This window comes from Corynebacterium sp. TAE3-ERU30 (genome assembly GCF_019209925.1).
Lineage (GTDB): Bacteria > Actinomycetota > Actinomycetes > Mycobacteriales > Mycobacteriaceae > Corynebacterium > Corynebacterium megadyptis.
Genome location: NZ_JAHUTO010000003.1, coordinates 230,473 through 288,143, shown reverse-complemented (window position 1 = coordinate 288,143; position 57,671 = coordinate 230,473). Strand labels below are relative to the sequence as shown.

At 64.3% G+C, this 57,671-nt stretch carries 48 protein-coding genes (2 of these 48 only partly in view); 28 read left to right on the top strand and 20 right to left on the bottom strand.

Features of this window, described 5'->3' with window-relative positions; translation table 11 throughout:
* Together KR227_RS07310 and KR227_RS07305 are read left to right on the top strand one after the other, a co-directional pair.
* Positions 1 to 357 carry the 3' end of a LysR family transcriptional regulator gene (locus KR227_RS07310; protein ID WP_218364699.1) on the top strand. 612 nt of this gene lie to the left of the window's left edge, so the window shows 357 of its 969 coding nt (coding positions 613-969); its start codon lies beyond the left edge, outside the window; it ends in the stop codon at positions 355 to 357.
* A 92-nt stretch (positions 358 to 449) separates the two neighbouring features.
* The gene (locus KR227_RS07305; protein ID WP_218364698.1) at positions 450 to 1,481 is read left to right on the top strand and encodes an aspartate-semialdehyde dehydrogenase; all 1,032 of its coding nucleotides are present in this window, start codon (positions 450 to 452) and stop codon (positions 1,479 to 1,481) included.
* Positions 1,482 to 1,569: 88 nt separating this feature from the next.
* Here KR227_RS07305 and KR227_RS07300 read toward each other — a convergent pair whose 3' ends face one another.
* Entirely contained in the window at positions 1,570 to 2,283 is a 714-nt protein-coding gene (locus tag KR227_RS07300; protein WP_255549189.1) for an aldose epimerase, read from the bottom strand.
* 147 nt (positions 2,284 to 2,430) lie between these two features.
* On the opposite strand from KR227_RS07300, the gene KR227_RS07295 reads away from it, so the two are divergent.
* From KR227_RS07295 to recR, 3 genes are all read left to right on the top strand, one after another.
* The gene (locus tag KR227_RS07295) at positions 2,431 to 4,689 is read left to right on the top strand and encodes a DNA polymerase III subunit gamma and tau (protein WP_218364697.1); all 2,259 of its coding nucleotides are present in this window, start codon (positions 2,431 to 2,433) and stop codon (positions 4,687 to 4,689) included.
* A 53-nt stretch (positions 4,690 to 4,742) separates the two neighbouring features.
* Positions 4,743 to 5,072 (top strand): YbaB/EbfC family nucleoid-associated protein, encoded by a 330-nt coding sequence (locus KR227_RS07290; protein WP_218364696.1) that lies wholly within the window; start codon positions 4,743 to 4,745, stop codon positions 5,070 to 5,072.
* Positions 5,073 to 5,256: 184 nt separating this feature from the next.
* Entirely contained in the window at positions 5,257 to 5,883 is a 627-nt protein-coding gene (gene recR, locus KR227_RS07285; protein WP_218364695.1) for a recombination mediator RecR, read from the top strand.
* A 21-nt stretch (positions 5,884 to 5,904) separates the two neighbouring features.
* On the opposite strand, the gene KR227_RS07280 is transcribed toward recR, so the two are convergent.
* From KR227_RS07280 to KR227_RS07255, 6 genes are all read right to left on the bottom strand, one after another.
* Positions 5,905 to 6,657 (bottom strand): type 1 glutamine amidotransferase, encoded by a 753-nt coding sequence (locus tag KR227_RS07280; protein ID WP_218364693.1) that lies wholly within the window; start codon positions 6,655 to 6,657, stop codon positions 5,905 to 5,907.
* Positions 6,658 to 7,950, bottom strand: a complete 1,293-nt coding sequence (locus tag KR227_RS07275) for a MurT ligase domain-containing protein (protein ID WP_218364691.1) — start codon at positions 7,948 to 7,950, stop codon at positions 6,658 to 6,660.
* An 86-nt stretch (positions 7,951 to 8,036) separates the two neighbouring features.
* Complete coding sequence (locus KR227_RS07270; protein ID WP_218364689.1) at positions 8,037 to 9,086, bottom strand: DNA polymerase III subunit epsilon; 1,050 nt, start codon at positions 9,084 to 9,086, stop codon at positions 8,037 to 8,039.
* A 68-nt stretch (positions 9,087 to 9,154) separates the two neighbouring features.
* Positions 9,155 to 10,432: an Nramp family divalent metal transporter gene (locus KR227_RS07265; RefSeq protein WP_255549188.1), complete on the bottom strand. Its 1,278-nt coding sequence runs from the start codon at positions 10,430 to 10,432 to the stop codon at positions 9,155 to 9,157.
* A gap of 226 nt (positions 10,433 to 10,658) precedes the next feature.
* Positions 10,659 to 12,476 carry a 2-isopropylmalate synthase gene (leuA, locus tag KR227_RS07260; RefSeq protein WP_218364687.1) on the bottom strand — a complete coding sequence of 606 codons (1,818 nt, stop codon included), beginning with the start codon at positions 12,474 to 12,476 and terminating at the stop codon, positions 10,659 to 10,661.
* A 294-nt stretch (positions 12,477 to 12,770) separates the two neighbouring features.
* On the bottom strand, positions 12,771 to 13,610 hold the full coding sequence (locus tag KR227_RS07255) for a DMT family transporter (RefSeq protein ID WP_218364685.1): 840 nt from the start codon (positions 13,608 to 13,610) through the stop codon (positions 12,771 to 12,773).
* Positions 13,611 to 13,836: 226 nt separating this feature from the next.
* On the opposite strand from KR227_RS07255, the gene KR227_RS07250 reads away from it, so the two are divergent.
* Positions 13,837 to 15,102: an aspartate kinase gene (locus KR227_RS07250; protein WP_218364683.1), complete on the top strand. Its 1,266-nt coding sequence runs from the start codon at positions 13,837 to 13,839 to the stop codon at positions 15,100 to 15,102.
* Between the two features lie 164 nt (positions 15,103 to 15,266).
* A complete protein-coding gene (locus KR227_RS07245; RefSeq protein ID WP_218364681.1) occupies positions 15,267 to 16,130 on the top strand; it encodes a GDSL-type esterase/lipase family protein in 864 nt (287 codons plus the stop codon).
* Positions 16,131 to 16,257: 127 nt separating this feature from the next.
* On the opposite strand, the gene KR227_RS07240 is transcribed toward KR227_RS07245, so the two are convergent.
* Positions 16,258 to 16,857: a superoxide dismutase gene (locus tag KR227_RS07240; RefSeq protein WP_218364679.1), complete on the bottom strand. Its 600-nt coding sequence runs from the start codon at positions 16,855 to 16,857 to the stop codon at positions 16,258 to 16,260.
* A 227-nt stretch (positions 16,858 to 17,084) separates the two neighbouring features.
* Here KR227_RS07240 and msrA point away from each other — a divergent pair, with 227 nt between their 5' ends.
* Complete coding sequence (msrA, locus tag KR227_RS07235; protein WP_218364678.1) at positions 17,085 to 17,738, top strand: peptide-methionine (S)-S-oxide reductase MsrA; 654 nt, start codon at positions 17,085 to 17,087, stop codon at positions 17,736 to 17,738.
* Here the strand turns inward: msrA and KR227_RS07230 are convergent.
* Positions 17,735 to 18,325: a phosphatase PAP2 family protein gene (locus KR227_RS07230; RefSeq protein ID WP_218364677.1), complete on the bottom strand. Its 591-nt coding sequence runs from the start codon at positions 18,323 to 18,325 to the stop codon at positions 17,735 to 17,737. The two genes, msrA and KR227_RS07230, sit on opposite strands and share 4 nt — an antisense overlap.
* A 12-nt stretch (positions 18,326 to 18,337) precedes the next feature.
* On the bottom strand, positions 18,338 to 19,003 hold the full coding sequence (locus KR227_RS07225; protein ID WP_218364676.1) for an HAD family hydrolase: 666 nt from the start codon (positions 19,001 to 19,003) through the stop codon (positions 18,338 to 18,340).
* A 134-nt stretch (positions 19,004 to 19,137) separates the two neighbouring features.
* Between KR227_RS07225 and KR227_RS07220 the strand changes: the two genes are divergently transcribed.
* The 3 genes from KR227_RS07220 (at position 19,138) to KR227_RS07210 (ending at position 21,943) form a co-directional block, all read left to right on the top strand.
* Positions 19,138 to 20,082, top strand: coding sequence for an L-lactate dehydrogenase (locus KR227_RS07220; protein ID WP_218364675.1), 945 nt, complete (start codon positions 19,138 to 19,140; stop codon positions 20,080 to 20,082).
* A gap of 165 nt (positions 20,083 to 20,247) precedes the next feature.
* Positions 20,248 to 20,973 carry a glycerophosphodiester phosphodiesterase family protein gene (locus tag KR227_RS07215; RefSeq protein WP_218364674.1) on the top strand — a complete coding sequence of 242 codons (726 nt, stop codon included), beginning with the start codon at positions 20,248 to 20,250 and terminating at the stop codon, positions 20,971 to 20,973.
* A gap of 55 nt (positions 20,974 to 21,028) precedes the next feature.
* Entirely contained in the window at positions 21,029 to 21,943 is a 915-nt protein-coding gene (locus KR227_RS07210; protein WP_218364673.1) for a DUF5926 family protein, read from the top strand.
* A gap of 59 nt (positions 21,944 to 22,002) precedes the next feature.
* On the opposite strand, the gene KR227_RS07205 is transcribed toward KR227_RS07210, so the two are convergent.
* The 4 genes from KR227_RS07205 to KR227_RS07190 all read right to left on the bottom strand — a co-directional run bounded on the left by KR227_RS07205 (position 22,003) and on the right by KR227_RS07190 (position 26,836).
* Positions 22,003 to 23,394, bottom strand: a complete 1,392-nt coding sequence (locus KR227_RS07205; protein ID WP_218364672.1) for an HNH endonuclease signature motif containing protein — start codon at positions 23,392 to 23,394, stop codon at positions 22,003 to 22,005.
* 113 nt (positions 23,395 to 23,507) lie between these two features.
* The gene (locus KR227_RS07200; protein ID WP_218364670.1) at positions 23,508 to 24,905 is read right to left on the bottom strand and encodes an LCP family protein; all 1,398 of its coding nucleotides are present in this window, start codon (positions 24,903 to 24,905) and stop codon (positions 23,508 to 23,510) included.
* Between the two features lie 18 nt (positions 24,906 to 24,923).
* Positions 24,924 to 25,637 (bottom strand): CPBP family intramembrane glutamic endopeptidase, encoded by a 714-nt coding sequence (locus tag KR227_RS07195; protein WP_218364669.1) that lies wholly within the window; start codon positions 25,635 to 25,637, stop codon positions 24,924 to 24,926.
* A complete protein-coding gene (locus KR227_RS07190; protein WP_218364668.1) occupies positions 25,634 to 26,836 on the bottom strand; it encodes an amidase in 1,203 nt (400 codons plus the stop codon). The genes KR227_RS07195 and KR227_RS07190 overlap by 4 nt, the downstream gene beginning before the upstream one ends.
* Before the next feature lie 83 nt (positions 26,837 to 26,919).
* Between KR227_RS07190 and pheA the strand changes: the two genes are divergently transcribed.
* Together pheA and KR227_RS07180 are read left to right on the top strand one after the other, a co-directional pair.
* Positions 26,920 to 27,846, top strand: coding sequence for a prephenate dehydratase (gene pheA, locus KR227_RS07185; RefSeq protein WP_218364667.1), 927 nt, complete (start codon positions 26,920 to 26,922; stop codon positions 27,844 to 27,846).
* Positions 27,843 to 28,523 (top strand): histidine phosphatase family protein, encoded by a 681-nt coding sequence (locus KR227_RS07180; RefSeq protein WP_218364664.1) that lies wholly within the window; start codon positions 27,843 to 27,845, stop codon positions 28,521 to 28,523. Before pheA ends, KR227_RS07180 begins: the two co-directional genes overlap by 4 nt.
* 30 nt (positions 28,524 to 28,553) lie before the next feature.
* Here KR227_RS07180 and KR227_RS07175 read toward each other — a convergent pair whose 3' ends face one another.
* From KR227_RS07175 to KR227_RS07165, 3 genes are all read right to left on the bottom strand, one after another.
* A complete protein-coding gene (locus tag KR227_RS07175; protein ID WP_218364663.1) occupies positions 28,554 to 28,901 on the bottom strand; it encodes a metallopeptidase family protein in 348 nt (115 codons plus the stop codon).
* Positions 28,902 to 28,911: 10 nt separating this feature from the next.
* Complete coding sequence (locus tag KR227_RS07170; RefSeq protein WP_218364662.1) at positions 28,912 to 29,925, bottom strand: septum formation family protein; 1,014 nt, start codon at positions 29,923 to 29,925, stop codon at positions 28,912 to 28,914.
* Between the two features lie 110 nt (positions 29,926 to 30,035).
* On the bottom strand, positions 30,036 to 30,779 hold the full coding sequence (locus KR227_RS07165; protein WP_218364661.1) for a GntR family transcriptional regulator: 744 nt from the start codon (positions 30,777 to 30,779) through the stop codon (positions 30,036 to 30,038).
* A 115-nt stretch (positions 30,780 to 30,894) separates the two neighbouring features.
* Here KR227_RS07165 and serS point away from each other — a divergent pair, with 115 nt between their 5' ends.
* From serS to KR227_RS07150, 3 genes are all read left to right on the top strand, one after another.
* Positions 30,895 to 32,154, top strand: a complete 1,260-nt coding sequence (gene serS, locus KR227_RS07160; RefSeq protein WP_218364660.1) for a serine--tRNA ligase — start codon at positions 30,895 to 30,897, stop codon at positions 32,152 to 32,154.
* 63 nt (positions 32,155 to 32,217) lie between these two features.
* Positions 32,218 to 33,129, top strand: a complete 912-nt coding sequence (locus tag KR227_RS07155) for a 1-acyl-sn-glycerol-3-phosphate acyltransferase (protein ID WP_218364659.1) — start codon at positions 32,218 to 32,220, stop codon at positions 33,127 to 33,129.
* On the top strand, positions 33,126 to 33,992 hold the full coding sequence (locus KR227_RS07150; protein ID WP_255549187.1) for an HAD family hydrolase: 867 nt from the start codon (positions 33,126 to 33,128) through the stop codon (positions 33,990 to 33,992). Before KR227_RS07155 ends, KR227_RS07150 begins: the two co-directional genes overlap by 4 nt.
* Positions 33,993 to 34,184: 192 nt before the next feature.
* Here the strand turns inward: KR227_RS07150 and KR227_RS07145 are convergent, their stop codons facing one another.
* Positions 34,185 to 36,386: an N-acetylmuramoyl-L-alanine amidase gene (locus KR227_RS07145; RefSeq protein ID WP_218364658.1), complete on the bottom strand. Its 2,202-nt coding sequence runs from the start codon at positions 36,384 to 36,386 to the stop codon at positions 34,185 to 34,187.
* Between the two features lie 228 nt (positions 36,387 to 36,614).
* Between KR227_RS07145 and glf the strand changes: the two genes are divergently transcribed.
* Complete coding sequence (gene glf / locus KR227_RS07140) at positions 36,615 to 37,760, top strand: UDP-galactopyranose mutase (RefSeq protein WP_218364656.1); 1,146 nt, start codon at positions 36,615 to 36,617, stop codon at positions 37,758 to 37,760.
* 410 nt (positions 37,761 to 38,170) lie between these two features.
* Entirely contained in the window at positions 38,171 to 39,538 is a 1,368-nt protein-coding gene (locus KR227_RS07135) for an MFS transporter (RefSeq protein WP_218364654.1), read from the top strand.
* Here KR227_RS07135 and KR227_RS07130 read toward each other — a convergent pair.
* Both KR227_RS07130 and KR227_RS07125 read right to left on the bottom strand, forming a co-directional pair.
* Complete coding sequence (locus KR227_RS07130) at positions 39,535 to 40,395, bottom strand: mechanosensitive ion channel family protein (RefSeq protein WP_218364652.1); 861 nt, start codon at positions 40,393 to 40,395, stop codon at positions 39,535 to 39,537. The two genes, KR227_RS07135 and KR227_RS07130, sit on opposite strands and share 4 nt — an antisense overlap.
* Positions 40,396 to 40,401: 6 nt before the next feature.
* Positions 40,402 to 41,595, bottom strand: coding sequence for a trans-acting enoyl reductase family protein (locus KR227_RS07125; RefSeq protein ID WP_218364650.1), 1,194 nt, complete (start codon positions 41,593 to 41,595; stop codon positions 40,402 to 40,404).
* 73 nt (positions 41,596 to 41,668) lie between these two features.
* Between KR227_RS07125 and zomB the strand changes: the two genes are divergently transcribed.
* The 10 genes from zomB to KR227_RS07075 all read left to right on the top strand — a co-directional run.
* Positions 41,669 to 43,462, top strand: a complete 1,794-nt coding sequence (zomB, locus tag KR227_RS07120) for a flagellar motor control protein ZomB (RefSeq protein ID WP_218364648.1) — start codon at positions 41,669 to 41,671, stop codon at positions 43,460 to 43,462.
* A 178-nt stretch (positions 43,463 to 43,640) separates the two neighbouring features.
* Positions 43,641 to 45,614 (top strand): glycosyltransferase, encoded by a 1,974-nt coding sequence (locus tag KR227_RS07115; RefSeq protein ID WP_218364646.1) that lies wholly within the window; start codon positions 43,641 to 43,643, stop codon positions 45,612 to 45,614.
* Positions 45,607 to 46,125: a phosphatase PAP2 family protein gene (locus tag KR227_RS07110; RefSeq protein WP_218364644.1), complete on the top strand. Its 519-nt coding sequence runs from the start codon at positions 45,607 to 45,609 to the stop codon at positions 46,123 to 46,125. Before KR227_RS07115 ends, KR227_RS07110 begins: the two co-directional genes overlap by 8 nt.
* Positions 46,122 to 47,132 carry a decaprenyl-phosphate phosphoribosyltransferase gene (locus tag KR227_RS07105; protein WP_218364642.1) on the top strand — a complete coding sequence of 337 codons (1,011 nt, stop codon included), beginning with the start codon at positions 46,122 to 46,124 and terminating at the stop codon, positions 47,130 to 47,132. The genes KR227_RS07110 and KR227_RS07105 overlap by 4 nt, the downstream gene beginning before the upstream one ends.
* A 312-nt stretch (positions 47,133 to 47,444) precedes the next feature.
* Positions 47,445 to 48,467 carry an alpha/beta hydrolase family protein gene (locus KR227_RS07100; RefSeq protein ID WP_218364640.1) on the top strand — a complete coding sequence of 341 codons (1,023 nt, stop codon included), beginning with the start codon at positions 47,445 to 47,447 and terminating at the stop codon, positions 48,465 to 48,467.
* A gap of 332 nt (positions 48,468 to 48,799) precedes the next feature.
* On the top strand, positions 48,800 to 50,725 hold the full coding sequence (locus KR227_RS07095) for an alpha/beta hydrolase-fold protein (protein WP_218364638.1): 1,926 nt from the start codon (positions 48,800 to 48,802) through the stop codon (positions 50,723 to 50,725).
* Between the two features lie 24 nt (positions 50,726 to 50,749).
* On the top strand, positions 50,750 to 51,196 hold the full coding sequence (locus KR227_RS07090; RefSeq protein WP_218364637.1) for a hypothetical protein: 447 nt from the start codon (positions 50,750 to 50,752) through the stop codon (positions 51,194 to 51,196).
* A gap of 5 nt (positions 51,197 to 51,201) precedes the next feature.
* A complete protein-coding gene (locus KR227_RS07085; protein ID WP_218364634.1) occupies positions 51,202 to 52,104 on the top strand; it encodes a cutinase family protein in 903 nt (300 codons plus the stop codon).
* Between the two features lie 167 nt (positions 52,105 to 52,271).
* Positions 52,272 to 54,101, top strand: a complete 1,830-nt coding sequence (locus tag KR227_RS07080) for a FadD32-like long-chain-fatty-acid--AMP ligase (protein ID WP_218364632.1) — start codon at positions 52,272 to 52,274, stop codon at positions 54,099 to 54,101.
* 145 nt (positions 54,102 to 54,246) lie between these two features.
* A protein-coding gene (locus KR227_RS07075; protein ID WP_218364630.1) for a type I polyketide synthase crosses the window boundary here: on the top strand, positions 54,247 to 57,671 show its 5' portion. It continues 1,417 nt past the right edge of the window; 3,425 of the gene's 4,842 nt are visible here — the first part of the coding sequence; its start codon is at positions 54,247 to 54,249; the stop codon falls past the right edge of the window.

Sequence of the window (57,671 nt, the reverse complement as noted above, 5' to 3'; positions counted from 1 at the left end):
GGCTATGGCACCCGGCAATTGCTCGATGATCTCGTGGCCGCCTCCGGTATCACCGCGCCGGTGGCCTTCGACTCCATGGAGCTGTCCACCGTCGCTGGGCTGGTGAGCGCGGGACTGGGGGTGGCGCTGCTGCCGATGAACGATCCTTATCTGACCGGCGGGACAGCCCAACAGGGATTCGTGCTGCGCCCGCTGCGCCCTGCCTGCTACCGCGAGCTCGGCCTCGTGTGGCGCGCCACGGGGGATCTCACCCCCGCGGCGGAGCAGTTTCGACGCTGGGTGCTGGAGAAGATTCCGCCCGCTGGCCAGCCCGAGGAGGCCACCGCCGCGGCGGGATGTGAGATTTCACCCGAATAACGGGCCCTTCATTGGCCCTTAGACAGGGCGGGCGTAGCATAAGTAGCCACTGTATGTCCTCTACCGTCTTCAGAAAGGGCGGCTGATTCCCCATGACGACTGTTGCAGTAGTTGGCGCCACCGGCCAGGTCGGTCGCGTGATGCGCACCCTGCTCGAAGAGCGCAACTTCCCGCTCGACGCTATCCGCTTCTTCGCCTCCAAGCGCTCCGCCGGCACCACCCTCACCTACGACGGTAAGGACGTGGAGGTCGAGGACCTCGCCGAGGCCACCGTGGAATCGCTGCAGGGTATCGACATCGCCTTGTTCTCTGCGGGCGGCTCCACCTCCAAGCAGTACGCCCCGCTCTTCGCCGAGGCCGGTGCCACCGTGGTGGATAACTCCTCCGCATGGCGCAAGGACGAGGAGGTGCCGCTGATCGTCTCCGAGGTGAACCCGGAGGCCAAGAACGAGGTGCCCAAGGGCATCATCGCCAACCCGAACTGCACCACCATGGCCGCGATGCCGGTGCTCAAGCCGCTGCACGACAAGGCCGGGCTGAAGGTGCTGCACGTCTCCTCCTACCAGGCTGTGTCCGGCTCCGGCTTGGCCGGGGTGCAGGCACTGGCCGAGCAAACTCGAGCAGTGGAGGCCTCCGCCGAGCAGCTCGCCCTCGACGGCTCCGTGCTCAACCCCACCGATCTCGGCCCCTATGTGGCCCCGATCGCCTTCAACGCCGTGCCGCTGGCCGGCAACATGGTCGACGATGGCTCCCTCGAAACCGATGAGGAGCAGAAGCTACGCAACGAGTCCCGCAAGATCCTCGGTATCCCCGAGCTGCGCGTCTCCGGCACCTGCGTGCGCATCCCCGTCTTTACCGGCCACACCCTGACCATCCACGCCCAGTTTGAGAACTCTCTCAGCGTGGAGGAGGCCAAGCAGCTGCTGGCCGATGCCCCCGGTGTGGAGCTGGTAGACGTGCCCACCCCGCTGGCCGCCGCCGGCACCGACCCCTCGCTGGTGGGTCGCATCCGCCAGGACCAGACCGTGGACGATAACAAGGGCCTGATCCTCGTGGTCTCCGGCGATAACCTGCGCAAGGGCGCGGCACTGAATACCATCCAGATCGCCGAACTGTTGGTCTAAACACCCACAGAGCCGCGCATAGCTCAGCCACCGACTCGCCACTAGGGCAGTCGGTGGCTGTGGTGTATCAGCGGGTAGGAAAGCTGGGCTAGCTCACCTTCACCGTCATGCCGATGGCGGCCCAATCCTCCGGCCCCACCGAATGCCCCGCCGAGTCCGGCCCCAGCAGCGCCGGCTCCACGCACACAAAGCGCTTCCAATCGCCCTGTTGCAGATCCCCGATATTCTCATCGGCGGCCGCGCCCGGATTCCACACCACCACGTGATCAGTGCCCTGGGAGGTGATGGTCAGCGTGCGCGCACCATCGCTGATGGTGAAGGGGGAATACTGCTCGGTGGCGACGCGCTCGTCCGTGGCGGTGCCGTCGAAAAGCCAGCGGCGCTCCGCGCCTGCGACCTCCGTTCCGGTGACATCATCGACCAAAAAATAGGGGTGAAATGCCAGCTGGATGAGGCGGCGATACTCCGTGAGATTATGCGCTCGCAGCATCAGTGCGAAACCCTGCTCGGTGTGCTGCGCGGAAAAACGTAGATCCCAGCCATCGTGGGTACAGCGGGCATCGATGCCGCCGGTGGTGTCCTGCACCTCCCACGGAATGCGCCGCGCCCAGCCGTGCTGCAGCTCATCGTGGCCCAGATCCTTCGAAAACCACGGCGCGATCACCGGAACCCCGCCCCGAATCGAACTATTCTCGCTGAAATCCGCCAGCTCGGACATGAACAGCAGTTCCCCGCTGGAGTGACGCGCGGACTCAAGATGGCCGCGCCCGGCCGGCATGGACAGACTCGTCTGAAGGCTCATAACCCCTCAGTTTAGCCCCCATCCCAGCATGGCCGATGCGTATCGACGCCCACTGCCGCTGCGGCGTCAGGGCCGCCCACACCGAGCACTCGGCGACTAGCCACACAGCGGGGGAGAGAAGAAGGTGAACGGGTACACTTCCGTACCGTGGCTCTCTATCGCAAGTACCGTCCCGCGTCCTTCGCAGAAGTTGTCGGCCAAGAGCACGTCACCCAACCGCTATCGGTGGCGCTCGACTCTGGCCGCATTAACCATGCCTATTTGTTCTCGGGGCCGCGGGGCTGCGGTAAAACCTCCTCCGCGCGCATCATGGCGCGCTCCTTAAACTGCGTAAACGGCCCCACCTCCACTCCCTGCGGGGTGTGCCCTTCCTGCGTGTCCCTGGCCCCGGGTGGGCCCGGCAACCTCGACGTCACCGAACTCGACGCCGCCAGCCACCGCGGCGTAGACGATATGCGCGAGCTGCGCGATCGCGCCTACTACGCACCGGCGGAGTCCCGCTATCGGGTGTTCATCATCGATGAGGCGCACATGATCACCACCGAGGGCTCCAATGCGCTGCTGAAAATCGTGGAGGAGCCGCCAGAGCACCTCATTTTCATCTTCGCCACCACCGAGCCGGAAAAGGTGATCAGCACCATCCGCTCGCGTACCCACCACTATCCTTTCCGCCTGCTCACCCCCATGGCGATGCGCGGGCTGCTGGAACGCACCGTGGCGGCCGAGAACGCCCAGGTAGATGACGCCGTGTACCCGCTGGTGATCCGCTCGGGCGGCGGCTCCCCGCGCGACTCGCTGTCCATCCTGGACCAGCTGCTCGCCGGCGCCGGGCCCGAAGGACTGAGCTATGAACAGGCCGTGCTGCTGCTCGGAGTGACCAATGATTCGCTTCTCGACGCCGCCGTGGAGGCCCTCGCCAACGAAGATTATTCCGCCATGTTTGCCACCGTCGACGACGTGATCGAAGGTGGCTTCGAGCCCCGCCAATTCGCCCTCGACCTGCTCAACCGCCTGCGCGATCTCATGGTGGTGCGCACCGTGCACGACGCCATGAACCACGGGCTGGTCGATGTGCCCACCGGGCGCGAAGAAGTGCTGGCCGAGCAGGCCGAACGCTTCAGCCCGGAACAGCTGGCCCGCATGGCCGCGCTGACCAACGAGGGGCTCAGCGATATGCGCGGCGCCACCTCCGCCCGGCTGCTGTTGGAGGTCATGTGCGCCAAGCTCATGCTGCCCGCCGCCACCGCAGGAAGCGCCGGAACTGCCCTCGGCACCGCCGGCGGGGCCACAACTGCGGCCGCGCCGCGGGGCGGCCAGAGCGAGGGCGAGGAGAAAAAGCCATCCCGCCGCTTTGAGCGGAAATCCGTGCGCGAGCAGCGGGAGCAGCGCGAACGCGAACAGCGCGAACAACGGGAACGTGAGCAGCGGGAGCAGCGCGAACGCGAGCAGAAAGAACAACAAGAACATCAAGAGCAGCGCAACGCTGCTCCCGCCGCGGCCCCGCAGCAGCCCGAGTCCACGCCTGCGGCGCCTGCTGCGCCGGAGCCCGCCGCTGAGCCCACTGCCGCGCCGGAGCGGGAGGAGCGCCGCGAGGAGGCGTCGACAAGCGCTGCGGAGACACAGCACAGCATTGCCCAGCAGTGGCCGGAGATTCGCAGCGCGATCTTCAACGCCAATGCGCGTACGGGCGTGATGATCGCTGAGGCGCAGGTACTGGAAGAGACCCCAGAGGCGCTGCAGCTCGGCCACCACACGGGGGCGCTGGCGGCGCGGCTCTCCGCACCCGAGCACGCCGAGGTGATCGCCCGCGCGGTCGAGCAGGTCACAGGCATGAAGGTGACGGTCAGCTGCGTGATCGGAACGCGCGCGCCGGCCCCTGCGGCCACGCCCACCGAGTCCGAGGACAGCGACGCAGAGGACGAGGAGCCGGCCCGCCCCGCCCGACGGGCACCCGGCGGCTGGGTGGCCCCGCAGCTACCTCCCGAACCCGGCACCTCCGCCCCAGTTCGCGAACCGGAACCGGAAAAGAAGAAGGAGGCTCCGCCGCGGCGCCGCTGGCAGGAAAGGGCAGCCCGCGGCAACCCCCATGCCCGGCCTGGGCAGCAACCCCCGCCACCCGAGCCGGAGGAGCCGAGCGACTATAGCGGTCGCGACCCCTACGCGGGCATGGCGGATTCGGTGCCGCTGCCCCCAGAGCCCGAGCCGGAGGATGCGGCCCCCGAAGCGGCCGCCCCGCCGCGCCCGCCTGCGCCCACCCCGCCCCAGCCGGTGGAGGAAAGCCCAGAGGATGTGGAAGAGTCCTTCGCCCGCGAGGCCGCGGAGGGTGAGGGCAGCGCCGATAGGCGTGACCAGCGCACTGTGGCGATCGAGCTATTGCAGGAGCAGCTGGGAGCGAAGCTGGTATAAAACGTCTACACTCGTTGGGGCGATAAAGATACCCCCTAAGAAAGGCAACAACCATGACTCAGCCCGATATGCAGCAGATTCTCGCCCAGGCCCAGCAGATGCAGGAGCAGCTGCAGCAGGCCCAGCAGGAAATTATGGCCACCGAGGTCGTTGGCGAGGCCGGCAATGGTTTGGTCAAGGCCACCATGAACGGTGCCGGCCACATCACCGGCGTCGAGATCGATCCCAAGGTTGTCGATCCGGAGGATGTTGAGACCCTGCAGGATCTCGTGCTCGGTGCCCTCGAGGACGCGCACAAGCGCATCTCCGATGTAGCCGAGGAGAAGATGGGCCCGCTGCAAAACGCTGGCTTCGGTGGCGACCTGGACGGCATGCTCGGCTAAAACCTGACCGAGACGTCTGGTCACATTCAGCGCCCCGCCCCGTGCGGGGTGTTTGTGTGTACACTCCCAGCAGCGATAGCGGCCTGTGGCGGTTACGCCACACCGATGAGCACCCCACCCCACTACCGAGGTCGACCCGCGCACTGGCGGGAATAGACCGGCACACGAAGGACACTCACCCCGCATGTTCGAAGGCCCGCTCCAAGATCTCATCGACGAGCTTTCTCGGCTCCCAGGAGTGGGGCCGAAGTCCGCGCAGCGGATCGCCTTTCACCTGCTCAACACCGATTCCGAGGATGTCGAGCGGCTCCAAAATGCGCTCGGCGCAGTGCGTGGTGGGGTCACCTTCTGCCGTATTTGCTGCAATGTGTCCCGCGATGAGCTGTGCCGCATCTGCGCTGACTCCCAGCGCGACCCCAGCGTCATCTGCGTCGTGGAAGAACCCAAAGATATTCAGGTGATCGAACGCACTGGGGAATACGAGGGCCGCTATCACGTGCTCGGCGGGGCACTGGACCCGCTGAACAATGTGGGCCCAAAGGATCTCACCGTCTCACAGCTACTGCAGCGCATTGGTGGGGTTCTCGAGGATCGCGAGGGCGAGTCCGCCCCCGATATCAGCGAGGTGATCCTCGCTACCGATCCCAATACCGAAGGCGAAGCCACCGCCTCGTATTTGGCGCGGCTTTTGCGTGATTTCCCTGATCTGGTGATCTCGCGGCTGGCCTCCGGCATGCCGTTGGGCGGCGATCTGGAGTTTGTCGATGAACTCACGCTCTCCCGCGCGCTCACCGGCCGCCACCGGCTCTAAGGGTGGTCTAGCCGCGGCCAGCTAGTCTTCGAGGCGCTCCTCGCGCAGCTGCGAGACCTCATCGAGCACCAGCGGCTCGAGATCAGTGAACTCCACCCCCATGGCGCGGGCCAAGAGAAGATCCGCGATATGCGGGTTACGGGCCAAGAAGGGCCCGTGCATATAGGTGGCGATCACGGTGCCCTGGATAGCGCCATCGCAGCCGGCGCCATGCCCGGAATCGGTGTTGCCGACACCGCGAGTAATCGAGCAGAGCGGCTGGGCATCTGGCCCCAGCACGGTCGATCCCATGTGGTTTTCGAAGCCGCTCAGACGCAGGCTCACCGTGCCGCTGATGCGCTGCGCATCGGAGATCTGCTCGGTGAGCACCGTGGAGGGCGTGGCCTCCACTTCACCGATGGCGCGGGTGCGTAGTTGCGCGGTGGTGGCGTCGATAAGCCCCAAGCCCTCGTGTACCCCGCCGGAGGCGTGGAAAGACTCGCCGAGTACCTGAAAACCGGCGCAGATGCTCAGGATCGGGGTCTTCTTCTCTGCAGCACGGATAAGGCCGCCGTGGGCGCGCAGATGCTCCGCCGCCAACACCTGGGCTGCGTCCTCGCCACCGCCCATGCAGTAGAGATCGCAGGAATCCGGGATGGCGTCCTGCAGGGTGATCCGATGGATATCGGCATCGATGCCGCGCAGCCGGGCGCGCTGGCGCAGCACGAGGGCATTGCCATCGTCGCCATAGGTGCCGAGCACATCAGGCAGCAGTAGTCCGATAGTGAGAGTCATTTACTCGTTTCCTTCCTTGGCTGCCTGCAGCGAACGTTCGAGAGCCTTCTTCAGATCACGGAAAGCCGTGTAATTGGCCAGCACCTCCACCCGGCCGGGCGGGCAGGCGCGAATGGCCTCCACGGGATCGTGGATGAGGTCGTGATCAATCGAGGCATACTTCAACCTGACCGCAAGGTCAGTACCGCGCTCGCCGGCGGCGTGCACGTGAAGGTTCTCGAAGTTCTCAAACACCACATCCCACAGCCACGAAAGGTCCTCGCCATCGGCCACCTGGCCGTTGACGGCGATCACATGGCCGTCGGCCTCGCGATCGAGCATGGACAGCGCCTCTTGCCAGCCGGCCGGGTTCTTGGCCAGCAGCATGTGCACCTCACGGCCCTCGAACTGGATAGTGGAGTAGCGGCCGGCCACATTATCCACCTCTTCCACCGCGTCACGGGCGCCATCGAGGCTGATATCAAAGCAGCTCACCGCCGCCGCAATGGCCTGGGCGGCATTGCCGCGATTGGCCGTGCCCGGCAGCTTCAAATCCAGCGGCGTATCGCCCAGCGGGGAGCGCAGCGCCTCATCATCGATCACCCAGCTCGGCTCGGGGCGGCGGAACTCGCGGCCATCGGCCAGCGGCTTGGTGGCGTACCAATCATCGCCGTTGTGCACCACATGGGAGCCGGTGCGCGGGCAGGACACTGAATCGCCGATCCAGCCGGCGCCGGCAGAAACCCACACCACGTTCTCGGCGTCGAAGGCAACCGAGGTGACCAGCACGTCATCGCAATTGGCGATCACGGTCATCTCGGGGTGGGCCTCGACGCAGGCGCGGAGTGCGCGCTCGAGCTTATTGATCTCGCCGACCCGGTCCAGCTGGTCGCGGGTGAGGTTGAGCAGGATGAGTGCGGTGGGGTGAAGCCGGTCGGCCACCTTCGGCACGTGCAGCTCATCGCACTCCAGCACCACGTGGCTGGCATCCTTGCCGGCCATGAGCGCGGAGATAATGCCCGCGTCCATGTTGTCGCCGCCATCGTTGGTGGCCACGGTATAGCGGCTGCGCAGGGCGTTCGCTGTCATGCGGGTCGTGGTGGACTTGCCATTGGTGCCGGTGATCAGCACGGTGGGGCGGTTCTTCGCCACGGTGGTCATGATCGTGGGGTCGATTGCATTGGCCACCAGGCCGCCGATCATGCCGCCGGCACCGCGGCCGGTCGCACGCGAGGCCGCAGTGGCTGCTGAAGCTGCCGTCGTGGCAAGGGTGGCGCGCAGACGGCGGAGAGGCCGAGGAAGGTTGATGCTCATGGTTTAGAAATTGTAGCCTCAACCGCCGCTGGGAGGGGCACGCCTGCTCATAGGCGCGCCTCGGCACCGAGGGCTGAGCTGGCCGCCTAGTTCTCTGCTGCTGTGGCGGCCTGACGGGCCAGCTCCACGAAAGCGGTATCGGCCATGAGTGGAATATTCTTCCGCTGTGCGTGCATCGCCTTGCCCTTGAGATCCTGGGTGTGATTGCAGATCACCAGCGAGGAGCCACGGCCCAGCTTCTCGCTGTAGCTCAACCCGGCATCGATCGCGGCTTGAATGATCTCGGTATCGGGCAGCTCGATCTGCGGGGTGAGCACCACCTCCATGCCGGGTTGCAGCGAGCCTCCGGGCTGATACGCCCCGGGGTTCTCCGCGGCGGCGTCGGCTTGGGCGGCATCCACGCGCAGCACCGTGCGCTGCAGGCCGCAGCGATCCGCCTTCAACTCCTCGGCCTTATAGCTCACGGGATTCTCTATGGCCGCATAGAGATCCCAGGTGAGCTGGGTGGACTCGAAGGAAAACTCCGCCTCGGGGACGCTGGCGCGTTCGCGGCTTGCCTGCGGGGAGCCGTCGAATAGCCCCCACTGGCGCGCCACACCGCGCAGCCGCTCGTCCTCGATCGTGGCGCCGGTGCGGCGCACGGTGGTGAGCATGTCGATGAGGGCCACCGGCTTGGGCACATGGCCGAAATTCGAGCGATTGCGCTTGCCGCCGCGCCGCCGCCGCTGCTTCGGGGCGTGGGCGCGCCGGTTATGGGCGATGGCCCGCTTCGATTCCGAGACAATGAAACCCCAGGTGAGGGCCATGTCGAAGGTGATGAGGGTACGGCCGTCGATCATGCGGCATATACTTTTCGCCACCCCGGCGAAGGTGGGGGCCGCCGCCACCTCCTCTTTGCTCAGCCCGTGCAGATGCGGCGGTCCCGGATCCGCCTTCGGATTGAGCACATGGTGCACGTGCTCATCGAGCTCACCACTCGGAGTGAAGGTGGCCAAATCGATGGCAACCATCCGCGCCGACGCGGGGTGAATACCCGAGGTCTGCACCGTGGCAACCACAAAGGGGGCCCGCTCGAGCTCGGCTTGTCGACGCGCCCTGCGCTCTTCGCGGCTCAGATGATGGTTACCGTTGCTCATAGATTCCTATGCTAAACCACAACCGCGTCGATCCCGCGGACTAGGTGCAGGGCGCGGGGCGGTGGCCTTTAGAAGTAGCCCATGATCTCGTTCACGCAGATAGCCACGAAGGCCAGAGAGATGATGGCCATCATCGTGTTGGCGAACCAGCCATTGCGCCATTGCTTCGGGGTGGCATCGGTATTGAGCAGGATGAGCAAGGTAAAGCCCAAAAAGGGCATGAAGAACGCACCGAGCACACCATAGAGCAGCACCAAGGCCACGGGGCGGCCGAGGAAGAGCAGCAGCATGGGCGGGAAGGTCAGCCACAGGGTGTAGAGCTTGTAGTACTTGCCGCCGGTGGTGGTGGAGGGGTGGTTCTCGGGGAGCTTGCGCAGGTGGCCGATGTAGTCGGCGAACATCAGGGAGACGCCATTCCACACGCCCAGCACCGAGGAGAAGCTGGCCGCCCAGAAGCCGATGAGGAAGATCGTGCCGATGGTCGGGTTATAGCGCTCCGCCAGCACATCGGAGAGCCCAAGCAGCGCCTTGTCGCCGTTGTCGACTGCGATATTGGCGGAGTAGAGCAGGTCGGCGCCGAGGATCAGCATGGCGATCACGAAGATGCCGGTGACCACATAGGCGACGGTGTTATCGATCCGCATCACTTTCATCCAGCCGGGAGTGCGCCAGCCTTTTTCACGGCACCAATAGCCATAGGCGGCCAGGGTGATGGTGCCGCCGACGCCGCCGGCGAGGGAGAGCACGTAGACCCCCGAGCCCTCAGGGATGCGGGGCACGAGCCCAGTGAGGATCTCGGGCAGGTGCTGCAGGGAGAGTGTGGCAATGCCGACCACGGTGAGAAACATGAGCCCCACCAGCACGGCAATAAGTTTTTCGAAGAACTCGTAGCGGCCTATCCAGGTGAGGATGAACCCGAGAATGCCCGTGCCGATCGCCCACCAGGTGAGAGTGGTGCCGGGGAAAAGTGCGGCCAGCGGCAGCGCCGTGGAGCTCATGGCCGCGGCACCATAGACGAACCCCCACACCACGATATAGGGGGCGAAATACCAGCTGGTCCAGCGGCCAATGCGCCGCCAGCCGGTATAGATCGTGTGGCCGGTGGACAGAGAATAACGGCCCACGCCTTCGACGAGCACAATCTTCATGATCGCGCCCACTACGGCCGCCCAGAGGAGGGTGTAGCCGAATTTTTGCCCGGCAATCATGGTGGCGACAAGATCGCCGGCGCCGACACCGGTGGCGGCAGCCACGAGGCCAGGGCCGATCACACGCCACTTGGCGTCGGGGTTGGGGCCATCTGCGGATGGCTGGGTGGTAGGTGGGGAAGCGTCAGCGCGGGACATGTGATCCTCCTTTGCTCGATATCGAGAGTGGTTTGGGTCACAATCCTAGCAAGGGGAGGAGACGTGGTGGGGTGCGTCGCGGCAGGTGAGCGGCCCCCAGTGCAGGTGGCAGGGCGGAATCCGCTGTGGTGCAGAGGATGCTGCTGCCGGGAGGGTGGCGTCGATAAGCGCGCAGCACACACTCCCGAGGCCCACGGGGAGCGCTCGGGAGTGGGAGAGCGAGAGGCTAGGCCATGGCGCGGTTGATCGCGGAGGTCACGGCCTTCAGCGAGGCGTAGGTGATGGAGCCTGCCACGCCGACACCCCACACCTGCTGGCCATTGACGTCGGCGTAGACGAAGGCGGCGGCCTCGGCGTCATCGCCGGCGGTACGGGCGTGCTGGGAGTAATCCAGCACCTCGACGTTGATGTTCAGCTGCTCGAGCGCATTCGCGTAGGCGGACACCGGGCCGTTGCCGTGGCCGGAGACAGTCTTTTCCTCGCCGTTGATCTCCAGCTTCGCGGTCACCTGCGAGAGCTCGCCATCGGACTGGGCGTTATCCACGCGCAGCGAGATCTGCTCGACCGGGCTCACCCGATCCAGGTACTCGCTCGCGAAAATATCCCACATGGACTTCGAGTTCACCTCGCCGCCCTCGGAATCGGTCACGGCCTGCACCACGGAGGAGAACTCCACCTGCATCGGCCGCGGCAGGTTGATGCCGTGGTCGGTCTTCATGATGTAGGCGACGCCACCCTTGCCGGACTGCGAGTTCACGCGGATCACGGCCTCGTAGTTGCGGCCCACATCCTTCGGGTCGATCGGCAGATAGGGCACCTCCCACGTGATATCGCGCAGTTCCTCCCAAGCCACATCGGTGTGGGTCGCGCCGGGGCGGTGCTTGGCGGCCATGGCGTCCAGGCCCTTGTTCACGGCGTCCTGGTGGGAGCCTGAGAAGGCGGTGAACACCAGATCGCCGCCATAGGGGTGACGCTCCGGCACGCGCAGCTGGTTGCAGTACTCCACCGTGCGACGAATGTGGGCGATATCGGAGAAGTCGATCTGCGGGTCGACGCCCTGGGTCATCAGGTTCAGGCCCAGGGTCACCAGGCAGACATTGCCGGTGCGCTCGCCGTTGCCGAAGAGGCAGCCCTCGATGCGGTCGGCGCCCGCCATGAAGCCCAGCTCGGCGGTGGCGACACCGGTGCCGCGGTCATTGTGCGGGTGCAGCGACAGGATGATGGAATCGCGACGGTTCAGGTTGCGGTCCATCCACTCGATCGAGTCGGCGTACACATTGGGGGTGATCATCTCCACCGTGGAAGGCAGGTTGATGATCATGGGGTTCTCGGGGGTGGGCTGCATGACGTCGGTGACGGCGTCGATGACTTCCTTGGCATAGGCCACCTCGGTGCCGGTATAGGACTCCGGCGAGTACTCCCAGCGCCAGTTGGTCTCTGGGTAGTCCTTGGCGATGGTCTGGATCAGCTCAGCGGCGTCGGTGGCCAGCTTCTTGATCTGCTCCTTATCCTTCCGGAACACCACATCGCGCTGCAGGATGGAGGTGGAGTTATAGAAGTGCACGATCACGTTCTTCGCGCCCTCGCAGGCCTCGAAGGTGCGGCGGATCAGGTGCTCGCGGGCCTGCACCAGCACCTGGATGGTCACATCATCGGGAATCTTGTCTTCCTTGATGATCTCCTGCACAAAGTTGAAATCGGTTTGGGAGGCCGAGGGGAAGCCCACCTCGATCTCCTTGTAGCCCATGCGCACCAGCAGGTCGAACATGCGGCGCTTGCGTTCCGGGCTCATCGGATCGATCAGAGCCTGGTTGCCATCGCGCAGGTCCACGGCACACCACTGCGGCGCGACCGTCATCTTCTTGTCCGGCCAGGTGCGATCCGGCAGCGAGAAGTCTTCGACTTCCACGTGATAGGGCTGGTAGCGCGTGCTCGGCATGCTGGAGTTGCGCTGCTTATTCCATGCCGGCTGCCCCTCGCGACGCGGGCCGTTCGGGGTGGTGATTTCAGTGGGGGCGGAGATGAAAGTGTCGTTCATCGACATAACTATGGGTGCTTTCTTAGTTCAGTGTTCGGGGATGTTGGCCGCGCCAGAAACTCCGCGACGGGGCGGCCAACGAACAATGAAGCGCTAACACCCGCCGCGGCGACTAAGGAGGAGGAATCCCTGACTACCGCGAATCATGTGAGGCACATTACCGTATCCGCCGCGGTTTTCGGGCACTGGTGTTCCATTCTTTGGGAAAAACCAGTTCAGCGTTCCCCCTATCGGGGGCCTATGCGCGCTTATCGACGCCCACTCGCCGGTGCCTCAGCCCGCTGGCACGGACGATGCCTTTTAGTCGATTCCCAGCCGCGATAGCTGGAAGGTAGAGCCAATCATGGCCAGCAGTGCTAGGGCCATCCACGCCCATTGCCACCCAGTGGCCTGGAAGGATTCGCTTAGCACCGTATAGCCCAAGATGAAGGCCACGATGGGCTCGGCGACCTTCATGGCCGGCAGGGAGTTTTTGAGCGCGCCGGCATTAAAGGAGACCTGCTGCACCAAGGTGCCGATGGTGGCGCAGGCGATCAGCGCATAAAGCTCCCAGGAGGTGAGGATGCCGTAGAACCCGCCTTTGTGGACGAAGATATCGGCGATGGCCTTGGATAGCACCGCCACATAGCCGAACACGGCGCCGGTGACGATGCCGAGCAGCAGGGCCTTTTCGCGGCGGATTTGGCGTTGCGCCCAGCGGTCGAGGCCGACGAGAACGACCACGCCGATGCCGAGGGCCAGCAGCCAGCGGTGCAGCGATGGATCAGGGGTGCCCGAGGCGGGGCGGCCCAGTAACACCAGCACCGATACGGAGACGGTGAGCACGCCCGCCCACAGCATTTCGGCGAAGGTGAGCCGGTGCTTGTCGTAGTAGGCCGACAGCGGCAGGGTGAACATGAGGGAGAGCACCAAGATGGGCTGCACCACGAGCAGGGTGCCGAAGCCGAGGGCCACAACCTGCAGGCCATAGGCGCCGAGCGCCGAAAAAGAGCCCGCCCACCATAAGGGGCGGCGCATGGCCGTGGCGATGGACCGGCCCTCGGGTGCCTCGAGTGCGATATTGTGCCGCACAACCGTGCCCCACGCGATCGTCAGCGCAGAGGCAGTGGCAAAAAGAATGGCAAGCAGGGTATTAGGCACAGCACTTAGAGTATCGCTAGGGGTGGCGCGCAGCCGTGGCGGCGCGCGGGGTGGCGGTGCTGGCGTGGTGCGATCCTCACCCTGGGGGTGAATGTGAACTCGATAGTGTCCTGCAGTGGGCGCCATGTACGATGAGTGCGGAAAAACCAATACTTCGGCAGAAATTGCCTCGCGGACCCACGGTAGAGACGGTGCGGGGCCTCATGCCAAGGAAAGGACGGCACCTGTGGCACTGATTGTGCAGAAATATGGTGGATCATCTCTCGAGAGTGCGGAGCGTATCCGCAGCGTTGCTGAACGTATTGTGGCCACCAAGAAGCAGGGCCACGATGTGGTGGTGGTGTGCTCCGCCATGGGCGATACCACCGATGAGTTCCTCGATTTGGCGGCGCAGGTCAATCCCGTTCCGCCGGCCCGCGAGATGGACATGCTGCTCACCGCCGGGGAGCGTATCTCCAATGCGCTGGTGGCCATGGCTATTGAGAGCTTCGGTGCGAAGGCCCAGTCCTTCACCGGCTCCCAGGCGGGCGTGCTCACCACGGAGCGGCACGGCAATGCCCGCATCATCGAGGTCACCCCGGGGCGCGTGCAGGAGGCCCTCGACCAGGGCAAGATTTGCCTCGTCGCCGGCTTCCAGGGTGTGAATAAGGAAACCCGCGATGTCACCACCTTGGGTCGCGGCGGTTCCGATACCACCGCGGTGGCGCTGGCTGCGGCGCTCGAGGCCGATGTGTGCGAGATCTACTCGGATGTGGACGGCGTCTACACCGCCGATCCGCGCATCGTGCCCAATGCCCGCAAACTAGACAAGATCTCCTTCGAGGAGATGCTCGAATTGGCTGCTGTGGGATCGAAGATCTTGGTGCTGCGCAGCGTCGAATACGCCCGCGCATTCAACGTGCCCTTGCGTGTGCGTTCGTCCTACAGTAATGACATTGGCACCCTCGTCGACGGATCAATGGAGGATATTCCCGTGGAAGAAGCAATACTCACTGGCGTGGCAACCGATAGCTCGGAAGCCAAGATCACCGTGTTGGGAATCTCGGATCTGCCGGGCGAGTCCGCCCGCATCTTCCGTGCCATCGCGGATGCAGAGATCAACATCGATATGGTGCTGCAGAATGTCTCCTCCCTCGAGGACGGCAAGACCGACATCACCTTCACCTGCCCGCGCGCCGATGGCCCCCGCGCCATGGAGCTGCTGAAGAAGATGCAGGTTGGTGCCGGCTACGAGAACGTGCTCTACGACGACCAGGTGGGCAAGGTCTCGCTGGTGGGCGCAGGCATGAAGTCTCACCCCGGAGTCACCGCCGACTTCTGTGAGGCGCTGCGTGATGTGGGAGTGAACATCGAACTCATCTCCACCTCCGAAATCCGCATCTCGGTGCTCGTCCGCGAGGCCGACCTCCCCGAGGCTGCCCGCGCCCTGCACGAGCGCTTCGAGCTCGGCGGCGAGGAAGAAGCCATCGTTTACGCAGGTACTGGCCGCTAAACAGACTCTACGGCCCGCTCGCTATCTGACCGTCCCTGGCACCCGCTGCTAGGGGCGGTTTTCTGTGAGCTGGGTTAAAGGTTTTTGGGGCCGTCTGGGGCTCAGGTTATTCTCATGCAGAATGCACCTAACCGGGGTGAGCCGCATGAAAGGGAAAAATGACCATGGGATTCACGACAGGTCTGAAGAAAGTTACCGCCGCTATGCTGGGAGTCGCCACCGCCGCGGTGGTGGGCGTGAGCGCTGCCCCAGTGGCGGCCGCCGCCCCGCAGGGCAATATCGCCTACTTTGGTGATTCCTACTCCGCGAACCCGGATCAGATCCTCAACGCCATGCGCGGGATGAACCCGCAGGTGTACAACGGCTATCCCAACCGCGAGGGCTGCCTGCAGGCCCCGAATAATGCGCCGCGCCTGCTCGGCCAGATCGCCAAGGCACCGATCTCTGACTGGTCCTGTGTCGCCGAGACCTCGCGTGTGGCCACCCAGCGCGTCACCCGCGCCATCCAGGCCGGCGATATTCACCCCGGCACCCGCGCCGTGGTGTTGGCCGCGGGCATGAATAACTACGGTGGCTTCGGTGTGCGCGATGGCGTGAATATCCTCGATAACCAGGCCGTGCACAACGCCTACCTGAAGGATATTCATGACGCCGTGAATCAGATCCGTCGCGTTTCCCCGCGCATCCAGATCATCATTCCGGGCATGCTGCAGGTCACCGAGCCCACCTCGGGCATGCTTTGCGCACTGAACGTGGTTCCCAATGCCCCGATGGGCGTGCCGGTGCCGCTGCTGCGCGATGTAGAGAACTGGAACCGCGATAACCAGAAGGTGGCGGCCCGCCAGACCGGCGCCACCTTCGTGGACATCAAGGCCGGTTCCGCCGCCCACCACACCTGCGTGCCCGATATGCAGCGCTGGGTCTCCGGCAGCATCGACACCACCACCCCGAACTACAACATGGGCCTGCACCCCAGCGAGGCAGGTTCCCGCTACGTGGCGCAGCGCATCGCCGCCGCCCTGCGCTAGGTTCTCGGCTTCATAGCCACAGCACTGCACGCCTCGACCGGGCGTGCAGTTTTTTCATGCCCACACAACGCAGAACGTGGCCCCACCCACAGAGGGTGAGGCCACGAATGAGCAGGCGTGATAGGCCTTAGTTGGCTGCCTTGGCGTAGCGCTCGGCAACGTCATCCCAGTTGAAGACGTTCCACACGGCCTCGACGTAGTCAGCCTTAACGTTCTTGTACTGGAGGTAGAAGGCGTGCTCCCACATGTCCAGCATGAGCAGCGGGGTTAGGTTAGCGGAGATATTGCCCTGCTGATCGGTGATCTGCTCGACCACGAGGCGCTGACCGATGTGGTCATAGCCGAGTACTGCCCAGCCGGAGCCCTGCAGGCCCAGAGCGGCTGCGGAGAAGTGAGACTTGAAGTTCTCGAAGGAGCCGAACTCGGCGTTGATGGCCTCAGCCAGCTCGCCGGTGGGCTCGCCGCCACCGTTGGGGGAGAGGTTCTTCCAGAAAATGGAGTGGTTGGTGTGGCCACCCAAGTTGAAAGCGAGGTCCTTGGACAGGGCGGTAACCACGGCAGAGATCTCGCCGTTCTCACGAGCAGCAGCCATCTTCTCGAGGGCAGTATTAGCACCCTTGACGTAGTTGGCGTGGTGCTTAGAGTGGTGCAGCTCCATAATCTCGGCGGCGATGTGCGGCTCGAGAGCGTCGTAGGAGTAATCCAGCTCGGGAAGGGTGTAAGTCATGATAAAAGCCTTTCGTGGTTTTTACGTTCACAGCCACGGCGCGGTGCCGTGGCATTGATACCCATGATAGGTGAGAATGTGAATATCGCAACAAAATGGTTGATAAAACCGGCCCCGGCAGGGGTGCTGCGGCACGAACGTGGCGGCGGGACTAGATTGGGGCGCATCCCCCCCACCTGACCACCGAGTGGACATCGCCCTTACCCCCTAGAGAAAGTGCTAGCACTATGGGATTTCTATTTTCACGCACCCCTGAGATGGTGAGCAAAGAGCAGGCGCTGCACGGCGGTTCTACCCCCGTGCTGGAGCACCCTCAGCCCCACGCGGTTCTCGGCACTCCGATCACCGGACCGTGGAAGCCGGAGCAGCGGCGCCTCATCATTGGCATGGGATGCTTCTGGGGCGCAGAGAAGCTGCTGTGGCAGCTCGACGGAGTGGACTCCACCTCCGTGGGCTATGCCGGAGGGTTCACGCCCAATCCGACCTACCGCGAGGTGTGCACGGGCCGGACGGGCCATACCGAGGTGGTGGAGGTGGTCTACGATCCCGCGCGGATCAGCGCTCGGGAGATTATTAGCGCCACTCTTGAGGCCCACGATCCCACCCAGGGCTATCGCCAGGGCAATGATGTGGGCACCCAGTATCGCTCCGCCTATTTTGTGGATACCGCCGAGGATGAGCAGCTCGTGCGCGAGCTTCTTGCCGCCTATGAGCCGAAGCTGGCCGCGGCCGGGTTTGGCCCCGTCACCACCGAGGTGGCCCAGCTCAGCGATACCCCCGCGGGCGCCTACTATTTGGCCGAGGATTATCACCAGCAATATCTGCACAAAAACCCCGAGGGCTATTGCCCCGTCCACTCCACGGGGGTGGCCTGCGGCTAGCGCGCTGGGTGGGCCGGAGCCAGCGGCAGGGGCAGCCCACCGCGGCGGCGGCTCAGTACCCCCACCAGCAGGATCGCCATACCGGCGATGGTCGCCCCGATGACCCATCCGGCCAGCACATCGGTGCTCCAATGGTGGGCGAGAAATACTCGGGAGATGCCCATGCACAGCGCATATCCCAGCGCGGCCAGCCAGACGAGGATGCGAACACCGCGCCCGCGCACCGCACGGCTGCCAAAGTAGGCGAGCACGAGAGCAAGGACGGTTGCGTTGAGCGTGTGCCCCGAAGGGAAAGAATATGAGGGCTCGAAGGGCGGCACTGCGAAGGCATAATCGGGCCGGGTGCGTCCCACCAGCGTCTTGATGATGGTGGTGGTGCTCGTCGACAGCGCCGCCGCCAAGGCGAGGGTGAGCACGGGAGTCCAGCTGCGCAGCACCGCAGTGAGCAGAAATGCGAGTGCTGTGGCCACGGGCAGGCTCAGGGCGGTGGTGCCGATATTGGTGAAAGCGGTGACCGCCGCGTCGAGCGCCGGGGAGCGGTGATCCAGCCCCCACTGAAGATATGTTGTGTCGATTGAGCTAAGCACCCATAAAGGCTACTACGGGCGCGTTCCGCCGAGAACCTGAGTGCGCAGCAGCTCCAGCAGCTCGGCGGGGTCGGCAATATGCACGGCGTCGAGGCCGGCGGCCCGAGCGGCACGCACATCGTTGGTGTAGTTATCGCCGATCATCACCGCGCGCTCTGCCGGCACCCCAAGCAGCGCCAGCGCCTCCCGATAGGCCTGCGGATCGGGCTTGGCGCAGCTGAGTTCCGCGGTGGGGATGAGGCTTATCGACGCCGACTCGAGGCCGGTGGCAGCGAGCTTGCCCGCCTGCATGTCGCGGGCGCCATTCGTAAAAATGGCCACCGTTGCCCCAGAGTCCACGGCGAGGGACAAGGCTGCAGCCGCATCGGGGAAAGCGCGCCAGTCTTCACGGTAGAAGGAGGCGAATACCTCGAAACGCCGGCGCGACTCCTCTTCGCTGAGCGGGGCCGCAAAGAAGCGGGCCATGCGGTTGAGGCGCTGCTGGGCATGAGTGATCTCGCCTCGTTCGAAGCGGGAGAACTCCTCGTTTTCGATCTGGAACCACCGCTCGATGAAGGCGTGTTCTGGGCCTTCCATGGCGTAGTGCTGGATCAGTCGGGTGGCTGCGTGGCGGGCGGCGGAGTCGTGATCGACGAGCGTGCCGTCGAGGTCAAAGAGGATGGCGTCGTAGCGGGGCATAGTGTCTCAGTATAGAAGCTGTGGGGTTTCCCACTTTCAGCCGAAAAAGGCTGCCAAATACTGGCAAAAACAAAAACAAACGGGCACAATAGGCAGCTGAAAGCGAAAAACCAAACATCGCGAGGGATGAAACAATGAAGGATATTGTTGGCAACAAGGTTGTGCTCATCGGCGCCGGTGACGTGGGAGTGGCCTATGCCTACGCTCTGGTGAACCAGGGCACGGTGGACCACCTGGCCATCATCGACATCGATGAGAAGAAGCTCGCCGGCAACGTCATGGACCTTAACCACGGCGTCGTCTGGGCCAGCTCCCGCACCCGTGTCAGCAAGGGCACCTACGCCGACTGCGAAGACGCCGCCATGGTGGTCATCTGCGCCGGCGCCGCCCAGAAGCCCGGCGAGACCCGGTTGCAGCTGGTGGACAAGAACATGAAGATCATGAAGTCCATCGTGGACGAAGTGATGGCCAACAACTTCGACGGCATTATGTTGGTCGCCTCCAACCCGGTGGATGTGCTCTCCTATGCCGCATGGAAGTACTCCGGCCTGCCGTGGCAGCGCGTGATCGGCTCCGGTACCGTGCTGGATTCCGCCCGCTTCCGCTACATGCTCGGTGAGCTCTACGACTGCTCGCCGACCTCCATCCACGCCTACATTGTGGGCGAGCACGGCGACAGCGAGCTGCCGGTGCTCTCCTCCGCCACCATCGCTGGTGTGTCCATGCGCATGAAGCTGGCCAAGGAGCCAGATCTGGAAGAGCGCCTGGAAAAGATCTTCGAAGACACCCGCGATGCCGCCTATCGCATCATCGACGCCAAGGGCTCCACCTCCTATGGCATCGGCATGGGACTGGCCCGCATCACCCGCGCGGTGCTGCAAAACCAGGATGTGGCCCTCCCAGTCTCCGCTCTGCTCCAAGGCGAGTACGGCCAAGAAGACATCTACATCGGCACCCCTGCGATTGTGAACCGCAACGGCATCAACCGTGTGGTCGAGCTCGAGCTCAACGAGCACGAGATGGAGCGCTTCACCAAGTCCGCTGATGCACTGCGCGAGGTTCAGCAGAACTTCTTCTAAATAGATAGAGCGCTCGCTCGCCTCAGCACCACCGGCCTGTCCCGCACCTGAACTGGGTGCACGGGGCATGGCCGGTGCTTTGCGTCTGCGCCCCGTATCCTAAAGCTGGCGACACGATCCGCCGCCCGAGCACGGGGCGATACTGATACAGGAGGCAGCGAGAAAATGTATGTGATCGCGCACCGCGGCGCATCCGCCGACTATCCGGAGCTCACCGCAACAGCCTTCACCGAGGCGTTTGTGCAGGGCGCGGACGGGGTGGAATGCGATATCCGTCTGGCCCGCTGCGGTGAGCTGGTATGTATCCACGATCCCATCGTGGATCGTGTCTCTGATGGCAGCGGCCGAGTATCCACCCAGACAGTAGAACAGCTACGCCGGTACAACTTCGGCACCGCAGCGGCCCCCTCTGAGCCCTGCACCCTCAACGAACTGCTTGACATCATGGAGGATCACCCCGGAAAGCACCTCTTCATAGAGAGCAAACACCCCATGCGCTATGGCCGGATGCTGGAGGAGGAATTGGTGAAAACACTCCGTTACCGCCGCCTCGAAGCAGATCCCTATATCCACGTGATCTCCTTTTCCGGATCCGCGATCAACCGCATGCAGCAATTAGCCCCCGAGCTCGACCGGATCTACCTGCGCAACGAACCCAACGCCTGGTATCACCGCATTCGCGAGCAGACGATTCACCCCACCTCGGTTGGTCTCGCTATGCGTAAAGCCCGCGAGCACATCACCAATGGCACCCTGCCGCCGGCGAGCTATGTGTGGACCGTGGACAACCCCGAGGAGATGGCGGTGTGCCGCGACAATGGAGTGCAGTGGTTGGCCACCAATGTGCCCGCTCTGGCGCGCGAGGTCGTAGACCATGGGCCGCGGGTCTAACACCTACCGGGGAGCAGACAACTGGCGCGCCGGGGCGAACGGGTATGTTTGTGCCATGGGCAAAAAGAAGAAGAATCGTGAGAATCTGCCTGAGGGCATGAGCCGCAAGCAGGCCAAACTCGCCGCACGTGCCGCTGAGCGCGCCGCGCTGATGGGCGAAACCCGCCCCTTCGAGGGGCTCGCTGCCGAGCCGCAGCTGGTGGCGCTGCAGGAGTTCATCCCCTCCGCATACGCCAAGGTGGACGTTGCTGGAACTGACCGCGAGGTCTACATCTGCACCGTGCTGCCGGGAGCCGTCGCTGCTTTGGTGCGCGACGAGGAGGCTGGCGGCGAGGCTTTTGTGGCGATGCAAACCCAGCACCGCACCAAGACCCAGGGCAAGGATTTGGCCTATGCCCTCAATTGGGTCATCAACGCCGCCCCCGGCGCTACCTTGGCGCCCGGCAACCAAGATGGCTCCCAGCCAGAGCTGAGCGCACTGCTGAGCACAGATGCCGAGCTCGACGTGCAGGCCTTCGATACCTTCAACTGGTGGGTGCCGGAGGGGCAGACCGGCGATGAGCAGACCGCACGCATGCTGCAGATGGCCAATGACACCATCATTCCCTCCCAGGAAGTACACGCAGACGTACCCGGTGCTCTGTGGTGGGTGGATCCCGGCGAGAAGGCCCACATCCGTTGGGTGCGCCAGGATAATGAGGACAAGCTGCTCGCTGCCCTCGCCCGCATCGCGGCGGCCGGCAAGCTGCACCTTGGCGAGGACACCAAGTTCGCTGGTGCCTTCCGCACGCACGGCCTCACCGTTCCGGTCTTCGATCTCGATCCCACGATCACTCCGGAGGAGTGCGTTCCGGCTGTGGAGGAGCTCAATTCCTTGATCTCGGCAGAGCTGAGCAATGATGCGCAGCTGAACGCCGAGGAGCGTAAGGCCCTCAACAACATCAAGTCGCGGCAGCTCACTATCCGCTAATACGCGCGATAGTCATGGCTGCACCGGCCAGCTGGGGGATCACTCCCAGCTGGCCTTTTCTATTGTTCGGGGTCTGGTGGTGAATGCGGCCAGGCTTGGCGGCGTATTTTCGCGCCCGCCGATTGTGCCGCTGCCGTGGATGTATTGGGTATCGGGTTTTCGGGGTCCTCGGCGGTTGCCGAGCCGACCACTCCGGTCTTGGGGTGGCGGGCAGCGTGCTCCTTTATGGGATGCTGCTTGGTGTCATCGTTGTCGCTGTGGTGCTCGGGGCAGCGCAGCGTGAGATTCGCTATGTCGGTGGGGCCACCGTCATTCCACGAGGTGATGTGGTGGATATCGCAGCGACTCACCGGCTCGGAGCATCCCGGGTGGGAGCACACGAGTTCGGAGGCGAATAGCGCGAGGCGCTGGTAGATATTCGCCAATCTGGTGGTTCTTCGCAGATCCAGCACCTGGCCGGTGCGGGGATCGTGGACGCACACGAAGCCGTATTTTGCTTGGGCGAGCGAGAGCACGTCGTTGACGGTGAGCTCATTGCCGGTGTTGGTGGGAAAGAGCATGCCTGCCGCGGCGAGATCGGTGTCATCGAAGTCCTTGGCCGATACCGAGAACACCATGCTGGCCGTGCCGATGCCGCCGCGGTCGAGGGCGGCGTCGAGTGCATCCGCGTAGCGCTGCTGGGTGGTGCGCGGGTCATCTTTATCGACGGTGCGCTCGACGCAAGGCTCCAGCCATGCCCGCAGCTTGGCGGTGATGCGCTCGGGCAGATAACCGAAGACGCGGCTGCCGCCGTCGTTATCCGCCTCGGTGATGGTGAAAGCGCGGTTGCGTTCGGCGCGGGCTGGTTCGGGGCTGAGCTCGCTATTGGCGTTGCTAACCAAGTGCTTAACATAGGCCCTGGTGTCATCGCAGCTGGCGTTCTGGGCATAGTCCACGGCCTTTTGGCGCAGTGTTTCGCGTAGCAGCGCGCTGCCGGTGCGCAGCCCGAGCAGGGCTTTATCTATCGCGGTGCGGGTATCACCGGAGATCCGGTAGTCGCACAGCTGCCTGCGGGTGCGGCCGCGCAGCATCTCCGCGGCGCCGCGGTTGATGTCGTTTTGCTCCTCAGTCAGCGTCTCATCCGGCTCGTCCTTGAGCTTTCCGTAGAGGCAGCGGGCCTGGCCGATGGTGGAGTTGGCGCGAGAATTAGACCAGCCGAGACGTTCCTTGAGAATACGGCGCGGCTTGGAGGTACCCGCCACGTCCATGAGATCTTCCGTGCTGGCGAGGTGCGCGATCAGCACATCGAGGTGCGCCTTGAGCGCCATATGTTCCTCGAGTTCCGCCAGCTGCGGGAGAGTGGCCCCCAGAGAGGTGAACCCGCCGGTATCGACGTCGTAGAGCGCCACGAGCTGGGCGAGATCTTCGCCGATGCGGTCAACAAGCTGCTGTACTTGGTCGATAGCGGTCATGGGGGCCTCCTTCCTGAATGAGCGTGTGCGGCACACACTAAAACAGGACAGACCATGCCCGCTGCGCGGGCTGTGCATAACTCGCGGCCGGTGAAGGGTTATGCACAGCTGGGCTAGCGAAGGGAGCTAAAGAGTTGCTCCGCCTGGGTTTCGTCCCACAGCACAACCGAGCCGACATCCACATAGTCCATGCCGCCCACGGGGGCGACCTCGGTGTTGAAACCGCCGGCCATGTGCAGTGCCGCCCACAAAAGATCCCAGGTGTGGTCGCTCGAGTCCACCGTGAGTGAGCCGGCTACCCCGTTGACCAGCGGGATAGACCGGAAGGGGTTGAGGAAGGTGGTGGGGGAGGCCACCTTCTTGGCGAGGGCGCCAAGGAACTGCCGCTGGCGGGCCGCGCGGTCAATATCTCCCTGCGCAGTGGATCGGGTGCGCACGAAGCTCAACGCCTGGGCGCCATCGAATTTCTGGCAGCCAGCCTCCATGTGGAAGTTGATCACGTCATCGTGGATGGGCTCATCCACGCAGAGCTCCACCCCGCCCACAGCATCGACCGCGTGGGCGAAGCCGCCGAAGCCGACCTCGGCGTAGTGATCGATCTTCAGCCCCGTGCTCTGCTCGACGGTCTCGATGAGCAGTGGCGGGCCGCCGAAGGAAAAAGCAGCATTGATCTTGTTCATGCCATAGCCAGGAATCTCCACATAGCTATCGCGCGGGAGAGACAGCAGCGTGGGCTTGCCGAAGAGGGGCACGTGCAAGATCATGATCGTGTCGGTGCGGTTACCTCCCACATCCCCGCCGGTCATCAGCTCCTGGTTCTGCTCTGGAGTGAGACCCTCGCGGGAATCGGAGCCCACCAGCAGCCAGTTCGAGCCGCTGGTATTACCGATCTGCTGGGCGGGCATGGCCTCGACCCGCTCGAATTTGGTGTCGGCCCACAACATGCCCACCACCGCGATGGTGACGATGATTGCCAGCGCCCAGCGAAACATGGAGAAACAGCCCATGCGGGGTCGGCGCATGCCCCGCCATGGGGCGCGGCGCCGGGGTGCAGCGGCAGGCTGCGGCTGGAGCGGCTGCTGCGGCGCAGGGTGCACTGGCTCCGGGACGGGGGCGTAGTACTGGCGGGGCCGCTGCTGCGCTGAGCGTGCCGCCTCGGGGTGCTCGCGATAGTAAGCCTGGCGCTGCTCCTCGTAGCTGGGCTGGCGGTGCCGCCCCAAGGATTCTTCGCTGCGCCGGTGGCGCTGCGGCCGGTAGTCCGATGCCCGATGCTCGGGCTGGGGCCGGTTGATTGAGCGATCACGGCGCGGTTCTCGGCGCGGTTCTCGCCGCGGCTCCCGGCGGGGCTCCCGCCGAGGTTCACGCCGCGGCTGCGGGTCGCGAGAAGACTGAGGATTGCGTCGAGAAGCGGGAGAGTCCCCCGCACGGGGCGATTGCGGGCGCCGCCTGACGGGACGACCGTAGTGATCGCGCAGGATACGGCCGTCTTTGTCTCTCGCGAAATCGTCCATGTCTGGATACTTTAATGCCTAAGACAATCCAAGCCTTGATACATCGAGGAATTGGTAGCCCAAAAAAGCCACGGCGTCGATGAAAAAATGGGCGAATACCAGTGGCCACACCCGCCGGAACTTCCAGTAGAAGGCTGCAAAGACCACGCCCATCACAATATTGCCCGCCCCGGCGCTGAGCCCCTGATACAGGTGATAGGAGCCGCGCAGCACTGCGGACGCGCCGATGATCGCCACCGGCGCCCAGCGCAGCTGCGCCAGCCGGGTGCTCAGCCACCACACCACCACGGTTTCTTCGGCGAAGGCATTGGCGAAGCTCCAGAGCAGCAGGATCAGGCCTGCCCACAGCCCCGCGTCATAGGCGGATACCACCACTTCTTTGGTCCAGCCGGCGTGCAAGGCCAGCACGTACAGCCCAAGTCCCGGAATACCGATCAGTGCGGCCAGAACGGCCCCGCTCAGCCCATCGCGCGGGCGCGGGCGCTGCAGAAAGATACGGTCGCGGGCGAGCAGATAGACCACTAACAGGCCCCAGCCGCAGAGCACGGCGGCCGAGATCAGCTGCAACCCCAGATCCAGCCACGGCGCCGAGGACTGTGGGGCGTTGAGCGTGGTGCTTTGTTTATTGAGCGCCTCGGGCGCGAGCAACGCATCGGTCAGCCGCAGGGCGGAGCGTAGCCCCGAGGCACCAAAGGTGATGAGAAGAACCACCAGGATTTCCGCCAGAATCATGCCTCTTCTCCTTTCGGCGCGCCCGCAGCTTCGAGCTGTTCGGCCACCCCGAGCAGCTCGGCGGGGCCGGTGTGGATACAGCCCAGGTGGAGTCCCACGGGCGGGCGCCCAGGCAGGGACCAGGGCACAGAGATGGCGGCGCGGCCAGTGATATTGAAGAGGCTGCCCCACGGGGTCCAGCGGGTCTGTTCGTCGAAATCGTCTTGGGGCTCTAAGGAGCTGAAGGTGCCGATCGGCGGGGGATCATAGGCCAAGGTGGGGGTGAGCAGCAGCTCACAGGGCCAGGCGTAGCGCACATGCCGGTCGAGAGCGGCGAGGGTGCGCAGCGCCTCCTCGAGCGCCCCCGGGGCGAGGTCGCGACCCCGCTCGCGCATGTACTCCACGATCGGGGAGGCGGGGCCAGGAATGCGGCTCGACTTGTGCCACATCAGGGTTTGGAAGGCGGCGAAGGGCTCTGGGCCGTAGGCGGGGTCCACGGGGATGATCTCGTGCCCGTGGGCACGGAGCTGCTTAGTGGCGTCGGCAAGCGCAGAGAGCATGATCGGATCGACCTCCCCGTCACCGTGCAGCGGGGCGCGGAGCACCGCAATGCGCAGGCGGCGGGGGTGGGGGCGAAAGCCGTGGAGAGCAGCGGCGCGGCGCACACTGGTGGTGAGGAAGCCTTGGGCGGTGAGCCGGCCCTCGCCGGGCGTGTGCGGCGGTTTGAAGCCCACCAGCCCGCATGCCGCGGCGGGCACTCGGATGGAGCCGCCGCCATCGGAGGCGTGGGCGACGTCGACGATGCCGCGCGCCACCAGGGCTGCCGCACCGCCGGAGGAACCACCGGGAGTGCGCCCAGGCCACAGCGGGTTGCGGATGGCGGGCTGACCAACGGGCTCGGTATAGGCGGTCATCCCCATCTCCGAGGTGGCGCTTTTGCCGGCGATGGTGGCGCCCTGCTTCAGCAGCCATTCATTGACGTGATCATGGCTGCGCGGAATGTGGCGGCGATGTATCGAACCATAACTCGTGGGCATGCCCGCCACATCGGAGAGATCTTTGACGAAGAGCACCATGCCGTCGAGGTGGCCATGCCCGGTAGGGGCCACGGGCTGGGTGGTGGCATCGTGCACCACCCCGTGCTCGGCGGGGGTGAGCGCCGCCAGCTCGCGGTGAATGCGGGCGAGCTGGGCATCGATTGACGGGGCGGGATGCGGCATGAATGTTGATGGTAGACCGCTACTGGTGGCGGGGGAAAGGGAGCCCGTGTTTGTGTGCCAGTGAGCCGCTACACTCAAAGATCATGAGTACTACGGTGGCTTTTCTCGGTCCGCGCGGCACGTTCACGGAGATGGCGATGCAGGCATTCGCCAAGCGCGGCTGCTTTGACGCAGACGATGTGACGGGGCTGCCGGTGTCCTCGCCGGCGGAGGCCCTCGACGCGGTCGTCCAAGACCGGGCTGACTATGCCTGCGTGGCCATCGAAAACTCGGTGGATGGGGCCGTCACCCCCACCTTCGATGCCCTCGCCGCCGCCGAGGGGGTACAGATTTATCACGAGTTCGCCCTCGATATCTCCTTCGCATTCATGCGGGGCGACGCCGCGCCTACGTCCACCCCGCCGCGATTGAGCACCCACCCCGTGGCGTGGCAGCAGGTGAAACTCTCGGCGCAGCGCCTGCTGGGCGAGGTTGAATTCATTCCCGCCTCCTCCAATGCCGCCGCGGCGGAAGCCGTGGCCCGCGGCGACGCCGATTATGCAGCCGCCCCGGAAGCCGCCGCCGAGCTGTGGGGCTTGCAGGTGGTGGCCAGCGATGTGGCCGATGTGCCGGGGGCGCGCACCCAGTTCGTGGTGGTGGGCCCGGCAGGCATACCGACTCCGCGGACGGGAAATGATCGCACCTCCGTGGTGTTCACCCTGCCGAATGTGCCCGGCAGCCTGGTGGGGGCGCTGACGGAATTCTCGCTTCGCGGCGTGGACCTCACCCGCATCGAGTCCCGCCCCACCCGCACTGGGCTGGGCACCTACCGCTTCCACGCCGACCTGGTGGGGCATATCGACGACGCCATCGTGGCCGAAGCGCTGCGGGCATTGCATATGCGCTGCGAGTCCTTGCACTATCTCGGCTCGTGGCCACATAATTCCGCCCCGCCGGAGCAACCCAGCAACACCCCTGAACGTGACGCCGCCACCGCGTGGGTGGCCCGAATGAAAGAAGGTCAGCGATGAGTGCCACCTCCCGCCAGGGTCGTATTATTTTGGCTCGCCACGGCGAGACCTACGCCAATAAAAACCGTGTGCTCGATACCTTCCCGCCGGGAGCCGAGCTCACCGAGCAGGGCCAGCAGCAGGCCTATGCGCTGGGGGATAAGCTCGTCGAGTTCAGCGGCGAGCACCTCGGGCAGATCTATTGCGGGCTGGCGATCCGCGCCCAGCAAACCGCGATGCGCGCCGCTGAACGCTTCCGCGACAGCAGCGGCCGCGCGCTGGGTCGAGTGCTGGTGCGCGAAGGAGTCCACGAGATCAGTGCCGGCGACCTCGAGGGCAGCACGGATCCCGAGGATGCCGCGCTCTACCTCGACTATTTCTACCGTCGCCTCTGCGGCGAGCAAGCGGCGCTGCCGGGAGGGGAGTCGCTGCGCGCGATCCTCAGCCGCTATCTGCCGGTGCTGGTTGAGATGCTCAACGAGCACGTGGATGCTGGCCGCGATGCGGTGCTGGTCAATCACGGCGCTATCAGCCGCACGGTTGCCAGCCATGCCTGTGGGCTGGAGCCGGAGTTCGCGCGGGATCACCGCCTCGAGAATTGCGGACTGATTGTGCTGGAACCCCGCGGGCAGCTTTTCGGTAGTTGGACCCTGACCCACTGGTCAGATACTCCGGTGGAGGAGCTCGGCAAGGCCTAAAACACTGAGCCCTGGTAGCTCGGGTGGGTTTTAGCCCCAGCCGAGCTCGTGCAGCCGAGCGTCGTCAATGCCGAAATAGTGCGCGATCTCGTGTATCACGGTGATCCGCACCTGTTCGACGAGCTCACTTTCGCTCGCGCAATAATCCTTGAGGGATTCGCGGTAGATGGTGATGGTGTCCGGCAAAAAACCGCTGAATTCATTGGTGCGTTCGGTTAGGGCCACGCCTTCGTAGAGCCCGAGGACGCCGGGGGATCGGGGATGGCGGTCCTCGATCTGGATCACCACATTGGTGAGATGGTTCAAGAGCTTCTCGGGGACGAGGTCCAGGCCTTCGTCTACGAGTTCTTCGAAGCGTTCATCGCTGATGGCAACCATGGTGGCGTCCTTAACGGGGGAGGTCCTCGCGCAGCGGATTGCGCTCCGGCTGCGGCGGCGGGGCCGCGCCATCGATGGTGAAGGGGCCGGTGGCGGTGCCCTTCAACGTGGAGAAACCACCATCCTCGCGGGCCTTGATCAGCGAGCAATTCACAGACTTCGAACCGCCCTGCCATGCATCGGCGGAGAGCGTGGTCCAGAAAGGCTGCAGCGTGGACTGGTAGAGATTCTCCTCGCTGCCCAAGAAATCCTCCGCGGCCTGGGTGCAGACGCGGTTGAGTTCTTGATTTTGCTGCTCCTCGGTGGGCACGGAGTCTGGGAAGAACTCGGTGAGGTTCACCACGCGAGTGACCTCGAGAACGTGGTCGGTATCGCAGCTGACGGTGTGGGGCACATTGGCGGCGTCGATGCTCACGCAGGTGCCGGCCTCATAGACGCGGGCCTGGTCCTGATCGGCCACCTTGCCGGTGGTCTCCAGCGGCACGCCATTGGGGTCGGTGGATTGCAGACCGCACAGCATGGTGCGATCGCCGGCCTCCCAGGCGCTGGGCGGGGGAAGCACCGGCGCGATGGAATAACGGCCGCGCGGATCATAGGTGCCGTTGAGATAGCTGATAGTGGGCTGCTGGCAGAGCTCCTCGCGCAGCTGCGCCTGCCGGGTGAGGTCCGGGGCGGGGGCGTCGGGGCCGAACTCGGAGGAGGGGTAGGCGGCCAGGTCTTCGCGGGCGGTGACCTCGAAGCGGTGCGGGCTAGCGCAGTCGGTTTGTTCGAAGTCAGCGACCTCACCTGCGGAGGTAAAGGACCATGTCACGCAGGAGCCGGCGTCGGCGGTGGTAAACGGCGCCACCTCTTTAACCGTGGAGGTCGTGGGGGAGGCGTCCGGGGTTTCCGCGGGTGTTTGGGATTCTCTGACCATGTCGAAGCTGCCAATCGCCACACCGCCGGCGAGGGCGGCGATTGCGCAGATCCGCAGCGCGGTGGCGCTGCGCCAGGTGGGTGTAGTCGTCGAATTCACGTCCCCCATGCTAGCGGCTTCCCTTTTCTCCGGCTGTAAGTGGCGTGGCATAAAGCCCCGTGCACAGCAGCAGCCGCAGCGTGACCCGCTCGCGCTGGGCGTCTGGGCGTAGTGGAGCGCTAGGCCCGCTGCACGTGGGTCTTGAGGCTAAAACGATCCGGGTGGTAGAGCGAGCGGCACCACTCCACGGGCTTATCGTTCGAGCTGGAGACCCGCGTCACGGCGAGGAGCGCGTCGAGGGGGCGAAGCCCCAGCAGCTCGGCATCATCGGGGCTGGCGTTGATGGCGGTGGCTGTTTGTTCCGCATCGGTGATGGCCACCCCATAGTCGCGATCCAAGATGGCGTAGACCGACTTATATACGTCGGTTTCTAACAGCGTGGGGGCGTAGCGGGAGTTATACCAGCCATCGTCGATGGCATAAGGCTCGCCATTGCCCAGCCGCAGCCGCACCAAGTGGGTGTGCGGGGTGCTGGGATCGGTGCCGAAGAACTTCGCCACCTCCGGCGGGGCGGGCGCCCAGGCAGAGGCCAGGATTTTCGAGCTGGCGGTGAGCTGCTGGGCTTCCATTTCGGAGGAGAAGGACGCCAAATGCAGGCGATTGATCAGCGGGTTGGGGGCGACGAAGGTGCCTTTGCCCCGAGCGCGTTTGAGCTTGCCGCTAGCCACGAGGTCACCAATAGCGCGGCGCACGGTGATGCGAGAAACACCAAAGGTATCTTCAAGGATGCGCTCGCCGGGCAGCATATCTCCGGGCTTGAGCTCGTGGGTGCAGATGTCCTCGAGAACTTCCCGCAGCTGGGCATGCTTGGGCTTGCCGGTGTCGGCGAGCGGGCGCGCGGGAAAAGACGGGGACGGGGACATACCTCCATACTAGCGAACTGGTGATAACCGGAGCGGGCCAATGGATGTATCCTCTGCCACGCGCTGGGGTGGAGACAGTCCCATTTTTGGCCCGCTGCGCGGTAGGCTGATGAATGTGATTGATCTAAAGTTCTTGCGTGAAAACCCAGATGTCGTTCGCCAGTCCCAGCTGAACCGCGGGGACGATCCTGCGCTTGTCGACGCCCTCCTCGCGGCCGATGAGCGCCGCCGTTCCGCCATTGTCGACGCGGATGCTCTGCGCAGTGAGCAGAAGGCCTTCGCGAAGAAGATTGGCCAAGCCGCCCCCGAGGCCCGCCCGGCCCTGCTCGAGGGGTCTAATGAGCTCAAGGCCAAGGTTAAGGCAGCCGATGCGGAGCAAAAGGCGGCCGAATCTGAGGTGCACGAACTACAGATGAAGCTCTCCAACGTGGTGGAGGGCGCCCCCGCCGGCGGCGAAGAGGACTTCGTCGAGGTGGACTATGTGGGTACCCCGTCCGAGCTGGATTTCGAGCCCAAGGATCACGCCGAGCTCGGCGAGAGCCTCGGCCTGCTCGATATGGAGCGCGGCGTGAAGGTCTCGGGCGCCCGCTTCTATTACCTCACCGGCTACGGCGCCCTGCTGGAGCTCGGCCTGATGAACCTTGCCGCCAAGAAGGCGATGGAGCACGGCTTTAAGCTCATGGTGCCGCCGGTGCTGGTGCGCCCCGACGTGATGGCCGGCACCGGCTTCCTCGGCGAGCACTCCGATGAAATCTACTATCTCCCCGCCGATGACCTCTATCTCGTGGGCACCTCGGAGGTGGCCTTGGCTGGCTACCACAAGGACGAGATCATCGACCTCAGCGATGGGCCCAAGAAATACGCGGGCTGGTCCAGCTGTTTCCGTCGTGAAGCTGGCTCCTATGGCAAGGACACCCGCGGCATTATCCGCGTCCACCAGTTCAACAAGCTGGAGATGTTCGTCTACGCCAAGCCCGAGGATGCGGAGCAGGAGCACCAGAACCTGCTGAATATGGAACGCGATATGCTCTCCGCCATCGAGGTTCCCTATCGCGTGATCGACATCGCCGGCGGCGATTTGGGTCAGTCTGCGGCCCGCAAGTTCGACACCGAGGCCTGGATTCCCACCCAAAATACCTACCGCGAGCTCACCTCCACCTCCAACTGCACCACCTTCCAAGCCCGTCGCCTGCAGACCCGCTACCGTGATGAGCAGGGCCGCGCCCAGGTGTGCGCCACCCTCAATGGCACCCTCGCCACCACCCGCTGGCTGGCGGCCCTGTTGGAGAATCACCAGCGCAAGGACGGCTCCGTGGTGGTGCCGGAGCAGCTGCGCCCCTATGTGGGCGTGGATGTGCTGGAGCCCCAAAGCTAGCCCCGACCGCCAACTCTCGGCTGCCCCCTAGGCCGATCAGGACCCCATAAGAGGACACCGTCAATGTGGAGAAAAAACAACCAGCGTTTCCGGAAGACCTCTGGATTCCTCGTGCCCACTTCCGAGCCGGTCATCAGCGCATCACACCACGCTGAGCTGAAGGAGCCGGTGTATCGCATCGGTATCGCCGTGGCACGGCTGGTGATGAAATTCCAAGGGATCCGCGCCGTGGTGGAGGGCACCGAGAATATTCCTGCCGATGGCGCGGCGGTGATCGCGGTGAATCACACCGGCTACATGGACTTCATCTTTGCCGGCGTCCCCGCCTACCTGCGGGGCCGGCGGCTGGTGCGGTTTATGACCAAAAAGGAGATTTTCTCCGCCCCCTTCCCGGTGGGCTGGGTGATGCGCGCGATGAAGCACGTGCCCGTGGACCGCGAGGCCGGCCACGACGCCTTCGAGGCCGCAGTACAGCACTGCAGCGACGGCCACTTGGTGGGCATTTTCCCGGAGGGCACGATCTCTCGCTCCTTCGATCTCAAGGAGTTCAAAACGGGGGCGGCCCGCATCGCGCAGCGTTCCGAGGTGCCCCTCATTCCGCTGGTCGTATGGGGTTCCCAGCGCTTCTGGACCAAGGATTTGCCGAAGAATCTTGGCCGCAAGCACCTGCCGCTGTGGGTGCGCGTCGGCGAGCCGATTTCCACTGAGGGCAGCCCCGAGGAGGTCACCGCTCGGCTGCGCGATCGCATGAGCGAGATGCTGGCCGAGGTGCGCCGCGACTATGCCGAGGAGTTTGGCCCCTTCGCCGGGGATGAGCCGTGGCTGCCCGCGAGCATCGGGGGCTCTGCACCAACCCAGGAGCGGGCTGACCTATTGGATCAGGCGGAGAAAGAGCGTCGACAAGCGAAACAAGCTCGCAAGGCCGAGCAGGCACAGGCGAAAGCCGCTAAGAAAATGAAAGAGAAAAAACGATGACCTCGTCACCTTCGCCCACGGATGGCATGTTTGCGCGACCGCTGCTCATCGCCACCGACGTGGACGGTACCCTCATCGACGACGCCGAGCGCATCCCACCCCGCGTGGTGAGTGTGCTTCAGCAGGCCGTGCACGAAGGAACGAAGGTGGTGCTCGCCACCGGCCGGCCGCCGCGCTGGATCTTCCCCATCCTCGAGCAGCTAGGAATTAATCCGCTGTGCGTATGCGCCAATGGCGCCATCGTCTATGACTCCGCACAAGACAGGATCATTCATAGCGCCACGCTAAAACCGGAGACTCAGCGGACAGTCGCCCGCATCGCCACCGAGGTGCTGGAACCGCTGGGCGGGGTACATTTCGCCGTCGAGCGCGCCGGGCGCTCCGCCTTCGACCCCACCCATGAGCTCTTTGCGGTGGCACCGGATTATTCCCACGCCTGGGAGTCGCAGGAGTACGGGGTGGAAGAGCATAAGGAGCTCTTCGGCAGCTCCGCAGTGAAACTGCTGGTGCGCAGCGAGCATCTTAGCTCCGAGAAGATCGCCGACCTGCTGCGTGACCGCATTCCCGCAGAGATGGCGCACGTGACCTTTTCCATGTCCGGCGGCTTGGTGGAAGTGTGCGCCCCGGACGTGAACAAGGCGGTCGGATTGGCGCAGGTGGCCAACTACTACGGCGTCGACGCCGCCGACGTGATGAGCTTTGGCGATATGCCTAATGACTGCGAGATGCTCCGCTGGTCGGGCCGCTCCTATGCCATGGGCAACGCCGCCCAGGCTGTCCGCGACGCCGCCGATGAGACCATTGGCGATAACAACGAAGGCGCGATCGCCGACGTGCTGGAGCCGCTCTTCCCCGAATCCTAACGCGCCACCGCGTAGCCCCCACCGCCAATACCGGCAGGTGGGGGCTGTGCTGTGTCTGGGGCGGCTGTTCTAGGGCTGCGCTGCGTCGGGCGGCGACGGCCGGGCTGCAGCGCAGAAACCGCCCCATCCGACGGTGCGGAGGGGGCGGTCAGAGTACTGGCCGAGGCCAGCGCTTCGCGGTGAGCTGGGCGCCTAGCGGGCGATAATCTCGAGGCTGCCATCCGTGGGGTTATAGCTGATGTGGCCGCCGATGAAGTCCACTCGGTAGCCGTCCTCGGTGGCATATTGATCGCTGGTCGGCAAACCCAGGATGCCGGCGTCGAGTCCGGTCGAGGCCCACGCATCCGCGATCTCGCCCCACAGCGCGTGCGTGCCACCCTCGGGGGAGGAGATGATCACACCATCGGTGAAGGGCACATAGCGCAGCTCGCCCACGGCCTCCGAGGGCGATGCGTAGTGCACGCCACCGCGCGGGCTGCCCAATACAGGACCGAAGCGGTTATCAATCTCGTTGTATTTCTGCGCTTCGACGCTATCTCCAGTGGTGGTGATCTTCTTCGGCACAAACACCGGCAGATCGGCGATGCTCAAATCATCGATCATCGGGATATTGCCCACCTCATCCAGCGCACCATTCTGCATGCTCGAAGCGTTCTCGGAATTGAGCACGAGGGCCAAGATGGAGCCGACGATATCGAGAATCTCGGAGACATCGACACTGCGGCCTTGGACATGATCGATGATGGCACCGAGGGCGCGGGAGAAGAGCGCGGATGCCTCTTGATCGGCCTCGCCGGTGAGATCCACCTCAGAATCCGGGGTGGGTTCCGTCGCAGAGTCCTCCTCCGGTTCCGGGGTGGGTTCCTTCTCCGCAGGCGTGGTGGTGGAGGTCGCTGGGGTGGGCTCCTTCTCGCTGGTGGTCTCCGTGGTGGTCTCCGTGGTGGTTTCCGCCGCGGTCTCGGAGGTGTTCTCCGCCGTGCTCGGTGTAGTGCTTACAGAAGACGTGGTCGTCGTTGCTGCAGGAGTGGTGCTCGAGGTCGCCGGGGTGGGCTCCTTCTCGCTCGTGGTCTCCGCAGCGGGCTCCGTGGTGGTTTCCGTGGTGCTGGTCTCGGCAGTGCTGCTCTCGCTCGTGGATTCCGTGGTGGTCTCAGCAGCCGCCGTCGACGTGCTGCTCTCCGCGGTAGAGGTCTCGGTATCGCTGCTTGTGCCCACCGCGCCAGCGTTGATGGCGTCGTAGGTCTTCTTGGCGATGGTGCGGATCTTCAGCATCTGCGCGTAGCCGGCGTCGCCGGGGCAGGTGGTATTGCCCACGTCGCGGTGCGCGAAAATATTCGGCAGTTTCACCGCGGTACCGGCAGGGTACTTGGTGTAGTGGCTGCCTTCGGAGTAGTGGATGCTGGAGCCGGTGGGGTCGAGGCCCTCGACGGCGGTGCGCCAGCCGATGGTCTTACCCATGGACTCGATGGTGGCGGTGGTGGGGTTCTGGGTGGAGTAGTCGCCGATCATGGAGATACCCCAGGTGTTCTGATTGAAGCCACCGGCGTGCGCACCTTGCACGGCCTTGTTGAGGCCGCCAGCGCGGCCTTCGTAGATATTGCCGAACTTGTCTACCAGTGCGTTGTACCCGATATCGCACCAGCCGAGGGTGGCGGCGTGGTAGTGATAGATGCCGCGCACCTGGGCGGCCGCTTGGGCGGCGGTGTAGTTATTGCTGCCGGCGGTGTGGTGCACGGTGATTCCGGAAACGTGGTCATCGTAGGTGGGGTTCATGCAGCGCTTGGACTCGTCCGCGCCCCAGCCGGCGCGGGAGATCATGCTGGGCATGCCATCGGAATCGGCGGCCAGCTCGATGCCGGCACGCGGGTCGGTGGAGGCGTTGCCGTCGATGAACACGGCATCGAGATTGGTGGGCCCACCGGAGATCAGGTCCACGTTGGTCACGGAGACCTGCACGGAGTGGGTGGGGGCGAGGTAGATCAGCTCGGTGCCGTCTTTTTCGCCGCCGCTGCTCTCGTTGAGGGGCTCGGCCTCATACCAGGGGCCCCAGTTGCCGGCGTCGTCCTTGGCGCGGAAGTGGGCCACAAAGTCCTTGGTGCCGTCCCAGGTGAGCGCGAACATGGAGAATTCCTCGTCGCGGGTGAATTGTTTGACGGTGCGTTCACCCTCGCCCTCGCCTTGGCTGTCTACTGCGGGGTCAGTAACCACCACGTTGTCGCCGCTGTCGAAGGAGATGGAGGATTCGCTGACGCTAATCGGGTCGGCCGCGACGGAGTCGGTGGGCCGGATGGTCTCGGAGTTCATGGCTACTACGGAGCCGAGGATCACGCTTGCCGCCGCCACGATGGCAGTGAGCGGCCGCCCCGTTCGGCCGAGGAACCGTCGTCGTTGCTGCACTATGGATTGCCCCCTGAGGGTTGTTGCTGGAGAAACGTAAATTAACCTTTGTAAATCTTAGTATAAAGCTGGGAAAATTGGTACGAATGTGGTCAGCGTGCAGGGCGTGGGGCTGATCTGGTGGCTGACATGTCCACATACGCTGGGCATTGTGCCCTCCGGTTCTTCTTCTGCGTCGCGGCCCCGCCATCACCCTTTGCTGGGGCCACTTGGTTAAGCTTCGGAGATATGACTGACTATGACCTCATTGTTGTGGGCTCAGGCCTCTTTGGGCTCACGGTTGCGGAGCGTGCTGCCTCGCAACTGGGTAAGCGGGTATTGATCGTCGAAAAGCGTGGGCATCTCGGTGGCAACGCCTATTCCGAGAAGGAGCCGGAGACCGGCATTGAGGTGCACCGCTATGGCGCGCACCTCTTCCACACCTCCAATAAGCGGGTCTGGGAGTATGTGAATCAGTTCACCTCCTTCACGGGCTACCAGCACCGTGTGTTCGCGATGCATGATGGCCAGGCCTATCAGTTCCCGATGGGACTGGGGCTGATCGCGCAGTTCTTCGGCAAGTACTACAGCCCCGAGGAGGCCAAGGCTCTTATCGAGGAGCAGGCCGCCGAGGTGGACACCGATGACGCCCAGAATCTCGAAGAAAAGGCGATTTCGCTGGTCGGGCGCCCCCTCTATGAGGCGTTTATTCGGGATTACACCGCCAAGCAATGGCAGACCGACCCGAAGGAGCTGCCGGCATCGAATATCACCCGCCTGCCGGTGCGCTACACCTTCGATAACCGCTACTTCAATGACACCTACGAGGGCCTGCCGGTAGACGGCTACGCCGCGTGGCTGGAGAAGATGGCCGAGCATGAGCTCATCGAGGTGCAGCTGAATACCGACTGGTTCGAGGTGCGCGAGCGCTATAGCGGCGTGCCCGTGGTCTATACCGGCCCCATGGATCGCTACTTCGACTACTCCGAGGGGCGTCTCGGTTGGCGCACCCTTGATTTCGAGCTCGAGGTGCTGCCGGTGGGCGATTTCCAGGGCACCTCGGTGATGAACTACAACGATGCGGACGTGCCCTATACCCGCATCCACGAGTTCCGCCACTTCCACCCGGAGCGCGATAGCTATCCGAATGACAAGACCGTGATCATGAAGGAGTATTCCCGCTTCGCCGAGGGCGATGATGAGGTGTACTACCCGATCAACACCCCGGAGGATCGCGATATTCTCGGCCGCTACCGTGCCCTCGCCAAGGACGAGGAGGAGCGCAATCAGGTGTTCTTCGGCGGCCGCCTGGGCACCTATCAATACCTGGATATGCACATGGCTATTGCCTCCGCGCTGAGCATGTTCGATAACAAGCTGCGCGATATCCTCTAGCCTTCTTTCGCTTATCGACGCCATCTCGCGCAGGCGTCACCCCCGAACACAGGGTCGAGGCCGGTTAAGCCGCCTCGGCCCTGTTTTCTTTATGTCTAAAGAGGTATCACTATTGCCCTAGCTACCCCCGCTCGGGTGGTTCCGTGCGTCTATGGCACAGATTCGGGTGGAGACAATCATCACAAGGCGAGGGGTGGCATGGGGGAAGGGGGTGGGGTTGAGCTGCACTGATCCTCTCGCTTAACTGACTCTTACGTAGGCGGAGCAAATGGTGCTCAGAGTGTTCTTCTTAGGCGGCGTTAATCTGAGAACTAGTGTTGCTTGCGCGCCGCGCCCGAAGGAGGAATGTGGAGCCCGCAGAACACTGGCCCTATTCAGATTGTTAAGAGAAAAGGAGCTCGGAAGAGATCATGGGTATGTCATGGCTCGCTGCCCCGCCGGCGGCACCCCGAAAGAGTTCTGAAGAAATCGACCGCCTCTACCCGCGCCTGCGTCTGCAGGTGTTCATGGGTATCTTCATCGGCTACGCCGGTTTCTATTTGGTGCGCAACAACATCTCGGCGGTGGCACCGCTGCTGGTGAAAGAAGGCCACATCGATGTGGTCGGCGTCGGCGTGATCGCCAATGCCGTGCTGTTCGCCTATGGGCTGTCGAAATTCTTCTCGGCTATGGTCTCTGACCGCTCCAATGCCCGCTACTTCATGCCGTTGGGCCTGGCGCTCTCGGCGATTGTGAACCTCTTCATCGCTTTCGTGCCGTGGGTCTCCGCCTCGGTCACGGTGTTTGCCACCGTCATGTTCATCAACGGCTGGGTGCAGGGCATGGGCTGGCCGCCCTGCGGTCGCGTCCTGGTGTACTGGTTCTCCACGAATGAGCGCGGTTTTAAAACCTCGCTGTGGAATACCGCCCACAATGTGGGCGGCGCGGCGCTGCCCGCCCTCATCGCCCTCGGCCTGTGGATGTTCCCCGATACCTGGGAGGTCGCCTTCTGGGTGCCGGCCGTGGTCGCCCTCGTGGTGGCCGCCATCGGCTTCCTCTTGGTGCGTGACCGGCCCGAGGCCGAAGGCTTGCCGCCGATCGAGGAATACCGCCACGACCCCGCCAAGGTGGATGTCGACGAGGACGATGACACCAGCACTCTGGATCGAGTGTTGAAGCACGTGCTCACCAACCGCACCATCGTGATGCTGGCCATCGCCAATGTCTTCGTCTACGCCCTGCGCTATGGCGTGCTCAACTGGATCACCGTGTTCTTGCACGATAAGCACAACGCAGAGATCGGCAGCGGCCTGGTGGGCTTCGCCACCTTCGAGCTCGCGGGCATTGTTGGCACCATCCTCTGCGGCGTGGTCTCCGACAAGGTGTTCCGCGGCTGGCGTTCCGGCGCCGGCATGCTCTTCAGTGTCGGTGTGGTGGTGTGCATCCTCTTCTACTGGCTGCTTCCCGTGGGCACCCCGATGTGGCTGCTCATCCTGCTCGTGGGCATGATCGGTGGCCTCATCTACGGCCCCGTGATGCTCATCGGGCTGCAGGCCATTGACCTCTCTCCGCACAATGTCGCCGGCACCGCCGCAGGCTTCACCGGCCTCTTCGGCTACCTGCTGGGTGCGACGCTCGCCTCTACCGGCGTGGGCGTCGTGGTGAAGAACTACGGCTGGGATATGGCCTTTACTATCTTCATTATCTTCGGCGTGATCACCGTGCTGCTATTCGCACTGGTGGGCCGCGATGAGCGGCGGCTCATGCAGGCCCACGCGGAAAAGGTGAAGAACTCCTAGTTCTCCTCCATCTCCACCACGGTGGTCGGGCCAATCGCGACGCCCTGCGCCGCGAGGGCCTTGATCACCGCCACGATCGCCGCGTCCATGGACGTGACGGTCTCCATCTGCCGGGATCCGGACCAGAAGCGGATCTCCATGGTGGCCAGTCCTCCCACCACATCGCGGAGCACGGCCACCGGCTCCGGCTCATTGAGCACAGCGGGCTCGGCGTTGAGCGCCTCTATGGCGATCACCCGGGCCCGCTCATAGTCTTTGGGATTGCGGATCTCCACGTCGAAGGAGGTCCGCACCCATTCATTGTGGGTCTGCACCGTCATCATCGAGGTGTGCACCGTGCCATTGGGAATGAGCACTTGGCGGCCATTAAAGGTGCGCACCGTGGTGGTGGAGAGGTTAATGTCTGTCACGGTGCCGGAAATATCCTCGATGGCGATCTGATCGCCCACCACCGGCTTTTCCCGCATGAGAATCACCAGCCCGGCAAACATGTTGCCCAGCACCGTTTGGAAGGCAATACCGGCGGCGATGGACACCACGCCCAAGCCGCCAATGATATTGACCGGCTTAATCGAGGGGAAGGTGTAGGTAATGGCCACGCCAAAGGCGATAATGATGACCGCCCACGCTGCGATCTGCGCGAAGGCCCGCGCCGAGACCGGGGCGCGCCCCACGGTGACGAGCAGCGGCTTCGTCAGCTTGAGCACCACCCAGGCGAGCATGCAGCCGACGAGGAAAATCAGGGCGCCAATGCCCACCTTCTCCCATGTGAGCATGCGCACCGCTTGTTGAACTTGATCGGCGGTGACTCCGCCCTCGGCGGCGCTGGACTGCTGCGCCAGAATAGTCGCCAGCATCTCTGTTTATTTCTTTCTCTCGTCGGCAGAAGAATCAGTGTGGTCAGCGGTACTCGCCGGGCAGGTGTGGATCTCCATTCCGGCTGCCCGGAGACGGCGCAGCGCGGCCGCACCGCCGCCGGTGGCTGGGGTGAGCACGCCGGCGGTGGCAGGGGAGTCCGCGTCGAGAAGCGACAGCGCAATCTCGCTGATCATCAGCGCGGTGCTGTCATATCCGGGGTCGCGGTCGTGGTGGATGCGTACGCTGTGGCCGCTGGCCAGCTCGGTGGTGGTCACCGTGAAACGCCCTGTGGCGCGCTGCTGCTCGCTGGGGCCTTCTCCTGGGGCGGGGAATAGCCGCTGCAGCACCCGCTGCCCCCAGTCCCGTTGCGCGAGATAGCTGATCGCGCCCAGCACAGCGGTGAAGGCGAGCGCCCGCGGCCGTGAGCCGAGATCATGCACCTCGCTGTAGCGGAAGGACTCGCCATAGTCGAGCAGCCAGGCCGAACGCCGCACCAGGCGCACGTTATAGCCGGCCATAAAGAACGGCGCGAGACTCTCCCCGCGTCCCAAACGGGGGCGTGACGACGCCTCCTCGCTGGGCGCCGGACCATAGAGCTCATTATTTAATGCATAGGGGTGGCGGGCCGCGGGGCGCCCAGTGCGCAGCGAGTTGAGCATGGAGGCGATGGTCCCGCCCGAGACCCCGCCGACCAGATCGGAAACCACCATCTGCACCGTGCCGAGCTGCCCGCCACAGTGCTCGGCGAGCAGCCAGCAGGCCAGATCGGAGGGCACAGAGTCGAAACCGCAGGAGTGAATGATTTTCGCTCCGCGTGCTGCGGCGAGATCGTCGAGCTCGCGGACACTATCTTGGACGAATTCGGCCTCGCCGGAGAGATCCACATAGTGGGTGCCGGCCTCGGCGCAGGCGCGCACCAGCGCCCGGCCATAGCGGGCATAGGGGCCGACGGTGGTGATGATCACCCGGGCGCTGCGGGCGAGCTCGGCCATAGCCGCCGCATCGCTGGCATCGGCCACGCGCACGGGCACCTGTGTCTCGCCATAGAGTTCAGTGAGGGTGTGCTCGGAGCGGCCGGCGAAGCAGAGCCGGCGCTCGCCGCCGTGCTCCAGCAGATAGCGGGCGATTATTCGGCCCACAAAGCTCGTGGCGCCAAAGAGCACAATGTCGTAGTCACGGGATGGGTTAGCGCTGCTCATAGTGTCCATAGACTAACAGCCTCCACCTCCGCTAAGGCGCTGGAGCATCCGGGCGCTGCTAAACTGTGCAGTCATGAGCCGACACCGGCGCCGCCATCCCCGCCGCACCCCGCTGGCGCTGTCTACTGCAGCGTCCGCCCTGCTTGTTGCCGTTTTCGCCTTCGTGGGCGGCTGGATGCGCCGCTGGATGAGTGACGATGGCCTCATCGTCTTGCGTACGGTGCGCAATCTTCAGGCCGGCCACGGCCCAGTGTTCAATATCGGCGAACGGGTGGAGGCCAATACCTCCACGCTGTGGCAATACCTTATTTATGTGGGCGGAGTGCTCACCCATGCTCGTCTGGAGATGGTGGCCTTGGCGCTGGCGTTGCTGTTCACCACGGGCGCGGCAGTGATCGGGGTGCTGGCCTCGGCACGGTTTTATCGCGGGGCCACAGTGATCCTGCTGCCTGCGGGCATGCTGGTGTATTTCGCCCTGCCCCCCGCACGCGATTTCGCCACCTCTGGGCTGGAGTGGGGGCTGTCTATTTTTTATCTCGCCGCGCTGTGGTGGGTATTCCTGCGCTGGGGCTTCGATGATATCGCCGCCCCACTCGTCGGTTTTGTTGCCGGAATGAGCTGGCTGGTGCGCCCCGAACTGGCGCTCTATGGCGGGGTGGTGATCATCGTGCTCGTGGTGGGGGAGCAGAGTTGGCGCTCCCGCGGCTTCGTCCTCGCGGCGGCGCTGCCGGTGCCCCTGGCTTATGAGATCTTCCGCATGGGCTACTACGGAGTGCTGGTCCCGCAGACCGCGGTGGCGAAATCCGCCAGCGGGGCGGAATGGGCCTCGGGTCTGAACTATCTTCGCGACTTCAGCCACCCCTATGTGCTGCCGGTGGCCTTGGCTGTCATCTCGCTTATGGCCGGCACGGCCGCTTTGGGCAGTTCCGCCCAGCGCCGGCCGGTGCTCGTCACCGCGGTGTTTGTGGCCTGTGCCTTAGTACATGTGCTCTATGTGCTGCGGGTCGGCGGTGACTTCATGCATGGCCGCATGCTGCTGCTGCCGCTCTTCGCCCTCCTGCTGCCCGCGGCGGTGCTGCCGCTGCGGCTGGAACGCAGCCCCATCGCCCTGGCGCTGGCGGTGCAGGCGGTGTTGATCGCCGGCTGGTCGGGCACGGTCGCCTATCGCGGCCATCCTTGGGAGATCCCGGAGAAGGACTCGGATCTGAACATCGTGGATGAGCGTGGCTTCTACTATGAAACCACCGGCCGAGACCCACAGACCGAGCCGCTGCTGCTGGCCGAGAACTTCCTCACCTTCCCCAATATGCAGGGCTTTCCCGAAGCATTGCAGCTGGCCGAGCACGGGCAGGCGGCCGTGCTCGGTTTGGCCATTAACCCCGAGACCGATGAGCGGCACTGGGTGGCGTATCCCCGCACCGTGGGGCAGGGGGATTTTGATCGTTTCGCGCCCACGATTAACTACATCAACCTCGGCATGACCAGCATGAACTCCCCGCTGGACGTGCGCGTATTGGAGCCGGTGGGGCTCGCCACCCCCTTGGCGGCCCGCTCCCCCCGCTTGGAGAGCGAGCGTATTGGCCACGACAAGCTGCTCTCCCTGCCCTGGGTGCTGGCCGAATCCTCCACAGATATCAACCGCCTGCCACTAGGAGTGGATCGCGAGGCCGTCGAGGCCGCGCGGCACGCCCTATACACCCCTGAGTTTCAGGAGCTGGCCGCCAGCTATCGCGAGCCGATGAGCATGCACCGTTTCTTGGCCAATATTCGCTATGCGTTGAGCGGCAAGGGCATCTTCACGGTGGAGTTCGACCCCCATACCTACAGCGATGTGCCGTCGAGCGGGAAGCCCATCACCTGGAATTAGGACTTGCCTGTCGCGTCGTGGTGGCGGCGGGATGGCGTCGATAAGCGCAGGAGAGAGGGTTGATGCCTCTCACATTTTTCTCCCCGCCACGAGTGTGTGGCGGCGTATAGGCGGGGCGGCGACTATCGTTGATGCAGATAAAACGTGCCCGAAGAATCGGAAGGCCTAAAAACTTTTTATGAGTGCTGATACTAAGTTCCTCGCAGTGGAACAGCTGCAGCGTGTGCTGCTGCCGAAGCGCGGCGAGCCCCGCGATGTGCGGATGCTCTATCTGATCGAGTCGGAGCAAAACCCTGCCCGTGCCCGATGGGATAGCCGCACCGCAGTGACGATTCCCGAGGGCTGTGAGGTCTCCTTCCAGACCTATTTCAATGCCTTCCCCGCCAGCTACTGGCGCCGCTGGTCCCAGCTGGACTCCGTTGTGCTGCGCCTGGAGATGGACGGCGACGCGCGTATCGACGTCTACCGATCCAAGATTGATGGCGCCCGGATCGCCGTCAATGGCGGTCTCAGCGAGGGCGGCGTGATCGAGTTCGAATGCTCCCTCGCCCCCTTCGAGGACGGTGGCTGGCTCTGGTTCGATGTCACCAGCGATAGCGAGGTGACCATCACCAAGGCCGGCTGGTACGCCCCCTGCGCCCCACAACCGCAGGTGATGCCCGATGGCAGCACCGTTGGCCCCTTCGAGCCGCGCGTCACCGTGGGTATTCCCACCTTCAACCGCCCCGCCGATGCCGTGGCCGCCCTTGAGGCCCTGGCCTCTGATCCGGATGTGGATGCGGTGATTGATACCGTCATCATGCCCGATCAGGGGAATAAGCATCCCGCCGATGAGCCCGGCTATGCCGATGCCGTGGCCGCCTTTGGCGATCGTTTCTTCGAGTTCCGCCAGGGCAATCTCGGCGGCTCCGGCGGCTATTCCCGCATCATGTACGAGGCCCTCGGCGGGGCCGATGGCACGGGCGCGGCCGGCGAGAAGCAGTCGCCCTACATCCTCTACATGGATGATGACATCGCCATCGAACCCGACTCGGTGCTGCGCGCCCTGCAGGTGGCCCGCTACGCCACCTCCCCGATCCTCGTCGGCGGGCAGATGCTCAACCTGCAGGAACGCTCCCACCTGCACTCCATGGGCGAGGTGATCGACCGCTCCATCTTCATGTGGACCTCCGCTCCCTTTGTGCACTATGACCACGATTTCGCCAAGAACCCGCTGAGCGATCGCGGCGACTTCGGCGATAAGCCCGGCACCCCCCACTCCCGCGACCTGCACCGCCGCATCGATGTGGATTACAACGGCTGGTGGATGTGCATGATCCCGCGCGTGGTGGCCGAGGAGATCGGGCAGCCGCTGCCGCTGTTCATCAAGTGGGACGACGCCGAGTTCGGCCTGCGCGCCGGGGCCCATGGCTATCCCACCGCCACCTGGCCGGGCGTGGCCATCTGGCATATGGCCTGGTCCGATAAGGACGATGCCATCGACTGGCAGGCCTATTTCCACCTGCGTAATCGCCTGATCGTGGCCGCGTTGAATCATGAGGGGCCGGTGGACGGCATCATCAAGTCCATGCGCAAGGCCACCCTCAAGCACCTCATGTGCTTGGAGTATTCCACCGTGGCGATCCAGAACGAGGCCATGAAGGACTTCTTGGCCGGCCCGGAGCGGCTCTTCGATATCCTCGAGTCCTCGCTGCCGCGCATTCAGCAGATCCGCAAGGACTATCCCGATGCCGTGGTGCTGCCCACCGCCGCAGAGCTGCCCAAGGCCACCGGCATTCCGGGCGTGCCCACCCACGACATTGGCGGTCGTCTTGCACCGTTGAAGAAGGCCGTGTGGCTCGCCAAGGGCATTAAGCACTCGCTGTCCAAGGAAAACGACGACCACCACGAGGTGCCGCAGGCCAATCTCTCGCCGCTCGAGGCCCGCTGGTTCTCGCTGTCCCGCGTGGACGGCGCCACCGTGACCACCGCCGATGGTAGGGGAGTGGTGTATCGCAAGCGCGATCGCGCCAAGGCGAAGGCGCTATGGGAGGAATCCCGCAGCCTGCAGAAGGAAGTGGCCGAGCGCTTCGAGGAGCTGCGCACCCTCTACCGGGCGCACCACGAGGTGTTGACCTCGCGCGAGGCCTGGGGGAAGATTTTTGATGAGTAAGGCTGAAGCCGACATTTTGGTGGCCATCCAGCAGCGGCTTTTCGACGCCCCCTTGGTGCTTCCTTTCGCCCGCGGCATGTCCTTTTTCGGCGAGCATGCCGCCGGCTGGATGGGCTCGGGGCTGGTACTTGCCGCTGTCGATCGGCCCCGCCGCGCCCAATGGCTCGGGCTGAGCGCCGCCGCGTTCAGCTCCCATGCCGCGAGCGTCATTATTAAGCGCATCGTCCGGCGGCGACGACCACATGATGAGCGAATCCTAATTGGCGTGGGTACGCCCTCGCGCTTAAGCTTCCCTTCGTCGCATTCGACCTCCACCACCGCCGCGCTGGCCTATGCCGCCCATGTCACGGGCTCGCCCGCGCCGCTGGTCGGGGTGCCGCTCATGATGGCCTCGCGACTCGTTCTGGGGGTGCACTATCCCACGGATGTGGCCGCTGGTGCCGCCCTGGGCTGGCTCAGTGCAGAGCTGGTGGACACGCTGCTAGAGGACAAGCTGAAGGAGATAGTATGACGAGCACTGAGGCCCACGATGCTGGTCCCGCGGACCAGGACACCGGCCTGATTGGCTCAGAACCGCACACCCGCGGCTTGGACGTGGGCTCCCAGCATCAGCCGCCCCGCAACCTGCTGGATGGCATGATCAAGGCCTTGCGCCCGAAGCAGTGGGTGAAAAACGTGCTCGTGGTGGCCGCCCCCTTGGCTGCCGGTGTGGAGGCGTTCACCGTCACCACCTTCCGCGATATCGTGATCGCCTTCGCCGTGTTCTGCATGGCGGCCTCGTCGATCTATCTGGTCAATGACGCCCGCGATGTAGAGGCCGACCGCGAACACCCCATCAAGCGTTTCCGGCCCATCGCCGCCGGGGTACTGCCCGTGGGCGTGGCCTATGGCATGGCGCTCGTGCTCATCGCGGGCGCCGTGGGCGTCTCGCTGCTGGCGACCTCGGGGACGAACCTCGCCGTGGTGGTGTCTGTGTACATCGTGCTGCAGCTTGGCTACTGCTTTGGCTGGAAGCACCAGCCGGTGATCGATATTGCCTTGGTCTCCTCCGGATTCATGCTGCGCGCCATGGCCGGTGGCGTGGCCGCCAGTATCGCGCTCTCCCAGTGGTTCCTGCTGGTGGCTGCCTTCGGTTCGCTCTTCATGGCCGGCGGCAAGCGCTATGCCGAGTATCTGCTGGCGCAGGAGACCGGCGCAAAGATCCGCAAGTCCCTCCAGGGCTATACCCCCACCTATCTGCGTTTCGTCTGGCAGATGGCGGCCACTGCCGTGATCATCTTCTACGCCCTCTGGGGCTTCCAGATGGCGCAGGCCGCCGATGGCGATGGGGCGGTGTGGTACCAGATCTCTATGGTGCCCTTCACTGTGGCGATCATGCGCTATGCCTCGGATATCGACCGCGGCGAGGGCGGCGCCCCCGATGAGGTGGCCCTGCGGGATCGGCCGCTGCAAACCCTGGCCGTGCTGTGGATCCTGTGCATTGTTTTGGCCGTCTACTTAGCTCCAGGAACCCTCTAATAGGTGGGGTGCGAGACAGGGTCCTATCCTTAGCGTGAATTAGGGAAAATATCAGGGAGGCGCAGTATATCCCCGATATCTGCGCCCATGCGCGCGAGTGTCGCCTAGCTTAGGCGACACTTTTTTCTTGGGTATTCCCCTTTTTTATGGTGTAGCGTTTAGCTGTGTAACAAATGAGTCACGGTGATCGATTCACACTGTGGACGCGCTACCCCTATGCCCTCAGCAGGGGCGGGGACGTAGAGCGCCTGGCCGTCACGGGATGTGCTGGGTGTACGAATGACAGAGAGTTAAGACTTTTCTAGGAGAACCATGAATTATGCAGCCTCGCTGCGACGCAGTGGACGCACCATCGCCGCTGTGTTGCTGGCCCTCTGCACCGCGCTCGGCGTCATGGTGGCGACCAGCTCGAACGCCCAGGCCGGCAACCGCGACTGGCTGCGGCCGGACGCCACTGGAAAGTGCGAGTCGGAGGCGCACTCGATTCAACGGTGTGATGTCTACTCCCACGCTATGGGCCGCAACGTTCCAGTCCAGATTCAGCCTGCTGGCCGTGGCGGCAATGCAGGCCTGTACATGCTCGATGGCATGCGCGCTCTCGACACCGCCAATGCGTGGACCTTTGAGACTGAGGCACCGAGGCTGTTCCTGAATGACAACATCACCCTCGTGATGCCGGTGGGCGGCGCTGGTTCCTTCTATACCGACTGGCACGGCGATGCCACCGTTGATCCCCGAAACTACGTGAACTACAAGTGGGACACCTTCCTCTCGAAGGAGCTGCCGGACTACCTGGCTACTCATTTCGGTGTGGCGCGCCACAACAACGCTGTGATCGGCCTGTCCATGGGTGGAACCGCTGCCATGAACCTGGCCGCCAATCACCCAGATCGCTTCCGCCAGGTCGCGTCCTTCTCCGGTTATCTCACCCAGACCCTGCCGGGCATGGAGATTCTCCTTGGCCTCGCCCTGCTTGATGTGGGCGGTTACAACATCATGAACATGTATTCCTCCATGGCGGATCCGCGCCGGGTGGCGGAAGACCCCTTCATGAATATGGATAAGCTGCGCGCCAATGGCGCGAATGTCTACATCTCTGCTGCCTCCGGTATCCCGAATATCACCCGCAACTTGCCGCCGAACGTGATCGCTGCTGGCGGCCTGCTGGAGGCCAGCGCCCTTGCCTCCACCCGCATGTGGGAGGCTAAGGCCCGCACGGCCGGCCTGAACTTCACCACGAACTTCCCGCCCATCGGTATCCACGATTGGGCACAGTGGAACTTCCAGCTGCACCAGTCCGAGGGCTGGATCTTGGATGGCATGCGCGCCCGCTAAGCCCGCATAGCCACTGCGACAGCACCCGCCTCCCCGCACGAGTCACGCTCGGCAGGGAGGCGGTTTTTATATTCCCGGCGTGCGGTTTTTCGCTGCTGGTGGCGTGTCGCTGAACCTAAAGTCTAAAGTTATACTTAAACTTACATTCCAATGCGCACTCCGCGCGCGCCGGAGGAGGGGAACTTCCGGCTCCGCAGTGTGATGAATCCGAGCAGTTCGGCTCTCCGTTGGCTCCTCGCAGTCACGTGTGCCGCATTGCATGCTCGCGCTGTCGTTCGCGAGCTATCCACTCACTAGCACTAGGTTCCACCACGCCGCTTAAAGGAAAGCACATGTTCAACTCGACTTCTGCTCCTCGCACAGGTTCGTCGCGACGTTCCCTCAAGATTGCGCTCGCAGCCATCCCGACGTCGATCGCTCTTGCCGTCACCGTGCTGCCTCTGCCGCAAGCCCAGGCGCAGACGCCTGGCTCGAGCCTGAGCTCCTCTGGTTTCACCGACTCGCTGCGTCCAGAGGGCACCCCGTCGCGCACCCCGGTGCGCACCGAATTTCCCGAGATCAACGGGCTGCCCGAGGGTGTGAGCGTGGCGAAGGTGGAATACCTCAGCGATCGCCACATCAAGATCTATATCAACTCCGCGGCGATGCCGGGCGAGCCGATTCCGGTGCAGGTGCTGCTGGCCCGCGACTGGTACGCCAATCCCGACGCCACCTTCCCCTCGCTCTGGGCGCTCGATGGCATGCGCGCCCGCGATGACGAGTCCGGCTGGACGATCGAAACCGATATCGAGCAGTTCTATGCCGACAAGAACATCAACGTAGTGATGCCGGTAGGCGGCGAGTCCTCCTTCTACTCCGACTGGCTCGAGCCGGACAAGGGCAAGCACTACATGTGGGAGACCTTCCTCACCCAGGAGATGGCCGCGGTGCTCAAGGAGGGCTTCCGGACCAATGATCAGCGCGCCGTGGTGGGTCTGTCGATGGGCGGCACCGGTGCCTTCAACCTGGCACAGCACCGCCCGGATCTCTTCCGCTTCGCCGGATCCTTCTCCGGATACCTGGACACCACCACGACCGGCATGCCGGAGGCTATTACCGCCGCCATGACGGATGCCGGCGGCTATAACGCCGCCAAGATGTGGGGCCCCTTCTATAGCCAGGCGTGGATCGACCACGATCCCAAGCTGGGGATCGAGGCCATGAAGGACATGAAGGTCTATGTCTCCGCTGGGTCGGGACGCGCCAGCAACCCCGCCGATCAGCAGAACTACGCCGGTCAGGGGCTTGAGGTGCTCTCGCGCTTGAGCTCCCAGACCTTCGTGAACAAGGCCAAGCAGGCCGATGTGGGCGTGATCGTCCGCTTCCGTGACTCCGGGGTGCACGCATGGCCCTACTGGCAGTTCGAGATGAAAAACGCCTGGCCGCACATCGCCGATGCACTCGGCATGAAAAAGGAGGATCGCGGCATCGAGTGCATCACCCAGGGCGCCATTGGCGAGGTGACCAAGTCCGGCCGCTGGGGCGACTGCGTCACCAACGAATACCCGGTGGCCGGCGGTGTGGCCCAGGACTTCCGTGATGGCCGCGCCTACTGGTCCGAAAAGACCGGTGCTTGGGTGCTCAACGGCCGCATTAGCGCCCGCTACTCCGAGATCGGTGGCCCCAGCTCCTGGCTGGGCTTCCCGAAGACGCACGAGCGCACCACCCCAGACAAGGTCGGCTGCTATAACCACTTCGAGAATGGCTCGATCTACTGGACCCCGGACACCGGGGCGGTGGCCGTGCCCGCCGATATTGTGCGCGAATGGGGCGAGAGCGACTACGAGAGGGGTCGCCTCGGCTACCCGACCGCAGCGCCGGTGGCCGTGGGCGAGGGCCTGATGCAGCAATTCCAGGGCGGCGTTATTGCCCGCACCCCGGATAATCGCACCGTCACCGTGATCGGCGCGATTGCGCAGAAGCTCAAGGATTCCGGACTGGGCGATGCCGGCATCGGCACCCCGATTGCGGCCGAGCGCCTCATCCCCGGCGGCGCCCTGCAGGAGTTCGAGGGCGGCGTGATCTACTGGAGCCCCAAGACCGGCGCCAAGATCATCAAGAATGGCCCGATCCGCGACTACTGGACCCAGCAGAAGTGGGAGACCGGCCCGCTCGGCTGGCCCACCAGCGACACCGAGGACATCCCGGCCGGTGGGCAGCGTCAGCAGTTCGAGGGTGGCACCCTTGAGGCTGTCAACGGCACCATTGTGAAGAAATAAGCGATGAAGGAAGGGCGGACCCCCATGCTGAAGCGTGCGGTTCTATGCGTGGCGGCTCTCAGTGTGCTCTCTGGCTGTGGCTCCTCAACCTCGGAGGCACCCGAGGAGCCCAAGGTAGAGTCTCTGCACCGCGAGCAGTCCACACAGGACAAGGACAAGAAGTCCAGTGAGCCGAGCTCGCCCACCGAGGAGGCTCCGGCGGATCAGAGTGCGCGGGAGATCGAGTCGATCCCGGGCGCTGAGCCGGGAGACCCCAAGGAGGTCGAGTTCTTCGAAGAACTCAAGGGCGTCGATGTCAATGGGGTGGAGGACCAACTGGTGGCCACTGCCCAAGAGGTGTGCGAAGAGGGGCGCGATTCCGTGCTGCTCAACGCGGTCGCGGGGCAGCTGGATCAGCAGGGTCGCAGCGAGCTCAACGTTGAGCAGCTGGCGGACCGCATTGCGGATGCCGCCGAGAAGGCGTACTGCTAGAGCTCATGAAAAAGCTCCTCACAATCCTTGCCGTCGTGGTCATGCTCGGCGTCATTCTGGTGGGTGTGGGCGATTGGCTCACGAGCAATCCCCAGAACTCCGGGCAGCAGGCAGCGTCGGATGGCGATGCCGCAGATCCCGATGGTTGCCCCCGTGTGGAGTTCATCTCCGCCCCGGGCACATGGGAGTCGAGCGCGGATGATGACCCCGCGAATCCCACCGCCAATGAGCGCTCCTTCATGCTCACCATCTCGCGGCCTCTCGCCGAGGCCTATAGCGAGCAGGAGGTGAAGGTCTGGACCCTGCCCTATACGGCCCAGTTCCGCAATATCAATGCGCTGACGGAGATGAGCTATGACGATTCCCGTACCGAGGGCATCGACCGGCTCAACGCCGAACTGGTGGCCACTCATCAGCAGTGCCCGAATACCGAGTTCATCCTCGCCGGATTTTCCCAGGGTGCGGTGATCGTGGGCGATATCGTCTCCGATATCGGCAATGGTCGCGGCGTCATCCCCGCCGATCGCATCAAGGGCGCGGCGCTGATCGCCGATGGCCGCCGCGAGCCGGGGGTGGGCGTGGTGCCCGGTACTCAGGTCGGCGGCGTGGGCGCGGAGATCGCCCTGCATCCGCTCAACGCCGTGGTGCAGCCTATTGTGCCGGGAGCCACCATGCGGGGCAGCCGAGCCGGGGGCTTCGGCGAGCTCAACGATCGCGTCATGGATGTCTGTGCCCCCGATGATCCGATCTGCGACGCGCCACGCGATGTGCGCAATGCTCTCGAGCGGGCGCAAGCCATGCTGGAGGTCAATGGGGTGCACGCATGGTACGCCCAGAACGAATATGTGGTGCCTGGTACCACCGCCGATAAGTGGACGGTGCAGTGGGCCAAGGAGCTCATCGGATAGAACAGCCGCGGTGGCTCGCGCAGCGGCGACAGGGACGGTTCATCCGCCCGTGTCGCCGCTTTTTGAATTTTTGCGCCACAAAGTAATAGTCTGGTAGCCGTACTTGACAATAGTCACATAAGCACCACGCGGACACAGCGCGTGCATCATCGACAGGGGTAATGCCAATGGATCTCAACGCAGTGTTGGGCAAGTTTTTTGATAGCGAAGGCAATATCGTTCTGCCTCCCATGCTGAGCTTGGCGGGGCTGGCCGAGATGTCCTATCAAGCTGGGGCTGCCCAGGGCGATGGCGACCGCGTGTGCCTGAGCTATTGGGACTTTAGCGCCAGCCGCGAGGGCGAGCTGGTTACCTACACGCGTTCCCAGATCAACACCCGCATCAAGGCCGTGGCCGCGCGGCTGCAGCAGGTGAGCGAGCGCGGTGATCGGGTGGCCATCATGGCCAATAACAGCCCCGAGTACATCTTTGGCTTCCTCGGAGCGCTCTATGCGGGCACGGTGCCCGTGCCGCTCTACGATCCCAATGAGCCGGGCCACTCCGAGCACCTGCAGGCCGTCTTCGCTGATTGCGAGCCGCGCATCGTGCTCAGCAATAAGCGCACCGCCGCCGCCGTCCGCGGTTTCTTTGCCGAGCTGCCCGGCAGCGAGCGCCCGCGCGTGCTCACCGTGGACGCGCTGCCGGATTCCACGGCCGCCAAATACGTCAACCCCATGTCCGATCCGCAGGCCATGGCCGCCCGGGCGATGCTGCCGCTGGATATGCCCGCGTTTCTGCAGTACACCTCCGGCTCCACCCGCACCCCGGCGGGTGTGGTGCTGAGCAACCGCTCCATTCTCACCAATGTGCTGCAAATCTTCCGCGCCGTGGACATCAAGTTCCCGCTGCGCCTGTCCACCTGGCTGCCGCTGCACCACGACATGGGCATCATCTTGGCTATCTTCGTCACCATTCTGGGCCTGCCCCAAGAGCTGATGTCTCCCCGCGACTTCGTGCAGCGCCCCTCCCGCTGGCTCAACCAGCTCAGCCGCCGCGAGGGCGATCAGCACGTCTACACGGTGGCCCCCAACTTCGCCCTGGAACTGGCCGCCCGCTACACCGAGGGGGCAGAGGATCTGGATCTCTCCGCCGTGGAGGGCCTGATCTGCGGCTCCGAGCCGGTCACCGAGGCCGCCGTGGAGTCCTTCCTCAGCGCCTTCGAGCCGCAGGGCTTCCGCCGTTCGGCGCTGCGCCCCTCCTATGGCCTGGCCGAGGCATCGCTCATGGTCACCACACCGCAGCGCGGGAATTGCCCGGTCATCAGCCACTTCGATCGCCAGGCCCTGTCCGAGGGACGGGCGGAGATCCGCGAGAAGTCGGAGACCACCGTGGCCTTCGCCTCCAATGGCGAGGCCGTGCCGACGCAGCTCTGCACCATCGTCGACCCCGAGACCCGCACCGAGCTGCCTGATGGTCAGATCGGCGAGATCTGGGCGCATGGTGACAATATGGCCCAAGGCTATTTGGATCGCCCCGATGATACTGTGGCCACCTTCCGCAATAAGCTGGCCGCGAAGCTCGAGGAGTCCCGCGTGCCCACCGCTCCAGAGGACGGCTATTGGATGGCCACCGGCGACTTGGGCGTGATGTTCGACGGCGAGCTCTATATCACCGGCCGGCTCAAGGACCTCATCGTGATTGCGGGCCGTAACCACTACCCGCAGGACATTGAATACACGGTGGCGTCGGCAAGCGAGCATGTGCGCCCCAACTGCGTGGCTGCCTTCGCCATCGAGGGCGATGACGTGGAGAAGCTCGTGATTCTCGCGGAGCGCGATCTCTCGGCCGAGGAAGACGGCGATGAGCAGGCTATTCAGGATATCCGCGCCGCCGTGGTGCAGGGCCATGGCGTGCAACCGCACGAGGTACGCATCCTGCCGCCGGAGGGCATCGCCCGTTCTTCGAGCGGAAAGATCGCGCGCAAGGTGAGCCAGCGCCAGTATCTAGCAACTATTTAGTAACATAACGGTAACGGCCGCATTCTGGCGGCTTCTCTCCGCGGGTATCGCGGCGAACGCTGTTACTGTGGCCCTCCACCGGGATTCAGTGTGTTCCACCGGATCATGGGTGTGAGGGCCGTTTTCTGTCGTAGTTAGGTGAGTTGTGAACGAGAACCAGGGTCAAGGTCCTACCTCCGTGAACGAGCTGTCGGCGTGGCTGACACGCTGGGTAGCCGAGAACACTGAGCTATCCGTGGACGACGTGGACGTGGATACGCCCATGCAATCGTTCGGGCTCTCCTCCCGCGATGTGGTGATTCTCTCCGGCGAGCTGGAGAGCCTCACCGGGGTGCAGCTCGACGCCACGGTCGCGTATCAGCACCCAACTATTCGGGCGCTGGCGGAGTTCGTCTCCGGCGGTGGGGCACACGCCCCGGCCCCGAGCTCCGCCCCGGCCGCGTCGCGCCTGCAGGGTGGCATGCTCACCCCGGGCACGCACGATATCGCCATCGTCGGTGTGGCCGCTCGTATGCCGGGCGCGTCCTCCGCGGCGGAAATGTGGGAGCGGGTAGTCGACGGCGAGGTCATGACCGGCGATCTGCCGCTGGGCCGCTGGTCCGAATACGCCGCCGATGAGGTCACCCAGGCCCGCTTGAGCAAGGTGCCTACCACGGGCGGCTATCTCGATGACATTCAGAGCTTCGACGCCGAGTTCTTTGGCCTGTCTCCCGTGGAGGCCGCCAATATGGACCCGCAGCAGCGCCTCACCCTCGAACTCACCTGGGAGGCGCTGGAGCACGCCGGCATTCCCGCAAACACGCTGCGCGGCACCCGCACCGGCGTGTACATGGGCTCGTCTAATAATGACTACGGCATGCTGGTCTCCGCCGACCCCAATGAGATGCACCCCTATGCGCTCACCGGCACGGCCAGCTCCATCGTGCCGAACCGCGTCTCCTATGCCTTCGACTTCCACGGCCCCTCGGTGAGCGTGGACACTGCGTGTTCCTCCTCGCTGGTCGCCGTGCACCAAGCGGTGCGCGATTTGCGCGCCGGGGAAGCCGATACCGCCATCGCTGGCGGCGTGAACGTGCTGGCTGCGCCCTTTGTCTCTATCGCCTTCGGCGAGCTGGGCGTGATCTCGGAAGAGGGGATCAAGGCCTTCTCCGATGATGCCAAGGGCATCGTGCGCTCCGATGGGGCGGGGGTGCTGGTGCTCAAGCGTGTCGACGACGCGCTCGCGGCCGGCGATTCCATCTTGGCCGTGATTAAGGGCTCGGCGGTGAACTCTGATGGCCGCTCGAATGGGCTGACCGCCCCGAACCCGGAAGCCCAGGTGGATGTGCTGCGTCGCGCCTATGCCGATGCCCAGGTGGATCCGGCCGCAGTGGATTATGTGGAGGCCCACGGCACCGGCACCATCCTCGGTGATCCCATCGAGGCCCAGGCCCTCGGCGCGGTCTTGGGAGCGCAGCGCGGCAACGCCGAACCGCTGCTGCTGGGCTCCGCAAAGACCAACTTTGGCCATACCGAGTCCGCGGCGGGTGCTGCGGGCATGATCAAAGTGGTGCTGAGCATGATGCACGATACGGTGCCGCCGCTGGCGGGCTTTAGCTCGCCCAACCGCTATATCAACTTTGACGCCGATCATCTCGAAGCCGTGGAGGATCCGCGGGAGTGGCCCGAGTACTCCGGCCATAAACTGGCCGGTGTGTCCGGTTTTGGCTTCGGCGGCACCAATGCCCATGTGGTGGTCTCTGAGTTCCTCGCCGCAGATTATGAGCAGCCGCGCCCCGTGCAGCAGCCGCAGCTCGGCGGCGAGGGCGCGCTGGTGACCGTCTCTGGGCTGGTGCCCTCGCGCCGCAAGGCGGCCGCCGCCGCTCTAGTGGAGTGGATGGAGGCCCACCCCGAGGCCACGCCGGTGGAGATCTCTCGTGCCACCGCCAAGCGCAATCATGGCCGCTCCCGGGCCGCCGTGGTGGCGCAGGATCGCGAGGAATTGCAGAAGCGACTGAGCTTGGTCGCGGAAGGCAAGAAGTCGCACGGTATCGCCGTGGCGGATGCCCCCGCCCAGAACGGCCCGGTATTCGTCTACTCCGGTTTTGGTTCGCAGCATCGCAAGATGGCCAAGGATCTCTTCACCTCCTCCTCGATATTCGCGGCGCGTATTCGCGAGCTGGATGAGATCATTCGTTTCGAGTCCGGCTGGTCGCTGGAGGAGCTCATCCTCAGCGACGAGCTGAACTATGACACCGAGACCGCGCAGGTGGGCATCACCGCCATCCAGATCGCGCTCACCGACTACATGGCTGAGCTGGGGGTGAAACCAGCGGCCGTGATGGGCATGTCCATGGGCGAGATCGCCGCCGCCTATGCGGCCGGTGGCCTCAGCGCCGCCGATGCCATGCTGATCGCCTGCCACCGCTCCCGCCTCATGGGTGAGGGCGAGCGCTCCCTGCCCGAGGACGAGCTCGGCGCCATGGCCTTGGTGGAGACCGCCTCCGATGATCTCCCCGAGGGGATCGAGCCGGCCGTCTATGCCGGCCCCGGCATGACCACCGTCGGCGGGCCGCGCGAGGCCGTCACCGCCTTCGTGGAGCAGCTGGAATCCGAGGGTAAGTTCGCCCGCCTGCTCAACGTCAAGGGCGCCGGTCACACCAGTGCGCTGGATCCGATCTTGGGCGAGCTCTATGCAGAGATCGCCCCCATCGAGCCGCAGCCGATATCCATTCCGCTATTCAGCTCGGTGGAGCGCGGCCGCGTCTACACCCCGGGCGAGGTGGTGCACGGTGCTGACTACTGGGTCACCTGCACCCGCCACTCGGTGTGGTTCCAGGACGCCACCGAGCAGGCTTTTGCGCATGGCTATGAGACCCTGGTGGAGATCTCTCCGAACCCGGTGGCGCTCATGCCGATGATGAATACTGCCTTCTCGGTCGCTAAACCGGATGCGCAGCTCTTGTTCCTGCTCAAGCGCAAGGTTCCGGCGGCGGATTCGCTGCGAGAGACCCTCGCCAAGCTCTATGTCCAGGGCCAGCCGGTGAATGCTTCTGTGCTCTTCGGCGATGGCCCCTGCTCGGAGCTTCCCACCATGCGCTGGAAGAAGCAGCGTTATTGGACGGCTGCCCGCCCGGCCGGCGGTTCGCCGCAGCTGCCCGGCTCCAAGGTGGTTCTTCCCGACGGGACGGTCGCTTTTTCCACTCAGGCGGATCTGGTCCCCAGCTCCCATGCGCTTATCGACGCCGCCGCCCAGGCCCTCCTGCCCGGTGCCCAGGTCGTGCTCGTCGAGGATCGCAACCCGCTGGCGCCCACCGGTGAGATCACCACCACGGCCTCCACCTCTCTTGGCGGCGTGGATGTGCGCGTCTACTCCATCTCCGGCAGGGAGAGCACGCTGGTAGCGGAGGGCTTCGCCGCTGCCCCGAGCATCGCCGAGGCCACCACCGCCAACCCCGGCCCGGCGGCTCCGGCTGCCGGCGCGGCTGCAGCCACCCCGCCCCCTGGGGTGGAGGATGCGGAATTCGGTGTGCAGGTCTGGGATCCCGCCTCTGGGGAAACCGTGGAGGAGCGACTGCGCATGATCGTCTC

Bases quoted from the DNA above. Each gene is read 5' to 3' on its own strand.
- recR (WP_218364695.1), top strand. From the start codon at position 5,257: ATGTTCGAAGGCCCGCTCCAAGATCTCATCGACGAGCTTTCTCGGCTC.
- KR227_RS07085 (WP_218364634.1), top strand. From the start codon at position 51,202: ATGAAAAAGCTCCTCACAATCCTTGCCGTCGTGGTCATGCTCGGCGTC.
- KR227_RS07130 (WP_218364652.1), bottom strand. From the start codon at position 40,395: ATGCTGGCGACTATTCTGGCGCAGCAGTCCAGCGCCGCCGAGGGCGGA.
- KR227_RS07240 (WP_218364679.1), bottom strand. From the start codon at position 16,857: ATGACTTACACCCTTCCCGAGCTGGATTACTCCTACGACGCTCTCGAG.
- leuA (WP_218364687.1), bottom strand. From the start codon at position 12,476: ATGTCGATGAACGACACTTTCATCTCCGCCCCCACTGAAATCACCACC.
- KR227_RS07090 (WP_218364637.1), top strand. From the start codon at position 50,750: ATGCTGAAGCGTGCGGTTCTATGCGTGGCGGCTCTCAGTGTGCTCTCT.
- KR227_RS07190 (WP_218364668.1), bottom strand. From the start codon at position 26,836: ATGCCGCATCCCGCCCCGTCAATCGATGCCCAGCTCGCCCGCATTCAC.
- KR227_RS07200 (WP_218364670.1), bottom strand. From the start codon at position 24,905: ATGGACGATTTCGCGAGAGACAAAGACGGCCGTATCCTGCGCGATCAC.
- KR227_RS07170 (WP_218364662.1), bottom strand. From the start codon at position 29,925: ATGGGGGACGTGAATTCGACGACTACACCCACCTGGCGCAGCGCCACC.
- KR227_RS07275 (WP_218364691.1), bottom strand. From the start codon at position 7,950: ATGAGCATCAACCTTCCTCGGCCTCTCCGCCGTCTGCGCGCCACCCTT.
- KR227_RS07290 (WP_218364696.1), top strand. From the start codon at position 4,743: ATGACTCAGCCCGATATGCAGCAGATTCTCGCCCAGGCCCAGCAGATG.
- KR227_RS07095 (WP_218364638.1), top strand. From the start codon at position 48,800: ATGTTCAACTCGACTTCTGCTCCTCGCACAGGTTCGTCGCGACGTTCC.
- KR227_RS07210 (WP_218364673.1), top strand. From the start codon at position 21,029: ATGGGCAAAAAGAAGAAGAATCGTGAGAATCTGCCTGAGGGCATGAGC.
- KR227_RS07100 (WP_218364640.1), top strand. From the start codon at position 47,445: ATGAATTATGCAGCCTCGCTGCGACGCAGTGGACGCACCATCGCCGCT.
- msrA (WP_218364678.1), top strand. From the start codon at position 17,085: ATGGGATTTCTATTTTCACGCACCCCTGAGATGGTGAGCAAAGAGCAG.
- KR227_RS07225 (WP_218364676.1), bottom strand. From the start codon at position 19,003: ATGCCCCGCTACGACGCCATCCTCTTTGACCTCGACGGCACGCTCGTC.
- KR227_RS07135 (WP_218364654.1), top strand. From the start codon at position 38,171: ATGGGTATGTCATGGCTCGCTGCCCCGCCGGCGGCACCCCGAAAGAGT.
- KR227_RS07215 (WP_218364674.1), top strand. From the start codon at position 20,248: ATGTATGTGATCGCGCACCGCGGCGCATCCGCCGACTATCCGGAGCTC.
- KR227_RS07300 (WP_255549189.1), bottom strand. From the start codon at position 2,283: ATGAGCCTTCAGACGAGTCTGTCCATGCCGGCCGGGCGCGGCCATCTT.
- KR227_RS07150 (WP_255549187.1), top strand. From the start codon at position 33,126: ATGACCTCGTCACCTTCGCCCACGGATGGCATGTTTGCGCGACCGCTG.
- KR227_RS07245 (WP_218364681.1), top strand. From the start codon at position 15,267: ATGGGATTCACGACAGGTCTGAAGAAAGTTACCGCCGCTATGCTGGGA.
- KR227_RS07125 (WP_218364650.1), bottom strand. From the start codon at position 41,595: ATGAGCAGCGCTAACCCATCCCGTGACTACGACATTGTGCTCTTTGGC.
- KR227_RS07205 (WP_218364672.1), bottom strand. From the start codon at position 23,394: ATGACCGCTATCGACCAAGTACAGCAGCTTGTTGACCGCATCGGCGAA.
- KR227_RS07080 (WP_218364632.1), top strand. From the start codon at position 52,272: ATGGATCTCAACGCAGTGTTGGGCAAGTTTTTTGATAGCGAAGGCAAT.
- KR227_RS07175 (WP_218364663.1), bottom strand. From the start codon at position 28,901: ATGGTTGCCATCAGCGATGAACGCTTCGAAGAACTCGTAGACGAAGGC.
- KR227_RS07180 (WP_218364664.1), top strand. From the start codon at position 27,843: ATGAGTGCCACCTCCCGCCAGGGTCGTATTATTTTGGCTCGCCACGGC.
- KR227_RS07155 (WP_218364659.1), top strand. From the start codon at position 32,218: ATGTGGAGAAAAAACAACCAGCGTTTCCGGAAGACCTCTGGATTCCTC.
- KR227_RS07165 (WP_218364661.1), bottom strand. From the start codon at position 30,779: ATGTCCCCGTCCCCGTCTTTTCCCGCGCGCCCGCTCGCCGACACCGGC.
- KR227_RS07105 (WP_218364642.1), top strand. From the start codon at position 46,122: ATGACGAGCACTGAGGCCCACGATGCTGGTCCCGCGGACCAGGACACC.
- glf (WP_218364656.1), top strand. From the start codon at position 36,615: ATGACTGACTATGACCTCATTGTTGTGGGCTCAGGCCTCTTTGGGCTC.
- KR227_RS07280 (WP_218364693.1), bottom strand. From the start codon at position 6,657: ATGACTCTCACTATCGGACTACTGCTGCCTGATGTGCTCGGCACCTAT.
- zomB (WP_218364648.1), top strand. From the start codon at position 41,669: ATGAGCCGACACCGGCGCCGCCATCCCCGCCGCACCCCGCTGGCGCTG.
- pheA (WP_218364667.1), top strand. From the start codon at position 26,920: ATGAGTACTACGGTGGCTTTTCTCGGTCCGCGCGGCACGTTCACGGAG.
- KR227_RS07270 (WP_218364689.1), bottom strand. From the start codon at position 9,086: ATGAGCAACGGTAACCATCATCTGAGCCGCGAAGAGCGCAGGGCGCGT.
- KR227_RS07110 (WP_218364644.1), top strand. From the start codon at position 45,607: ATGAGTAAGGCTGAAGCCGACATTTTGGTGGCCATCCAGCAGCGGCTT.
- KR227_RS07115 (WP_218364646.1), top strand. From the start codon at position 43,641: ATGAGTGCTGATACTAAGTTCCTCGCAGTGGAACAGCTGCAGCGTGTG.
- KR227_RS07265 (WP_255549188.1), bottom strand. From the start codon at position 10,432: ATGTCCCGCGCTGACGCTTCCCCACCTACCACCCAGCCATCCGCAGAT.
- KR227_RS07305 (WP_218364698.1), top strand. From the start codon at position 450: ATGACGACTGTTGCAGTAGTTGGCGCCACCGGCCAGGTCGGTCGCGTG.
- KR227_RS07195 (WP_218364669.1), bottom strand. From the start codon at position 25,637: ATGATTCTGGCGGAAATCCTGGTGGTTCTTCTCATCACCTTTGGTGCC.
- KR227_RS07220 (WP_218364675.1), top strand. From the start codon at position 19,138: ATGAAGGATATTGTTGGCAACAAGGTTGTGCTCATCGGCGCCGGTGAC.